Raw genomic sequence first — 57671 nt, forward strand, 5'->3', positions numbered from 1 at the left:
GACCTGTCTATTAAAACTACGTAGATTAAAAAGCTTGGATGTTTTAAAATGTATTTTTAGAAAAAAAGGTCTGTTTTAAGTTCAAATAAACTTTACACAATAATTAGTCAATTCAGGCAAAAAAAAGACAAAAAACATCATACCAGATTTAGTATTGGTAAACAAGGATTAGCTAAGTACCATTCTTTAAATTATTGATAATCAGATTAATACTACTCAATCCGTATTTTTGGTAAATCTTATATTTATTTATTTTCTTCAAATAATTCAAGAATGTTTAATAAATAGGCAGGATTTTAGTAAGACTATACGTTTTCGTTAATGAAGCGATGTGAAAGACTGGATGCCCTCTTAAACCAGACAGGTTAATTTCGTTGGATACACCATAAAAAACCCTCTCATTCTACGAACAAGAGGGTTTTATGCTTTAAAAGTAAGGCATCTCTACATTTTCTTGGCGGGGTTTCCGAAGACGGTTGCTCCGGCCGGAATACTCTCGATGACGACTGAACCCGCACCGATCCGGGCATTTTTGCCAATCTCCACTCCTCCAACGATCGTTACACCTGCTCCTATAAACGTACTTTCACCCACTTTCGCTCCGGCTCCTACTACGCTACCCGCTCCCACCTGCACAAAGTCAGCCAGCTCGGCTTCCGTGTCGATGATGGCTCCGGCGTGAAGCAGACAGTGATTATTTACTTTGGAAAAAGGTTGCAGGATTACTCCGGCGGCAATCAGGTTGCCGTGTCCGACGTGAGCTTCTTCCGAGATAGTTGCAGAAGGGTGTACCGCATTTACGGGTTGAACGTTCCGTACTTCATGTAGAAAATCCACGAGGCTCTTTCGCTCGGTACGATCTTCCACAGCCACAAAGACTTCGCACTTGTGGCCAATCAGCTTGGTGAATCCTTCATTGTCCGTGGCACCAACTACGGAAATATCGCCAATTTCGGTGCCGTGGATGTTTTCATCGTCATCCAGAAAACCGTAAACGAGCACTTCATTTCGGTTAAAAATATCCAGGGCCGTTTTGCCGAGAGCCTTTGCTCCAAAAATAATAACGGGGTTTTCCATCTTCGTATGCAACAATGATCCGTATCGTGTAAGCTTGTTTCGGACAAAAATAGTTCATCCGCGTTCGATCTGCATACACCCGACCCGGAAAGGGTACTCTTCCCACTTCTTCAAAAGACTCCTGGTAAAAAAATGCCCAGGCTACCAGTGACATTCCACATTCCTTAGTAAGTTTGCGAATGAAAAGTCAGCCGTACTACGCGTTGGCTTATCGAGAAGCGGGGAGAGACGGGCTCTATGAACCGCTGGCAACCTATTCCAACTGGGAACAAGGTGCTAATTCCTGCCCTGAAGAAGGTCTTCCGGGAGAGATAAGGATAAACACGATTCATGCTACGGACTACCCCTTCTTTTGGGGCGGCAGCTCTGCCCCCACTTTTATCCCTACGTTTCGCGTCTTTTTATACCACCTCCGCAGGTGGCCTCTGTTCTTGTTGTTGGTTGCATTCTGGAAAGCAGCTCTCTGCTTTCCCACACTTACCTTGAAGCCTATTTTCTTTTAACGCATTAATTCTGCAACAACATGTCTGAATTACGTTTTGAAACGCTCCAGCTACATGCGGGGCAACAGATTGATCCGGCTACTAATGCACGAGCCGTCCCTATTTATCAGACCACCGCGTACCAGTTCAATGATTCGGCCCACGGAGCCCGGCTTTTTGGCCTTCAGGAATTCGGAAACATTTATACGCGGATCATGAATCCAACGCACGATGTGTTCGAAAAACGCATTGCCGCTCTGGAAGGAGGCGTAGCCGCTTTGTCAGTAGCATCGGGCCACGCCGCTCAGTTTATTGCCATCAATAATATCACAACCGTAGGAGACAACTTTGTTACTACTTCCTATTTATATGGAGGAAGTTATAATCAGTTCAAGAACTCCTTCAAGAATATCGGTGTCGAGGCCCGTTTTGCCGAGGGCGATAAGGTAGAATCGTTTGAACGCCTCATTGACGAGAAAACCAAGTTCTTGTACCTGGAAACCATTGGTAATCCCGGCTTCAACGTTCCTGATTTTGATGCCTTCGCGGCCCTGGCTCAAAAATACGACCTACCTCTGATCGTAGATAATACCTTCGGAGCCGGTGGAGCGATAGCTCAGCCACTCAAACATGGGGCTCACATTGTGGTTAGTTCGGCAACCAAATGGATTGGTGGACACGGTACGACTATGGGTGGTGTTATTGTAGATGGCGGAACCTACAACTGGAGTAATGGAAAGTATCCGCAGTTTACACAACCCTCGCCAAGCTATCATGGACTGGTGTTGAATGACGTCTTTGGCTTTAGCGGTCCTTTCGGCAACATTCAGTTTATCATTCGGGCCCGGGTAGAAGGGCTTCGGGACTGGGGTCCGTCGCAAGCTCCCTTCAACAGCTTCCTTTTATTACAGGGACTGGAGACGCTGTCGTTACGCGTTGAACGTACGAACGAAAATGCTCTGGCCCTGGCTCAGTGGTTACAGGGACATTCAGCCGTCGAATACGTCAATTATCCCGGATTACCGAGCAGTCCTTACCATGAGCTGGCCAAGAAATACCTGAATCGGGGTTTTGGCGGCGTACTGACATTCAAACTACGGGCGGGCAAAGAAGCCGCCGACCGGGTAGTCAACGGTTTGAAACTGGTGAGTCACCTGGCCAACGTAGGCGATGCGAAAACGCTCATTATTCATCCGGCCACGACTACGCATTCGCAGCTTTCGGAAGCGGAACAAACCAGTGCGGGCGTAGCCCCCGGCTTACTACGCGTTTCGCTGGGATATGAGCACATCGAAGATATCAAAGCTGACTTTGAACAGGCTTTCGGGGCTGCCCTGAATCTGTAATAGTACTTCGGGAGTGCAGCCGTATGACTGTACTCCCAAATCTAAAGCATACATACGAGTCTTTTAAACGAGTTTACTGAGTTGTCTGCGTTACAAAAATTTCATTACCCGCAGGAGTTTGCACTGGAATGTGGGCGGGTGCTGCCAGAGATTGAGCTGGCCTATCATACGTTTGGAACCCTGAATGCTACTGCTAGTAATGTGGTGTGGATTTGCCATGCCTTAACGGGCAATTCAGATGTAACGGATTGGTGGAGCGGTCTGGTGGGAGAAGGAAAACTTTTGGATACGCGTCAGTACTTTATCGTTTGTGCCAATGTGCCGGGTTCAGCGTACGGTTCTACGTCGGCCCTCTCGATCGATCCGCTCACGCAGGAACCCTATTATCAGGATTTTCCATTGATTACCATTCGTGATGTGGTCAAGAGTCTGGACCTGTTACGGGAACACCTGAACCTCCAGCAGATCCGTATGCTCGTTGGCGGTTCGCTGGGAGGTCAGCAGGCTCTGGAATGGGCCATTCAAAAGCCTGATCTTTTTGAGCAGCTAATTTTAATTGCTACCAATGCTCGGATGTCGCCCTGGGGTATTGCCTTTAACGAATCCCAGCGGATGGCCATTGAAGCCGACCAGACGTGGCAGGAACGCCGTCCTGACGCGGGTACCGCCGGAATGAAAGCGGCCCGGGCAACCGCATTACTCAGTTACCGCAGTGCGGTTATGTATGAATTCACTCAGGCTCGGGAAGAATCCGCCCTTGAACATTACCGGGCAAGTTCGTATCAACGGTATCAGGGGGAGAAGATTGGCAGTCGTTTCAATGCCTTTTCCTATTATACACTCTCGCGTATGATGGATTCACATGACGTTGGCAGGAATCGGGATGGAGCCATGACCGCTCTCAACCAGATTAAAGCTCAGACCTTAATTATTGGTATTCAGTCGGATGTACTTTTCCCGGTAGAAGAACAGCGATTCCTGGCCCGTTATATTCCCAATGCTGAACTCACCGAGATTGACTCGCTGTATGGACATGATGGATTTCTGGTAGAAAATGAACTCATGACGAAGACGATTCGTACGTGGGAACTATCCAATCAGCTGGGCTCCGCCGAAGAAGAAGACGAACTCATTGTACGCGATCGGGTACGAGTGGATGTTCGCAAGGGCGTTCGCGAGTACATTGCCGTGGACAATATTTCGTTCCTAGCCAAACCCTATACAATCCATTTAATTAGCGGTCATCGCATCGAGTCCGATACGATATTAGATAAGGTAAGTCAGGCTTTACAGGATAGCTATGACTTCAGTGATTTAAGTCCGGAGCTACCGCACATTCTGGCCAACATGCGAAACATCAAGAATTTTGATGAAAAAACGCATCGCATCTATCTTAGCGATGGCCGGAGTCAAACGCTGCCACCCGCGTTTCCGTTAAAGACCCTGTAATAACAGATCAAGGTTTCTTGTTTCCTTCTAAAACACAAAACCCGGCATCCAGAGGATAACCGGGAGTGTATAAACCTGTCCTTGGCGGTAGGATGGTCTATCAACCACTCATGGGCCGCTTAGTATTCAAAAAAAGAATACGTAATAAATCATTTGGCGGTATGAGTTATAACGTTAAAAACAAAAGTAATCGACGGTTAAGCTAAAGTGATACGCTAAAGACTTCTATCAAATCAGTTTCTGGTCTTACTTTGTCAAATCAATACATGCTAAACCTTAAAAGCTCAACGGATGTTTAAATAAAAGTAAGTTTTTTCTTTTTTCCCATTGCGTGCCGCATTTCTTACCAAAAATCACCTTTGGTACAAGTTTTTAAACGCCATCAGAGGTGCAGTCATTGGCTTGGCTAGTTAATCAGTCTTATCAGGCGTATAGCTGCAAACGTCAATCCTTATTCTCATTCAAAACTATTCAAACCAAACGTAAGGCTATCGTTAATGGACGCATAGCCCCGTAATTCCTTAATCCCATTTGATCCAGGTTATGCCTTGTAACCTACGTACTGGTTTTCCGCCAATTCACAGTATGAACTTTTATGAAAACACTTCTACGCAGTTTACTCTGCCCAGCTTTCGTCTGGGCCGGCTCCGCTATGGGGCAAAATCAGCCTCTTACCAATACACACAAGTATGTGGGCCTGACCATTGAACGAAGCCTCAAAAGCGGCTACAAGCTTGATCAGGATTACGATTACCACGCTACACTGTTTGAACTGAACTACGAAAAGCCGATCAGCAGTATCGTGAAAAACAATATAGCCGTTAATCTTCTCATCCAACCTCAGTTCAACTGGGCTACGTATCGTGACTGGAAAGTTGAACAGTACCAAGATACCTGGGAAGCTGGCATTAACGCAGGCGTGGTCTTCCACGCCTATTTAGACGAATCTTCGACCCGAACATACATTACCATTTCGGGTAGTTCCGGACCTCATTTTATCGATGATACACCCGTAAGACAAGCCTCAGGTTTTATCTTTTGCAATAATATTCGGTTCGGTTTTCATTACCCCATTACCAGAAACTTTAACGCTGAAGTGAGAATGGGCATTCGACACCTTTCCAACGCTGGTTTAGTTATGCCTAACTACGGCATTGATAATATTTTCGTTGGTTTAAAATTGGATATTTTAATGAATCCTGAATCTGAATAATAAATTTGGATTTTCATTTTTAAAACCAACAATAAAAAAGCCTAATCAGAGACTGATTAGGCTTTATCCGTTTAAGTGTTTTTTAACCCGCCAAGATTAAAATAACAAGAATGAGCGAAGAATTTTACTGACCGCCAAGTTATATACGTTAGAGCCTTATTGCCAAATATCAATGAGAAAATTTTCAGTATTTGTAGACGAACAGAGCATTTACGTATATATGTTATTACACTTATTTATATTATAAAATATTTTAATAATACAATTAAATACTCTTTTGAATCTTGCGGTATTTACACGCCTGGTTGAAATCAAGTCGAGTCTCCAGCCGTAGCGTTATTAGTATCTTTTCACCTCAAAGCTGTTTACCAAAAAATATTATAATATCCTACCATTAACTTAAAATGAAGATTATTACTCAATTTATGTAATTTATCATTTCGTTTTATTTCCCTCTACCTTAGTCGTTTAATAAGCCATTGGCTTCTATCTACTTTTTCCAAAGCTCACACTTGGTTTAACAAAACCGTCAAGCCAAGTACCTATTCAAACCTTGTTTAGCATCAGTTGATTGATTTACTCATGGAATGCTACGTAGGCTTCCTCCCCCTGTAATGGTATCATCTAAAACTATATCAATGGTTATTCATGCAAAAATGCACCCTAATTATAGCCAATTAATACCCCCTATATTTAGGGGTCGTCTTGTTCTTTCTGGATTCTTTACAACGATTCTCTTTTATACTCTACATGCATTTTTTATCACTTATCTGCTCTTTTACTAGAAAATTCCTTGCGGAACCTTCACTTATCTCCTAAACTTTCTGTTTTAAATAGCTCTGCTTTTCAAGACCCAAGGTTTTATCAGCGAATCCATGCTTGCCAAGGCCACCTGTTGACTTATGGCCATCATTGACATTCACAATTTATGTACGTACCTTCAATTGCTCTTAACGTATACGGAGAGTAAGTGCCCAAGGTGCCTTGAACACTCGCTGTTGGCGGACAGCGAGTGTTTTTTTATGGTCTTCCCTGTACAGTCCGCTTTTGCTCTCTTTACTTAGGTACTTCTCATATGCTTAGCATTAACGTAGAAATACCTGAGTGTTTTTTCATCAACTTTCCACCGAATGCTTCACCCACCGGAAGCAAAATATTTACAAGAATGAACGCTTCAGCTGCTGGCTGGCTCATTTTCAGGCCACAAGCCGTCTTCACTCAACCCTAAGCTCTGGAGAGCTTCCTCGTTTAAGAAAATTTAACCCCGACAATAGGACATTTCAGCGATTGAATTTTGTCTATCAATGTTAATTTTGTAATTTTCCATGCTTATTCAGCCTCTTGCTATTGGGTTCTGAATGACCTAACGTTTTACGTACTTAACACTCTTACTTTCCGCATGAAACGCAGAGAAGCACTACAAATGGTAGGGGTTATGATGGGAGGTCTGCTGGTAACGCCAGCATTGGCCGACATCGTAGAGGGTCGCCGGGCCCTTCCCACGACATCCGCTAAACTGGTGTTTGACCAGCCTACCGAAGATCTCATCGCTGAAATTGCTGACGTGATTATTCCAACGACAGCAGACTCACCCGGAGCCAAGGCTGCCGGAGTAGGCCCTTTCCTGAACGTACTGGTTTCCGATTGTTACCCCAAGGAATACCAGGAACGCCTGCAAAATGGCCTGGCTCGCGTAGACCGCGAAACCAAAGCTGTATACGGAAAATCGTTTAAGGATGCCTCTCTGGAGCAGAAAACCAATATTCTGAAGCTCGAAGAAGCCAATGCCTACGCTGACCGCAAAGCAGGTGTCAAAGAGGCTCCCTTCTGGTTTACGATTAAGGAGTTGAGCATGTTTGGCTACTTCACTTCGGAAATCGGAGCTACGCAGGCCCTCAGTTATGAATATGTACCGGGTCGTTACGAAGGTTGTACGCCTTTGAAACCCGGACAAAAAACCTGGGCTACGTAGTTGATTACCCTGGAGGTTTGTACACCCCTTTTGTTATCGGGCCTTCCATAGGTCTGCTAACCATCAAACATTGAACCCTTAAGGAAATGAATATTCTTCGAGCAAACGAACAAAATACGTATGATGCCATCGTGGTAGGTTCGGGAATCTCCGGCGGCTGGGCTGCCAAGGAGTTGACCGAAAAAGGCCTGAAAACGCTGGTGCTTGAGCGTGGTCGTAAATTCGAACACGTAACCGATTACGAAAATGCATTAAAGAAACCCTGGGAATTGACCCACCGGGGTCGAATTACGAACGAAGAGCGGGCAAGTCACCCCTTCCTCAGCCGCGATTATCCCTACGGTGAAGCAAACAAAACTTACTGGTTTAACGATTCGGATGCTCCGTACAGCGAGCTCAAGCGTTTCGACTGGTACCGTCCTAACATTGTTGGTGGTAAATCCATCATGTGGGGTCGTCAGAGCTACCGCCTGTCGGATCTGGACTTTGAAGCAAACCTGAAAGAAGGAATCGGTACGGATTGGCCCGTTCGCTACGCTGAAATTGCACCTTGGTACAGCTACGTGGAGAAATTCGTGGGCGTATCGGGTAGTAAAGATGGTCTACCTCAATTGCCCGACGGCGAGTTTCTGCCGCCCATGCAAATGAACTGTGCGGAGCAGGCTGTTAAAAAAGGTATTGAAGGTAAATTCCCCAACCGGGTGATGACGATTGGTCGGGTAGCCAACCTCACCCAGGCCGGTCCCGCCCAGCAGAAAGTAGGTCGCGGTCCCTGTCAGTACCGGAACCTGTGTTCCCTGGGCTGTCCGTACGGCGGCTATTTCAGCAGCCCTTCGGCGACCATCCCTGCGGCTATGGCTACCAAGCGACTGACGATCCGCCCCAACAGTATTGCTTCTGAAATCATTTATGACCCAGCGGCTAAAAAAGCCAAAGGCGTTCGGATCGTTGATTCAGAAACCAACGAAGTGATGGAGTTTTTCGCCAAAGTGATCTTCGTCTGCGGTGGAGCCATCGGTACGACTGCTTTGTTACTGAATTCTACGTCTGACCGTTTCCCCAATGGTTTTGGTAACGATTCGGGTCAGTTAGGTCACAACCTCATGGACCACCACTTCCGTACGGGAGCCAGTGGTATCGTGGAAGGTCTGGACGATAAATATTACTTCGGTCGCCGGGCAAATGGTATCTACATTCCCCGCTACCGGAATGTGGGCAACGACAAACGTGATTACGTTCGCGGTTTCGGTTATCAGGGCGGTGGTAGCCGTCAGGGCTGGAATGGCCTCGTTGCCGAAATGGGCTTTGGAGCAGAGCTGAAAGAAAAGGCTACGAAACCCGGTCCCTGGAGTATGAACCTCGGTGGCTTCGGTGAGACACTGCCTGCCTACGAAAACCGGATGTTCCTGGATAAAGACAAAAAGGACAAATGGGGTCTGCCCACGGTTGTTTTCGACGCAGACTTACGCGAAAACGAAAAGAAAATGCGGAAGGACATGATGAACGATGCTGCCGAAATGCTTGAAGCAGCGGGCGTGAAGAATGTCCGTACGTTTGATAACGGCTCTTATCTCGGTATGGCTATTCACGAAATGGGTACCGCCCGCATGGGACGCGATCCCAAAACGAGCGTACTGAACGGTAATAACCAGGTCTGGGATGCCAAAAACGTATTCGTTACCGACGGTGCTTTCATGGCTTCAGCGGGGTGCCAAAATCCCTCGCTGACGTACATGGCCTTTACCGCCCGTGCCGTTGACTTCGCTGTGAAAGAACTCAAAAAGAAGAATTTGTAAACTTACATAGCATAGATACAATTGAAAAAGCGTGGAAGTGATCCTTCCACGCTTTTTTGTTGTCCACCTCTTGAAAGGTTTAACCAGCGAATTATTTTTAATCTCGTTTTAATTAATCTAATTTAAAATAGTTTGGGAATTACTGAGAGCATGCTTTGTTTTGCGGGCTATTTAGAAAAATTCCAAATTATGAGAGCATTTCGACTCCTCTTTCTTTTTTCCCTCCTTACTATTCCTCAGCTTTATGCACAGCACACGGGTTCAATCCGTGGACGCATCACGACCAAAGATGGTAAACCTGCCGAAGGGGTTTCGGTAGGCATTCAGGGCACCACGCACGGCTCCCTGACCGACGAATTTGGCGAATACCGAATCAACAAAGTAAGCTCCGGCACACACGTCCTTGTCGTATCGGCAGTTGGCTTGAAAACGCAGGACAAAACCATCGATGTAGAGCCTAAATCTAGTATCATCGTTGATTTCTCCCTCATCGAAGACTTGGCTCAATTACGGGAAGTCGTCGTAGCCGCCAGTCGTAATCGTTTCAAGGCGGACAAGGTTTCGCCTTCGCTACGTTTACAAACGCCGTTACTGGAAGTTCCGCAAAATATCAAAGTCATCACGAAAGAATTGCTGGCCGATCAGCAGGTATTTGATATGGTTGATGGCGTGACGCGTAACGTCAGCGGAGCGATCCGTTCCGGCCACTGGGATAATCAGTATGCCAATATTTCGATGCGGGGTACGTCCATTCCGGCGTTTCGTAATGGCATGAACGTAAAAATGCCCTGGGGTCCACTGGCCGACGATATGTCGACGGTGGAACGCATTGAGTTTGTGAAAGGCCCCGCCGGTTTTATGATGGCCAACGGCGAACCGGGCGGGATGTACAACGTAGTAACGAAAAAACCAACGGGCACGAACCAAAGCTCCGTCTCCTTCACCACGGGTAGTTACAACACCGTACGAGCCGCCATTGACCTCGATGGCAAACTTTCCAAAAACGGAAAACTGCTGTATCGATTCAATACGGCTTACCAGACGCGGGATACTTACAACAAATTCAACTACAATGACCGCTATGTCATTGCACCGGTCGTCAGCTACCAGATTGATTCCAACACCGTTATTACGGCCGAGTATACCCACCAGCACGTAGAGGCCCTGGCTTTGGGTAATTATACTTTCTCGAAAAAAGGTTTTGGTGAAGTAGGTCCGGAATTCTTTCTGGGTGATCCGGCTCTCAATCCCCGAATCATCAGAGATCACAACGTATTCCTGTACTTCTCCCACCGAATCAACGACCGCTGGAAGCTGAATGCTCAGATTGCGTACTTCAATTATTCCCTCGGTGGTGGCGGTACGGTATGGGTAACGTCCATCGACAGTCTGGGCAATATGCGTCGGAACTATAACATCGGTGACGAGCTGGCGATTAACAAAACGGGTCAACTTACCTTACAGGGCGAAGAGCGAACCGGCTCCGTATTGCACCGCATTCTGGGTGGCATTGACATGGGTAACCTGAAAACCTGGGGTGATTTCAGCAGTACGACGCTGGGTGACCTGCAACTGGCTGGTAATGCTCCGTTTAACATCTATAATCCTACGTACGGTATTCCGTTGGCGAACATTCCGCAGTTCGACCGTTCGCATAGCATCCGGGAACGTTCGGGTTCTAACGTATACGCAACGAACCTGACCTATTCGGGTATTTACTTACAGGACGAAGTTCATTTGTTCAACGACAAACTACGCCTGACCGTAGCTGCCCGGTATACGCAGTCCCGGACGGTAGGTAAAACGAAAGCCACTGACATCAAGGATAACGTGGTAACGCCGCGTTTTGGCTTTAGCTATTCCGTAAATCGCGAGATGAGCATCTATGGTCTGTACGACCAAAGCTATCTGCCCCAGGCCGGGGCCGATTTCGATGGAAACGTCTTCAAACCCGTATATGGCACCAACACGGAATTTGGTATCAAGAAAGACTGGTTTGGTGGAAAGTGGAATTCTACCTTCACCATTTATCAGATTACCAAAAACAACGTCCTGACCCCTGACCCCCGTTTCGGTATCAACAACCCGCAGAACTGGCAGGTACAACTGGGCCAGATTCTGTCGAAAGGCGTAGAGTTTGACCTGACGGGCGAAATTGTTCCGGGCCTGAATGCTACCCTGAACTACGCCTATACCGATCCGAAAGTAACGAAAGATGAAACGGCTAATCCCGTCAACAATCGCAAAGGTACCTACCTGGCCGGAACAGCCAGACATATTACCAACGGCTGGTTAACCTACCGCATCAAAAGTGAGCGTTCGGCCCTGCGGGGACTAGGCTTCTCCGGAGGGTATCAATACCAGGGTGAGCGTTTTGCCGGAGCCGGTTTGAAGGACTCCAACTTCCCGGACTTCTTCCGTCTCGATGCTGGCGTTTCGTACCAGGCCCGAAAGATTAACGTTTCGTTACTGGTGAACAACCTGGCTGACAGACGCATGTATACGTCGGGAAGTGCCCCGGCTAACCCCCGAACCGGTTACTACACGTACATCTACGAATTCCCCCGGAATTTCCGACTGAACCTTGGTTACAAGTTCTAGGAATTCCATACATATTCACTCCCCGGAAGCAATTTCGGGGAGTTTTTTTATACATGCTAAAAGCAGCAACGAGCTCAGCTTTAGTAGTTTCCTTTTTCCAGCATTTCGTTCGAAAGTGGATTGTTTATATCCAATGGCAGAAAGAAAGTATGCTGACAAAAGCGGCAACGTATATATTTAAGCGGTAGAAATCCGGCTAATTTCTTCATCCACTCCGGACGACCCAGACGTTCCAGATGGGCCGTGCGGTTACACTTGGGACAAACCCACTCATGAGCGGTACGGAGTCGAATGCTAAGTAGTAGGCCTGCGTATAGGGCTACTACGAGAAACACAAGGGCGGCAGCAATCATAGCAGTATAGAGGTGAAAGATTACAAAGTTACTCTTTTACACCAAGCGGGCAAGTCGTAGTGGATTAAGTATTACTGAGCAATTTGTTAATAAAAGACAATCTATCGTCGGAAGGTTTCCTGCCATTCTTAAAAATAAATGCGGCTTCGTTCAGTAAAGTCCGTTCAAGGTTTTATCTTCGAAAACCCTACCCTTGTTGTCTTTTCACTTAATTTATTTCATCTCACCTCACAGGCCGCCCTGGTGAACAGAAGTATTTTATACATGCGTAAAGAAGTCTCCCGGCAACTTGCCCTTTTCGACGTATTACGGGGTATCGCGATTATTTTTGTATTTGGCTATCATTGGCATCAGGCTTATTTCCCGCAGGCATTAACCGCCACTAATGGTCCGGTGCTTTCGTTCCAGCAAGCTACACTCTCTAATCTATACGCTACTTTTTCACCCCTGGCCTACGGTAATCTGGGCGTGCAACTGTTTTTAATCATCAGTGGGTTTCTCATTCACTATTCGTTTCTGGGAAAACAGGAACCCCTTAACTACAGGCAGTTTATGCTTAGGCGGTTCTGGCGGATTTACCCGACGTATTTGTTGGTACTCCTCTTCTTCGCCTTTCAAAATCAGCAGCTCACGCAGTACGTTTTACGTGAAGAACGCGGACAGCTTTCCTTTATCACTCACCTGTTCCTCATTCATAACCTGTTTGATGATGCCGATATTCTTTTTGGCTTCAACGGTTCTTTCTGGAGTTTGGCCCTGGAGATGCAGCTATACGCCTTGTATCCGCTTCTGCTGGTCCTTCGCAAGCGGTACTCGTTATCTAAAGTCTGTCTGGGCTTGCTACTGGTTCACCTCGTCGTGATTTCCTACTGCTTTTATCACCTGCGATTCAAGTTTAGTGAGATCACTTTCGTGGGTCATTTCTGGATTATGTGGGCGTTGGGAGCACTGGTAGCCGAAAACTATTACTACGGCAGACGTACGTTTCGCGTATCTGCTCCGATCCTGGCCGCTTTGTTTCTGGTTTTCCTGAGTACCAAGTTTTTCCCCACGTTTTACGTCTTTTTCCAATACATCGGTTCGGCCATTCTGTTTGCCATGCTGCTGGATTACCTGCTGGTGAGTCGTCTGAATTTTACGGCACCTTCCTATAAAATCCTCAGCCTGATTGGCGTGTGCAGCTACAGCATTTACCTGATTCACCAGCCAATTCTGGGTACGATTTACAGCTCCATTGATTTGCTGGGTATGGCCCGCCACTGGCCCTGGTTCAAATTTGTGAATGCCAGTGTTGCCTTTGCTTTCATTACGTTCCTTTCGTACAGCCTTTATCTGGTGGTGGAGAAAAACTCCGTTACCCTGGGCCAACGCCTCAGCTTTCTACGAAAACCCGTCCGCGTTCCAAAACCGCAGAAAACGTACGAGTCCGTAGAAGAATAAACCTTAGTTTGACTTTGGCACGGAGGGCTGATACAGAAAGTAGTCGTACACACTCCGACTGATCTGGGCAATGGTTTGCTCCCGCAGCTCGGATGGAGCCTGCGAAGCTCCGACAAATACCGCAATAGCAATGTGGCCAGCATCACCCGGCAACGTAATGATTCCAACATCATCGGTAGCCGATGCACCCATGGTACCTGTCTTATGAGCCACCACCGTTTCGGGGGGCAAATAGCCTTTTAAACGACCCTGCCCGCCCCGGCAACGTTCCATGATCGCCAGCAGCGTATCCCGACTGGCAACGGATACCGCCCTGGCCTGATAAATCTGCGTGAGTAACTGAACCATCGCTTCCGGCGTAGACGTATCCCGGGGATCTTTGTCGAAGGTAGCCTGGGCCGTTTTACGTATTTCCGGTGTTAATTGATCTTCCAGACGGGTGTAGAAACCAGGATTTTTCCACTGACTCGTATCGGGTAAGGTTACGCCTTCCCAATCGGCAATGAGCTGAATGATGTTCCGATCTACGGACATGCCTTCGATCCCTAAAGCCTTGAGCCGATTTTGTACCGTCCGGGTTCCACCCGCCAGGCGAATGAGTATATCCGTGGCCGAGTTATCACTGATGACCATCATCAGTTCCATCAAGTTCTGAAGCGAAAGCTGAACGCCCGGCTTGGCAAACAGCGTTTCGAGCGTACCACTGCCCGGATGCAGATCCGAAGGCTGTAGCTCGGTCATGGTCAGGTACGAAAGTTCTCCTGTTTCGATCTTGCGGAGTAACTCTACGGCTACCGCCACTTTCATTGTACTCGCCATCGGAAAACGATCTTTCGCGTTCATTCGAATTTCCCGTCCACTTTCCAGGTGCAGGGCACAGACCCCTACTTTGCCTTTGGCCAGCTTCGCCATACGTTCGAGTTCCTGTTGTAAACGCTGCGTGGCGAGGTCGGTCGTTTTTAACGAAGATTGTGCCGAAACCAGTAGCGGCAAAAGAATGAAACTACAGATAAGCCTTAGGGATGGAAAGCCGGAAAAGATCATTTTCATAGGAACGAACGCCTGAACGAGTGTCAGTTTATGATTAAACGTCGAACCTAGCATTTTTCCTACATAAAATAAAATCACTTGAATAGTTTACGTACATCTTTCCCAAATGTCAAAATAATATTTTTACTTTGATGCTTTTCTCAGAATAATGTTCATTTCAAACATTTCACTGCTTTATCTTCATTCCATGAAGCCGATCAAGGATGGAAGCGGATCGTACCGGCCCAACGCTCATTTGTGAACGCTGCTACCTCTCAACCCGCCACCGCTGGATCTTTAGCTCTGCTTTTTAACCAATTAAACCATTTATGCAGAAACGCTTACTACTTTCCATTTTTACGCTTTTCCTGTTTTCGGGTTCGCTGGCTCTGGCTCAGCAAATTCGTGGAAAAGTTACTGTAGAGGGAGATAATACGCCGCTCCCCGGTGTTAACGTTTCCCTGAAAGGTACCTCCAGTGGTACGGTTACGAACGCGAACGGAGAATACAGCATTAACCTTACCTCTGGGCGTACGGTGCTGGTTTTCAGTTACATCGGTTATGTAAATCAGGAAGTTGACGCCACCGGCCGTAGTACCGTAGATGTGACGTTGAAGGCCGACAACAAGCAATTTAATGAAGTTGTTGTCACCGCTTTGGGAATCAGCCGGGATAAGAAGGCGTTGGGCTACGCTGCTCAGGGTGTCGGTTCGGAGGAACTCGTACAGAACCACCAGCCTAACCTGGTAAATGCCCTGCAGGGAAAAGTGGCCGGGGTTACCATTTCGAGTACGGGCGGTGCACCCGGTCAGGGGGCTCGTATTTTGATTCGCGGGATTAACTCCATTGACGTCAGTCGTGATAATCAACCCTTGTTCGTGATTGATGGGGTTCTGCTGGACAACTCCACTTCTACCCTGGGCAATGATGCCGCGGGTCGTGGCATGAGCAACCGGGCCGCCGACATCAACCCCGAGGACATTGAAACGATCAACATCCTGAAAGGGGGAGCGGCTACGGCTCTCTACGGTTTACGCGGAGCGAACGGTGTGGTCGTCATTACGACGAAATCAGGCAAAGCCGGAGCCCTACGGGCCAACTACAGCGGTACGTACGGTTTTGAAAATGTAAACAAATACCCAGACGTACAGGATAAGTACACCATTGGCTGGCAGGGTCAGTACGATCCGAACAGCTTCTGGCCTTCCTGGGGACCGACGGTTGAGGAAGCCCGGAAAATTGATCCGACGCACCCGGCCAAGCTGTACAATCACTTTAAGGATGCATACCGTACGGGTCAACAGTTTCAGAATAACCTTTCATTTTCGGGAGGTACGGATAAAATCAACTTCCTCTCCTCGATCTCGCACCTGAATCAGCAGGGCGTTATTCCCTTCACCAATTACGAAAAGCTTTCGCTGCGATTGAATAGTAATATCAAATTCAGCGATAAGTTTACGACGGGTGTGAACCTGAATTTCATCAACTCCGGTGGTGACCGCTACAATGCCGGTCGGTACAACGAAACCTTGAGTTACTGGTCACCCCGCTACGACGTACGCGACTATCTGACGCCCGACGGAACCATGAAGGCCTACTCCGGTGATAACGCCAACCCGATGTACAACGCGATGACGAATAAATTCCGGGACAACGTCAATCGTCTCATTGGCGGGGTAAATTTCACGTATGCTCCCCTTTCCTGGTTGACGTTTACCTACCGGGCTGGTCTGGATACCTATTCGGAAGACCGGCTGCAAACGGCTCCGGGACCCAAAGGCATTGCGGGTGAATACATTTCCGGAGATAACGGGCTGGGCTTTGTCTATCAGTACCATACCAATTTCCGGGCCATTACGTCTACGTTTGCGGCCAGTGCTACCCACAAATTTGGGGATCTGAATACGACGCTCCGTTTAGGACACGATCTGTACGACCGTCGCATTCGCAGCTTTGGAGCCGAAGGCCGCGAACTGACCGTTTACGATTACTTTGATTTGCGGAATGCCAAAACCATCGTTCCGGTACAATCGGCCGAAGACTACCGCTTAATGGGTCTTTTCGGTGAATTGACATTCGACTATAAGGATTATCTGTTCTTAACCCTTACGGGCCGGAATGACATGACGTCTTCCCTGCAATCGCCTAACAACTCGTTTTTCTATCCTTCGGCCAGCCTGGGTTACGTATTTTCCCAACACTTTAACCTGCCGGAGGTACTGAGCATGGGTAAACTCCGGGCCTCGTACGCTCAGATTGGGAAAGACGCCGCTCCGTATTCGACCGCTACGGGTTATTCGTCGTACCAAAACCTGCCTTCGGGCTTGACGGGCTTTACCCGCGGGGCTCTGCTGGGCAACCCAAACCTGCGTCCGGAATTTACGGATACCTATGAAGCGGGTCTGGAACTGGGCTTCCTCAATAACCGCCTGGGACTGGATTTCACGTATTATAACTCGCTGAGTAAAGATCAGATTATTCAGGTGAATGTCTCCTCCGGTACGGGTTATGTACGGGCGGCTATTAACTCCGGAGAAATGCGGAATCGGGGCGTTGAATTGATTTTACGGGCTACGCCGATCAAGACCAGCAAGTTCAACTGGGACATCAACCTGAATTTCTCGGCCAACCGGAACAAGATTGAAAGCATTCGGCAGGATTTGACTGAGATCAGTTACGCTTCCGAATTCGGGTACGCGAACTCAACCGTAACGATGAAACTTGTTCCCGGTCTGGCCTACGGTAACCTCTACGGAAGAGCCTACCAACGGTACTACCCCAACACCGGAGAAGAACAACCAGCGGTACTGGATCGGGATCGACCCATTGTGATCGGAGCCAATGGTTTCCCGGTGATTGGTACGGCTCAGAAGCTTCTGGGCAATACGCAGCCCAAATGGCTGGGCGGTTTGAACAACACGTTGCGTTACGGCAATTTCACGTTTACGGCTTTGTTCGATGCTCGCGTCGGTCAGGATCGGTACAACCAAATGGGTAACTTCTTCTCGGCATTTGGAATCGCCAAATACACCGAAAACCGCAACGATACCAAGGTGTTTGAAGGCGTACTGGCCAACGGAACACCCAACACCAAGGCCGTCTGGCTCGGTCAGGGCGTTGGTCCGGATGGCGTTAACTACGGAAATGGCTTCTACCGGAACGTCCACCGAGGTGTTTCAGAGTTGTTCATCGAGGATGCTTCCTGGGTACGTCTGCGTTCGGCGAGTTTATCGTATTCCATTCCTTCTTCCTGGATTAAATCGTCCATCGTGAAGAACGCCCGCCTCAGCGTAACGGGCAATAACCTGTGGCTGTGGACCAAGTACACGGGTTTTGACCCCGAGGCTTCAACCACCAACAGCGGTAGCAACGTAGACGGCTTTTCAGGCTTTAGCTATCCAGCCGTGCGTAGTTTCCTGTTTTCTCTGAATGTAGGTTTTTAATGATTTGATGGACATGAAAAACACGTTGAAACGATATACCCTTTTAGCTCTCACCACCCTGGGCCTGACAACGCTCGCGGGTTGTAAGGATTACTTTGATTTAAATAATAACCCCAACCTCATTTCCAATCCGCCGCTGGCCTCCCTGCTTTCGACCACGACGCAGAAAACGGGCCTGAACTCCCAGCGGGTGGGTGGGCTTACGTCGTATTTCGTGCAGTACCTGGCCAGTCCCAGTACGGCCAGTCCCACGGACACGTATCAGGTAACCGATTACACCAGCACCTGGGATGCGGTCTATTTTGGTATGGCCGATTTGAGTGATCTCAAGCGACTGGCTCAGGAACAGGGGGCATCGGAATACGTAGGGGCCGCCGATGTGATGCTTTCCTATCACCTTACTCTGATTCATGATCTTTTTGGGGATGCTCCCTTCTCGAACGCGTTCGCCGGTACTACGCTTACGCCGAAGTACGACAAAGCGGAAGATCTTTATGCTTCCGCCCTAAGTCTGGTCAATGAAGGGATTGCGGAACTGAGTAAAACCGATTCCCGCGTAAAACTGGCCGCGGCCAACGATCTTATTCACAAAGGCAATACGGCCGCCTGGATTAAAACGGCCTACGCCCTCAAAGCTCGCCTGCTGACTAAAGTCTCTAAAACGAGTGCCTATAAGCCCGCTGATGTATTGGCTGCGGTGGAAAAGTCGTATACGTCGAACGCCGATGATGCTCAGATGGCCAGCTTTCAGCTCCGTAACCCCTGGGCTCAGGTAGCCCGTGATAACGCAAACTTGCTGCTCGACGGCTGGTTGTCGGAGCAACTCGTCGATCAGTTGAATGGTACGACGTACGGTTTGTTCGATCCCCGCGTAGAGAAGATTACGGATAAAACGGTAAACGGCGTCTATAAGGGTACTATCAACGGACAGGGAAACATTGGAGCTGCCAACACAATCAAGGATGAAAGCTACATTACGCTGAATTCGCCCCTGACGGGTGATGCTTCGCCCCTGCTGATCGCGACCTTCGCCGAACTCAAATTCATTGAAGCCGAAGCGGCCTTCCGGAGTGGGGATAAAACCCGGGCCTACGCGGCGTACCTGGCGGGTATTCAGGCCAACATGGACAAACTAGGCGTGGCTTCAGCCGCCAGCCAGACGTATCTGTCGAACGCTACCGTAGCCGTGGGAGCTCAAAATCTAACGCTCGATCTGATTTTCAAAGAAAAGTACGTGGTCACGTACCTCAATCCCGAAGCCTGGAATGACGCCCGCCGATCCGATTACAAATACAAAAACTTTACCCTGCCCCTGAATGCAGCTCTGCCTACGTTCATTCGCCGGGTAGCGTACCCCAACGGTGAACAGGCCAAAAATACTTCCAACGTTCCAACGGAAGTACCTTTGTCTACGCCGCTTTGGTGGGATAAATAAGCCAACGAACTACGTTTTCCAGAAAAGGCGACTTTACGAGGTCGCCTTTTTCATGGCTGAATTGTATGCTTTTTGCAGTCACGGGCTTTCGCGAGTCCTTCTTTGCCGCTCCTGAGAAACGCTACTTTTTTTCTGATGTTTTGAAGAGAACGGGGGCTTTACGACCAGGCCTTACTCCAACAGGGAAGCCGTTGCCTTAGGCGATCGAATGGTATACGAAAACGGTGCACTTTGGGCTTCGCCGGGTTTCAGATTCCATCGCCAGTGGAAAATACCCGTCTCGTGATTCACTTCGGCTCCGCTGGCCTGACGATCGAGGATTTCAATCTCTTTCATTTTCGAAATGGGAAACTGATCGTATACCACCAGCGAGATAGGTTGGCGACGGGTATTGCGTACGCTGATTTCGTAGCGGCGTTCTTCGGACTGTGTACTGCCCAGGAAGGATTTCTTTGTGAATTCCTTCTTCTTGATTCGCTGTACCTGCACAGCTTTGTCGCGTCCGAGTGACAAGCGAAGCGTATCGCCCGTATGTTCCAGATTCAGCGTCGATTTCCCTACGTAATTGCCCTCCAGGAACAACTGAATATCGCCGTTTAACAAACCGTATTGCTCCCAGTTGGGAATCTGAGCGGTCAGGAATACATCCGAATTGAGTTTGGGTACGGCACTGTATTCGTACAGAGCCGGTAATTCGACCTGTTTCACTTCTACGGCGTATACTTTTCCATCCGATGGAATGGTATAGGGCATTTTAATGTCGTAGGTGAAACTGGTGGGTGCCTCTTTTTCATTCAGCTCCAGGGGTACACCCGCTACTTTTCCCTTCACAGTAGCTACGGCTCCGACTATATCCTGTTTACGTGGCGTGCCGTATCCTATGGCTACTACTTCATTTAAAGCCTGTTGGTCTGCTTCCAGTTGCACATCCAGTATTTCCGAGAAGAAGGGTTTTCGTTGGGATCGAAAGCCAATCCCAGCAAAGACAAGTTGGGTCGCATTTTGAGGTAGTTTCGGTGGAATGCTCAGGCGATATAAGCCATTCTCATCCGTCAGCGTGCCCAGACTCGTGCCCGATAACGTCACGGAAGCATTGGCAAGGGCTATTCCCGACACGTCTGTTACCTTACCAGAAACCTGGGTAACCGTAGGATTGTACGTTTGACTGATGGGTGTATCCTGTTCGGGGTAATAGTTCGTTTGCCCCGTCACCCAGGGTCGTAGCATGGATTGCGTTGCCCGTTGTCGGGGGTCTGCGTTGGAAAGGCTTAGCTGTACCTGATTCCAGTTTTCGCCCGTGTACTGAAACACCTGAGCTTTGTATCCCATTTGCAGTGGTTTGGTCAGGTCATTAACCCGAGCATCATAACTGGGAATCCAGCCGGCATCAGCCACAAAGTAGGTCAGCGTAAACTGAGCCTTTGGGATAGGCTGAGTGCTGGAAACAGTAATCCATACCTCCCCCACCTGCTGATCCGTATTCGTGTTTATTCGGGTGCGTTCACTGTTCAGAGCTTTGATCTCCTCCTCATACTGGCTGATTTTTCGCTCCAGATCCAGTTGTTTGGTCAGCACTTCCGTCAGGCGGGTTCGCTGGAAATCCGCCGCTTCTTTAATCTCACTGGCTTTGAGGGTTTGTACTTTCCCACCCAGTTCCTGATTTTTCAGTAAAAGACTTTCTTCCTGCTTATAGACCTGAAGCAGCTTTTGTTCCAGTTGGATTTTGGCTTCGATCTCAGCCCGACGTTTCTCGAACTGCCGCGTTTTCTCAAGCCGCGACGAGCCCTCTTCGGCATAACTCTGCTGAGCCTGTACGGACAGAACCGTAAAGTTCCCTTCTCCACTGAGCTGAATACTTTGTTTGTCAATTTTGGACGAGAGCTCTTTGAAATACAGTTCCGTTCGCCCGGCGGGCAAGGAGGTTTGAGCCGTTCGCTGAATCTGGGCTCCGTTCAGGAAAACCGTTACTTTTTCGAGTTTGGACGTTAGAGGTACGGGTGTGGATTCCGCCCAGGCTACGGCTGAGCTAAAGAGTAAGAAAAGCAGATACCGCTTCATAAGGAAAGGGTTAAGATTCATCCTCTGGATGCAGGCTTAACTTCAATTCCATACGACTACTGATTTTTTTTTCTTTTTAATTTTCAGGCGATCACAGGAAAAGCCCACTGACAGCTAGTCAGTGGGCTTTTCCTGTGAAAACTAAAAACGTTTCACCTATTGCTTCGCATAACCACGAAGCTGTCTTTTCACCCAATCCATATCCGATTGCAGGGAAGCGGTTTCTTTCCGAAGATTCTCGTTGGTCGCCCGAAGTTTCGCATTTTCAGCTTTCAGCTGATTCACCTCTTCGATGAGTGCTTTGATTGCAATCCTGCACTATCTACACCAAACAGAACAGTTTTACCGGGGCAACATGAAAAAGCCTGGGAGAAGAAGTACCAATACCCACCTGAGCCTACGAAGAAAGAGCGGCAGCCAGCAGGCCCGCCGTAAGTAAAGCGTGTTTACAAAAGGTGTGTAAATAAGGTTCAACCCATGGGCAATGCTTGTAAAGATAGAGTATACGTATACACCTTACTTCCGGGAAATTAAGCATTCGTCAGAGGATTAACCTTTGTTACCTACTATCTTGCCAGCGGCTACCAACGCCCTATTGACTGTGTTTCTGAAACTATTCCGCAAATCCGATGCCGTCCCCAGTGAAACCGAACTGCTTGAGCAGTATCGGCAAACGGGTGATTTGCGGATTTTGGGGCAGTTGTACGAACCGCACATGGAAATGCTGTACGCCGTTTGTTACAAGTACCTTTCCAGCGAAGACGCCGCCAAAGATGCCGTTATGCAGGTGTTTGAAGAACTGGTAAACAAAGCCCGTACGCACGAGATTAGTAACTGGAAAAGCTGGCTGCACAGCGTAGCCAAGAACTACTGTCTGATGCAATTGCGAAGCCGCAAAGAATTTGTTGACGCCGAACGTATGGAATCGGAAGACCGTTTGCATCTAGTAGAAGAAGCCCCCGAAGAACCGTTGCCCTTGCAGGAGCTGGACGATTGTCTGAAAAAACTCAATCGCGAACAGCAACAAACGGTATCGCTGTTTTTTTTACAGGAAAAAAGTTACCGACAGATTGTCGAGGAAACGGGTTACGAACTCAATCAGGTGAAGAGTTATTTACAGAACGGGCGGCGGAATCTCAAGCTTTGCATGGAAGCCCAGGTAGAGCGATTTTCCTAGTACCTAAATCAAGCATGGCAGCACCCCAAATCACCGCAGAATTGCTCCGCCGTTACGTGGCGGGTCAGGCATCGGATGCCGAGCAGCACGCCGTCGAGCGGGCCGCTCTGGAAGATCCGTTTGTGGCGGATGCTTTGGAGGGATTTCAGACCCTGCCTTCACCCGTACCCACTGATTTATCGCAAAAACTCTCGTCCCGTATTACTTCGCCCCGGCCTCTCTCTATCGTTTACGGACGAAGAATCGCCGTTGCGGCGAGTCTGGTTGGCGTACTTGCTACGGCCTACGTACTGCTAACGAGCATTCCCCAAACGCCACCAGCGATAAGCGTAGCGACTCAACCTTCGCCCACTCTGCCAGCAGCCCCTGCGGATACGGCGGTCGAGCAGCCAGCCCCTGCCTTACAGGCTATGGAGGCTCCCACTCCGTCGGCCCGCAAGAAAATCGACGTACCCGCTCAGGTGCAGGAAATGTCGGTGGATACGGCTATCCATTTATCCCCGCTCGCGGTTGAAGCTCCGATGATGGCCACGCGTATGCTGCGAGAGCCGCTGCCTGCCCAGGTTGATTCCTTGGCCGCTAGCTCAAAAGAGCATAGCGTTGCCCTGGGTTCTACCAAACTGGACGGTACGTCCCGGCAACCCTCGCTGATGATGCGTCGTAAAAAACCGGCGGCTTCCGTAGAAACAGGTTCCGTATCCCGCCTCAAGCGTTCCGATAGTACAGGCGAACTGGAACTGGAAACCGAAGCTGATTACGCCGCCCGGACGCGTGATTCGGTTGTAGTAACCGAAGTTCCTACCGTACCGCCGCAGCCCCAGGGCGGTATGGAAGCGGTGCAAGCGTATCTGCTCGAAAAGAGCCAGCAACGCCTGCAGGGAGCTCTACTGGAAATTAATTTCCGGAAAAATGGTTCGATTAGCCGCGTACGATTCCTGCAGAATCCGGGTCGGGTTTCCCGCCGGGAAGTGCTGCTCTGGTTACAGCAAGGGCCTCGCTGGCAAGCGGCCTTCACGGCTCAGGGCTCAGTAGCTTTCACGCTGAACCTTTCCCTTTGAGCATAAAAAATCCCTGTTCTGGTGAAATGAGAACAGGGATGTATGGTTCGTAATTTCTCTTACTTCGATAGTTCTGTGGAGCGTTTCTGAGCGGCGTGTAAACCCGCAATCAGCGATTCGGCCAGGTGATTCTCTTCGAAGGTTTTCAGGGCCGCTTCGGTCGTACCGCCCTTGGAGGCTACAGCTTTGATCAGCTCATCAAGACTTTTATCGGCCGTCTGAATTAAATGATATGACCCTAACATGGTTTGTTTGACGAGTTGTGCCGAAAGACTTTCGGGGAAACCCATTTGCTTTCCGGCTTCAATCATCGCCTTTACCAGATAGAAAAAGTACGCGGGTCCGGAGCCACTGACGGCGGTCACGGCATCCAGCAGACTTTCGTCCTCCAGAAATACTGAACGTCCCGTGGCGTTGATGAGGTTTTCGACCCGGCGTAAATTTTGAATATCGACTTCTTTCGCCGCCGCAAAAGCTGTCATTCCCATTCCCAACATGGCCGGGGTATTGGGCATGGCCCGTACCACCAGCGGGTGATCCAGCACGGTCTGAATTTTCTGAATGGATACGCCTGCCATGATACTCAGAACCACCTGATTATACCGAATAACGGGTTTCAGTTCCGCGTGTACGCCCGCAAAATCCTGGGGTTTTACCGCCAGAATAATCAAATCGGCTTCACTGATTCGCGGTCCGATGGTATCCACAACGACCCCCGTCCGCTCGGCCCGGAGTGCCTCGCCGCGTTCGGCCGATTTCTCGATCAGAAACAGGTTTTCTTTTTGAACCAGATCGTACTGAATAAAGGATTTGGCAAAAGCCATTCCCATATTCCCACACCCAATAATGGCAAGCTTCATAACAGAGGAAAGATGATAGATGAAAGACGTTATCGTTTCATTTTGGAGGTTTTGATACTGGCAATGAGAAGCTTTTGAATCTCTTCGCAATCCATTAAAAAGGAATTTGCCAAGCGATCTTCCAGTAATTTACTATCCCTGAGCAAGGAAAGCCAGTAATGCGTCTCACTAGCCTCCTTATTAGCAATTGCCAGCTTATGAATAAAATCGGGTCTACTTTCAGCCTGTTCAGCTTCGCGAATAAGAGCACCAATGGCCGTACCACTTCTCAGTACCTGTTTTGAAAGGACGTATTCTTTCTGCTCGTCCCTGAGAAAAGAATACAGTTTGATGATACGCAGAGCAAAAGCATAAGATTTTTGGTTAGCGACTTTCTCTTTCATACAAGAAGCAGGCTAAATTTGAGTAAATATACTCAGACCTAACCGTAGTCACTATCCTCTCACCTCTTTACTCTACTTATCTACTTAGGGCATTAACTCCTTCAACTTGGCCTCTAAAGCCTCGCCGCGAAGTTCTTTGGCGATGACCTTTCCCTGCGGATCGATGAGTACCGTGAAGGGAATGTGCTGGATCCCGTAATCAATGGCCGCGGCGGAATCGAAGTATTTCAGGTCGGATACCTGCGTCCAGGTCAGGCCATCCTTCTGAATAGCGTCCGTCCACAGTTTCCGGTCTGAATCCAGCGATACACCATAGACCGTAAAGCCTTTGTCTTTGTACTGATTGTACAGGCGAACCACGTTGGGGTTCTCCCGACGGCAGGGACCGCACCAGCCCGCCCAGAAATCGATGAGTACGTATTTACCGCGTAACGAAGAAAGCGAGACAATCTTCTGCTGCGGATCGGGCAGGTTGATTTCCGGAGCCGGACTACCAATGCTCAGGCCTTTCCGACTGGTTTGTACCCGACGCACCGTAGCGATAAACGCTTTGTAAATCTTAACATTAGGCTTTTCTTTTTCAAACCGATCGGCCAGTTGTTCGAATACTTCGAAATCCTGTTCCTGGTTCAGGAAATTGGTAGCGTACAGAGCCGCCAGCGAAGAGCCCATTTCCGGCAGTAAAGCCTTGACCTTGGTTACCATGTCGGTCTGACCCTGTTCAAACTGCTGCTGAATTTTCTGCTGAGCCGCTTTATCTTTTTTCTGGGTAGCCTGTTCGTACGACAAATTCAGTCGATCCACCTGATTCTTGAAAGCGGCGGCCATGGCATTGAGCTGATCGTAGTAAGCCATGTTTTTCGAGCCCGTCACCTTGGTTGCCTGCGGAGCCTTTACGTCGGCCTCTACCTGAAGATTTTCGCCGCCTTCCAGCAGCAGAATAACCGGTTTGCTTCCGCCAAGCAACAAGCGGTAAAAACCACCTCCATCGAGTACTTTCCCTTTCATTTCGAATCCCTGACTCGTAATCACGGACGAATCAATGGATACGGGCAAGCCGCGATCATTGACGATTTGCAGGTATGCTTTTTCATTAACATTCGGGTTTCGTACCTGGCCCTGAATATGGTAGGTATCCTGCTGAGCGAAACCCGTCAGCGTACCCAGGAAAAGAATCGTGGAAAAAATCAGTTTCATAGCGTACTAGCGTCTAACGATTGGGCGACGAGCTGATTGGTTACTTTCGGGTCGGCCTGGCCTTTCGACTTTTTCATGACTTCGCCCACGAATAATCCAATCAGTCCTTTTTTGCCTTTTTTGTATTCCTTGACCTTATCGGGCCAGGCTTGTAATACTTCATCAATCAACGCCTGAAGTACGTCACTATTGCCCTGTTGCAGCAGTTGCAAACGTTCGGCCAGTGCCAGCGGCGAAACATCAGGCGTTTGAATCAGAGCCGGAAACAGCTTCTGAGCGGCCGCCGAGTGACTGACTTTGTTTTCTTCCACCAGTTGAATCAGAGCCGCCAGCGTCTGCGGGGCTAACGGAAAGTCCGTCAGATCCTGCTTGCTTTCGTTCATCCAGGTACGAACGGAACCCATCAACCAGTTTGCAGCCGTTTTTGGAGTCGTCCCTGCGGCAATTAGAGCCTCCAGATACGCAACCGTTGCTTTCGATTCAGTCAGCGACAAAGCATCGGCTTCGTTGAGTCCGTACTGCGTCGTGTAGGTTTGAACCAGCTGGCGGGGCAGCGTTGGCATCTGGCTACGGATGCTTTCCAGCTGTTCGTCCGTAATCAGAATGGGCACCAGATCCGGCTCGGGGAAATACCGATAATCGTTCATCGTTTCCTTCACCCGCATGCCGTAGGTCCGACCCGTTTCGGGATCGAACATCCGCGTTTCCTGAATGATGGTTTCGCCGGCTTCAACCATGGCTACCTGCCGCTCGTATTCGTACTCGATGGCTTTTTGCAGAAAACGAACCGAGTTCATGTTCTTTACTTCCACCTTCGTACCCAGCACCGGATCGCCGAACTTGCGAACAGAGATGTTGGCGTCGCAACGCAAACTGCCTTCCTCCATGTTGCCATCGCAGATGTCCAGGTAGCGAACCAGCTTCCGTACCTCCGTCAAATACGCTCCGGCTTCTTCAGCCGAACGCATCGAGGGGTCCGATACAATTTCAATGAGTGGAGTTCCGGCCCGGTTGTAATCGAGCAGGGTATCGCTGGAATGTTCGTCGTGAATGGATTTGCCCGCGTCTTCTTCCAAATGCGTATGGTGCATCGGAATGGCCTTTTCCTGCCCATCTTTTCCCTTAATCCAGATTTCACCACCGATACAGATCGGATGTTTGTCCTGTGAAATCTGATAGCCTTTTGGCAGATCGGGATAGAAGTAGTTTTTCCGGTCGAATACCGTACGGCGGGCAATCTGACTATTGGTCGCCAGTCCGAAACGTACGGCCAGTTCTACCGCTTTGGCATTCAGCTTGGGCAAGGTGCCGGGATGCCCCAGCGTGATAACGGAGATATTCCGGTTGGGCAGTGAGCCGAACTGGTTGGCATCAGCCGCGAAAATTTTACTTTCGGTCAGTAACTGGGCATGGACTTCCAGACCAATGACCAGCTCGTACTGGGATTTAATCGACGACACGGTAGGCTATAATGGATCAGAACGCAAAGGTACGCTTTTATGGGGAAAGGCTTTAGCCCGGCTCCGAATTCAACGGTACCGGGCTATGGGCTCAAGGGTTACTCGCCGCGGGCCATGTCGCGTTTGACGTCTTTTTCTTTGATGTCCTGACGTTTATCGTGCAGTTTTTTCCCTTTTGCCAAAGCAATATTGAGCTTGGCAAAGCCGCGATCCGAGATGAACAGACGCGTTGGGACAATCGTTAGGCCCTGGTCTTTCAGCTTACCCACCAGGCGACGGATTTCCTTTTTCTGGAGGAGTAACTTGCGATCACGAATGGGTTCGTGGTTGTAGTGCGTGCCCTCTTCGTACTTGGAAATGTTCATGTTCCGCACGTACAGCTCGTCGTTGAGCAGCAGACAGTACGCATCGGTAAGGTTGGCTTTCCCCTGACGAATGGATTTAATTTCGGTTCCGGATAAGATGATGCCCGCCGTGAAGGTTTCTAAAAACTGGTATTCAAACGAAGCCCGGCGATTTTTGATCTCGACGTGCTTTTGTATTTTTTCTTTTTCTGCCATATCGGTTCCTGTAATACCTGGCCGGTACTTGTTTAGCCGGTTCTTTTTCACGAAAAAAAGTGGACCTATCGACCCGCTGCGTGAATTGGTTTCAAAGATAGCTTTCGAATGGACATCTTGACGCGTTTCTACTGGGCCCGACCGGTTTCTACGCTGGACCGTAGCCGGAAATAAACAATCGTTTATTCGCTCCAGAAACGCTGAATATGCTGGTGACAAAGTTCATGCACCGGATAGCGGGCACATTCCTTCGCCAGTCGTTTGACATTCCGGCGATAGCTTCCCTCCTGTATTACCTGATCTACGGCCTTTTTGATCTCACGGGCTGTCGCCATTTCCGTTTTCAGGCGAATACCCAGCCGAAAATACGCCACCCGGGCCGCAATCTCATTTTTCCCTTCGTACAATCCTGTCGCGACGATGGGTACGCCATGTTGCACGGCGGCCAGGGTACTCGCGTAACCCGCGTTCGTCACGAATACGTGTACCTGCGGCATGAGAGCCTGGAAATCCACGTAATCTTCCAGTACAAAATGGGTCTGCGGAAACTGTTGCCGCAGCTGCTGGGTCTGGTGTCCGCCAGTGGTGGCAATCACCAGCGTAGACGCGTCGGATTTAAAGGCTTCCAGGGTTGGAATCAGGAGTTTTTTCGGATCGGGCTGATGCATGCCCTGGGAAACCAGCACGACTCGCTGGTATCGCTTCGGACAAACCCGGAGGGGCAATGAACCCGGCATTGCCGCCCGGTACGGAAAGAGCGGCCCGACAAACTGAACGTTCGGACTTAGATCCCGGCGTTTGTATTCGAAGCCCGGTACGCCGCTTTGCAGATACACATCTGCTTCCCGCAGGACTGCATCCTGACAAAATTCCCGACTGACGGGTAATCCATGCTGCTTTCGCAAGGTATTGTACAGATGCGTAGAAGGCTTGAAGAAGTAATTTCGAACCCAGTACTGCAACAACCGCTGGCGACTTTTGCCGAGGAGCGACTGAGCGGGTAGCCAGCCTAATCCATGCAAAGGGGCATCGCTTGAAGAAACGCCCAGCGGCCCCAGACCCACTACCCCCACGGGAACATTAAAAACGGCTTTCAGAAAAGGAGCTGCCATAAAAGCCATGTCGCACAACACCGCATCGAAGGGAAACTGTGCATAAACGGCTTTCAGATCGGTCAGAAAATCAGGAATGGGAGCCAGGAAGCGGTAGGTCAGATCAAAACGGAAGCGGGTGAGCGTACGCGTGAGCTTTTTACGTTGCGGCCAGACTTGGTTGACTTCCGTAGCATGCACTTCCGTAGCCCGCTGAAAAGGGTAAAAGCCTAAACCGAGTTTGGTAATGAGGGACTGATAACTCGGACCCGTATACCAACCCACCTCATACCCCTGGGATTGGAGATATACTGCCAGAGCCGTCAGCGGCCTTACGGAGTCGGGGGTTGTCGCTACTAATAGTTTCTTCGCATTCATTCCTGAAAGTCAACAATTCAGCAAACCTACACCGCCTTCCGGCAGGCTAGTCAGGCAGCCTGACTGAACTGTTTAAAAGAGAACATGAACTGTAGGGGCCCATCCATCGTCCAACAAAAAGCCCTGACATCGACGATGTCAGGGCTTTTTGAGCAATCCGATTCAAGAGCTTATTTCTTTTCCTCTTTCTTCTCTTCGGTTTTGGGCTGCGTCGCCTTGTATTCTTTGTTCAGACCTTCGATCATTTTTTGCGTAATGTCGAGTTTTGAGTCTGCAAACAGAATGCCACCGCCTTTCTGATAACCCAGTACGTATTGGTACTTATTATCGTTGTTGTATTTTTTGATGTACTCGAAAATGTTGTCGTACAGCTTTTCGGTTTGATCCGCCCGCTCTACGGACAGATCATTCGCGGCTTTCTGACGGTAGTTTTCGAAGTCAGACGCCTTTTTCTGTAACTCCAGTTGTTTAGCCTGAGCTTCAGCGGCTAACATGCCACCGGCCCGTTGTTGGAAAATCTGAATTTCACGCTGGATGGCTCCGCCTTTCTGGTTGAGTTCCACGTCGAGTTGCGTACCCTTCTGTTCGAAGGCTTTCTGAGTATCTTTAAAGAAATCGTAGTTATTCAATAAGGAATCGGCATTTACATACACGATGGCCCGACCGTCAGCGGTCACGGCGGCACTACTGCCACTCGAAGAGCTACTATCGCCTTTAAAATGCAGGTAATACAAAACGGCCACCGCCACGACCAACACGGCATTAAGGGCTAACGAAAGGTTTTTCACTGAGTCTAGCTGGTTTGATTAAACAATTAGGTCGGCAAAAATAGCCAATTGCCCCGAAGTGGCAAGCTCGGTTGCACGCAGTATTTCAGGAATTTACGCAAGACTACCAATAGGCTTGTGCTTTTTCGGCGGGGGAAGGGTTCTTGGGGAAAACGGCCTGCCGTACCAAATACCCACTCAGGGAGGCCATTCCACCCAGTAGGGCTCCGCTCCAGGTCGTAGCCGTCAGCAAACCAATGGTGCCAATCCCCCGAAAAAGCTCACTGATCCGGTCCGTCAGAATACCCCCTGACCGAAGGTGTTCGTAGTAAGCCATGCCAAACCAGAGCAGGGCGGTGGCGAGAAAACCATTTAAAAAAGCCTTACTCCCACTCTTGCCTTTCCAGGCTGAAATCAGGAACGGTATGATGACAACGGACCACCAGGGGAGAAAGTACTGGACCATTGCGGAAAGTAAAATCATCAAAACGAATTGCATAACGAACGTTTTAATACAGGTAAAGGGTATCTGGCCTTAGCGTTTACTGATTTTCAGCGTACTTAAAACCTTGGGATGGTTTTCATCAATGGCTTTCAGATACAAAAGTTCATTCAGTTTTCCCTCGGCCCAGGTATTAACCATGTTATCATAGTACGGACTACCCGGATTGCCCGACTGTCCGCCGGGATATACACCATAGGCCGTTGGTCCCTCTTTTCCCAGAGCCACCACCATTCGCCAGGACGGTCCCCATTTACCCCGGAAGGCATTCGGCACATCGGCACCGCCGCCCGCTACTACGTTCGTACGACCAAAGGATTTCAAGGGAGGTACCAAGTGAGCAATCGTCGATCCTTTCACCGCTCCCCAAGCCCAGTTTTTCGAGGAATAGGTCCCGTACTGGCGGGTGAGCGAATCGACGGTCGCCTTGAAGCTAAGCCGAATAATATCCGTCTGATTCTCTTTTACGTCCGCCGTTTCGACGCGATCAAACCATTTCGAATCCGGTTCTTTTAGAATGAGTTTCCAGAGTCGGTCTTTCTGCGGACGCTGTAACGGTTTCTTCGCGTCCGTCGTGAATTCATCCCAGACAAAAGAAGGAAGATTTTCCACCCATTTTTCAAAAATGGTCGGAGCTACGGCCTGCGTCGTGTACTCATAATCCCACTGCTGCAGAGCCGTGTACGTTGAGTATTGGGAGGCATTAAGTTCCCCTACTTTGATCTGCTCCAGTAAAGTAGGGAGCAAGTCCCGGGCCAGCACGTTGTAGTTGTCGTTTTGTAATAATCGCAGGCTGTCAATGGTAGCCCGCTGCATGGCTTCAAGTCGTTCATTAATCCGAATAGCCCGGTTAGCCTCCGCAAAACGCCAGTGCAGGTAATACGGATACGACTCATCGACGGGGGCCTGGTTGGCCGAACTTACGTATCCTTGTTTGGGATTTTTTACATGGGGATTGTGTTCGTGAGGAATCCAGCCCTGCCAGTCGTGAGCAGATTTAGAGCCGTCCAGCAGGAACTTACCCTGTTCTTTCCATTTTAACGGAAACTTTCCATTCACCCAGATGGCAATGTCGTTTTCATTACTGGCGAAGACAAAGTTTTGTGCCGGAGCGACGTAATGACTCAAGGCTCGTACGTAATCGTCGTAATTTTTCGAGCGGTTGAGCATATAGAACGTTTTGACGGGATTACCCGGCTCGTGGGCAATCCAGCGTAAGGCCAGACTCGGCGTAGGGTCATTCCCCCAGCGGGGCAGTGCCACCGGCCCGTGATGCGTATACACCACCGTATCGATCACGGACGGTTTGCCTTTGACCTTGATTTCCTCCACCCGGAAGCTGGTTTTGTGCCATTGCCGCCGGTACAGGTATTCACGTCGCGTAGAATCTTTAAATACGATGGTGTACAAATCAGCTACGTCGGAGCCTACGTTGGTTTCGCTCCAGGCAATGTCGTGGTTGAATCCAATAATGATGCAGGGAGCCCCCGGCAGCGATACCCCGTAGGCATTGCTTTCGGGCGTGGTGAGCTGAATTTGGTACCAGATGGAAGGAAGCGTTAAGCCCAGGTGCGGATCACCCGCCAGAATGGGTAAACCCGTAGCGGATTTCTCACCCGCAATCGCCCAGTTGTTTGACCCGATTCCTTCGACCCGCTCGGGCCAGGAAAGTGGCTCGCGGACGGAAGCCGTCCCTTCGGTATAGTCTTTCGGTACTTTGGGAAGGGGGCTGCGTTTGAAATTCCATTTCGTCCCTTTGGGGATGATCGGACTTTCACGATCGGCGTAATCGGGGTATAAATCCTGGAGTACTTCCAGACCAAACTTTTGCAGCACATTGGTCAACGCCGCATCACCGTCGCGGGGGGTCGCCAAGGTATGAGTCATTTCTACCATGAGTAACATGGACTTTTCCGGCGTCCAGGCTTCGGGCGTAAAGCCCAGCATTTTGTACTCAATGGGATAATCGGCAGGCCGCAGATTGGACAGGTACGCATTGATCCCATCACTGTATGCTTCGATGACACGGCGAATTTTCGCGTCCTGTTGCACAAACTTCCAGGCTTCCTCGGCGGCTTTTACCGAACCCGTCCGGCGTTTGTATAAATCCAGGGGCAGAGCCTGCTCCCCTACTACTTCACTCAGACGTCCGGCGGCAGAACGGATCGTCAGATCCATTTGAAACAGGCGATCCCGAGCCGTTACGTAGCCTTGAGCGTAGTATAAATCGTGATCATTGCTTGCGAAAATGTGCGGAACCCGGTTGTCGTCGAAGCGAATAATGACCTCCGATTCAACGCCCGGCAGATGTATTTCAGCGTCGAGCATCTGAATGCGACGCTCATTACTCCAAAAACCCGAAAATGGACTTAAGAAGGCCCCCAGGGCGGGCAAGGGACTAAATGAAGTGCCCAGAGCCCACAACAACCCACCCGTGAGGGTCAGACTAAGAACCGCTTTCTTCATGTCGATGTACTGTACGTGATGTAAGAATACAAACGTAAGGGTTCTAACGGCAAGAAAAAAGAGATTTTCCCGGTGATTCGGTACGCGACCAGCTCGATAGAGTGATTGGTAATTTCGATTTAGGTAGTACTTTTTACCGCATTACTTACCCATCCATTTTTTAAAATCGCTTACTTTTTCCCGACTCACCAACGCTTCTTTTTCAAAGACGGGCTTCAGCCCTAGTGCCAGGCGATTACCAAAATACGGCTGAATCTGTTCCACACTGGCGTGCGTAACGATGACGCCCCGACTGATTCGGAAGAACAAATCCGGATCAAGCATATCGGTTAGTTCATCGAGGGTATAGTCTACCAGAAACTTCTGACCGGCATGGGTTTTAAAAAAGCTGAATCGCTCGTCGGTAAAGAAAAAGGCAATTTCGGCTACTTCTACTGATAACAGCCGCTGCCCCTGCCGTACCAGAAACCGCTTGCGGTATTCTTTGGTCTGCATCTGATTTCGCCAGGCCTGTAGCACCTGATCCAGATTGAAGGGTAAGGAAGGCTGTGCCCGAGCTGACAGATCATGGTACTTGCGAAGCCCGCGTTCGAGTTCTTCCCGCTGTACGGGTTTGAGCAGGTAGTCGATACTATTGACTTTGAAGGCCTGCAGAGCGTATTCGTCGTAGGACGTGGTAAAAATGATGGTACTGAAAATATCGACCTGTTCGAAAATGGCAAAGCTTTGTCCATCGGCCAGTTCAATATCCATGAAAATCAGATCCGGTTCGGCATGGCCCTGCTGTCGGTTGCTTTCAATCCAGTCAACGGTTTCTTCGATACTCGCCGTCGAGGCCAGTACTGTTAGACTGGGTTCGATTTCCTGTAACAACCGAATCAGCTTGCGGACGGCTAATTCTTCATCTTCAACGATTAAAACGTTCATATATCCGATACATTTTCAGTGAATAAAGGCAACAGAATTTTAAAGTGATCGGGACCGTTGGTAATCTGCGGTTCCGGCTGATCGAGTAAGCGGTAACGGGCGGTAATGTTAGACAGCCCCACCTTCGTCGATTCAACGACGCCCGGACGTTTGGCTTTGGTTTGCAGGTTATTACTTACCAGCAATTCACCCGTCGTTGTCGTACCAATGTGAATATGCAGGGGCTTGGTAGCCAGAATGACGTTGTGCTTCACCGCATTTTCCACCAGCATCTGAAGGGTCAGGGGTGGCAACTGGTACTTGAGATATGCCGGATCGACGACTACATCCAGGTGTAAACCAGCTCCGTACCGGGTTTTGAGCAAGTGGTAATAGGAATGAATAAAGGCCAGCTCTACCGAGAGCGGCGTTAGTTCGCGTTCGCTGGTCTGTAGCAGATAGCGATAGACTTTCGCCATTTCATTGACAAAGTCCTCAGCTTTCTGCGGCTCGTCGGCGATGAGTGACGAGAGTGAGTTTAAACTGTTGAACAGGAAATGGGGACTGATCTGACTCCGCAAGCTCTGCAATTGACCCTGCAAACGGGCTTTCTTGAGTGTTTCCTTATTTTTCTGGCTCGCCTGCCATTGTTCCAGAGAATAAAATACTTCATAGATAAAGACAAAGGCTAGCAGCGAAAACACATCGACAGCGTACAAAAACACGAGCGTGGGCGGCGTGACATCTGCTCCGGCAAGCCGCTTGAACAGATGATTCCACGTGGGAATGATGCCATGATTGGCCTGCATGGCTTCGAGCGATATTTCCGTGTGAAAGAACCCGCCCAGAGCAAACAGCGTCAGATAGAAATACAGAAAAAAGGCGGTCAGGAACGTGAAACTCAGCGTCATCCAGATAATCCGCTTGACCGTTTGCCGCAAGTGGGGGTACCGACGGGTAATTACGTCAGCCGCGTAGTTATGAGCGACAAAAGCAACGGTACTCAGGATACCTACCACCAGCGTTCCGCCCAGGAAATTTGACCAGTTTTGCAGGTACGGACGCCCAATCAGCAAATACGCCATCAGGGGAATAATCCAGGGAGCGATGAAGGCGTACATCCAGCGACTCCGGGCCGTGGGGAAGCAGCGATGAATCAGCTCTTTCATACCGCCTGTAGTAAAGGAAGTTCGACGATATACCGCTGATCCTCAACCAGCACCTGCACCGATTCACCCTGTAGTAAGCGGTAGCGGGCCATGAGCATCGACAGGCCAGCCCGGTTAAGCGGAATGGTTACGGAACGTTTCTGGAGGGAATTGCTTACTCGTAATAGCGTTGGTGAATTCGCCCGAATCTGAATGGATAAGGGCTGCTGGGCCAGTACGACATTGTGTTTGATGGCATTATCGACCAGCGTCTGGAGTGTCAGCACGGGTAGGTACTGCGTCCGGGCGGCCTCGCAGACGTTCACTTCCAGTGAAATGGCCGATCCATACCGGGTGTCGAGCAAATAGGAATAGGCCTGCAAAAAACGTAGTTCGGCTTCCAGCGTGACCAGTCCACCGCCCGGCATACTCATTTGCCCAGCCTGCAACAGATAACGGTATACGGTTGCCATCTCGTCCACAAAACGTTCCGCCTGACGCGGATTGTCGGCAATGAGTACGGACAGAGAATTTAAGCTATTAAACAGAAAATGCGGGTTCACCTGCTGTTTTACTTCTTCGAGCTGCATTTGTAACTGCTGATGTTCCAGAGCCTCCAGTTCTTCCTGATGAATCCGCCACTGCGTAAAGGCATACACGCCCTCGCTTATCCCGGCCAGTAAAATGTTCATACACGTCATCGCTGCCAGCACCCACGGAGCCTGTGCCGGTTTGTAGGAATAGCCGAACCACTGCGTAGCACCCAACGCATACATCAACTGCTGTCCCAGAAAAAAGTTGATTCCCACAAACAGACTGATCATACTGCTGAGCCGCAGAGCGGACTGGTGGGGATGCGGGAAATACACGCCAATTTGCTGAGCGAGCCACTGAAGGAAGAAGGCATCCATGGCATTGAAAACAAACATGATCAGGGAAATTCCCAGCATGTTTGTCCAGCTGGCCCAGTACAAACTTCCCCAAAAGAGGTAACAGAATACGGGCGTGTACACGACAATCAATAACCAGAGCAGGCCACCCCTGAACAAGTTGCGTTGTTCCAGAAAAGGAAATAATCTGGGCATGAGCGGATCCTGATTTTCAAACTTCGGTCGGATTTTCAGGGCCCTTGCCACTTTGCGTAGCAGCAATGAAAATGGCATTTCTTGGGGGCTTGGTCAGGGTAGGTAAAGCTACAATGGATTTAGTAAACCCCTGAGACTGCTCCTCCCCGAGCTGAAAAGATTTCTGACTGAATTGTTAAAAATCGTACATGAATTGCGGTACGGCAGGAAGTAACGTACAGACTGGGGCTGGAGAGGTGATGTATAGCGGAGCCGCTGGATTCCGGCGAACGTTCGGATGCATAGTCAGGTATCGTTTAGGTGGATAAAGATTATGGCAAACGTACCTCCTTCGTGCAAGGGCTTAAACGCTTCGCTGGTTCAACTGGAAAAAGCGAGGAATGAACTGTTTTTTTTGTGCTATAATCCGGAAAAGCTCAATCATTCAAGCAATCTACTCTTTTGATAATCTGCACGTTACTAATTAAGAGTCGTTACATATGTCCCAGTCAGTCCGATACAATTGATCGGGCTTTTTCGGCGATTCATCCTTTGGAAGCCTCACTTGAGTAGAAACGCTCCTTGGAAGCAGCCGGGCGGCGTAAATCTTTGTATCACCAAACCGATTTCTACTTGGTTAAGGGATTTAAGGAGTTAGTACCGTTCAACCTTCCAATCAACGTCTGGAGAGATTCCTGCGATTTGAGTAACACCCAAGCGTAGGATCTCTCTTGTTTTTCACCTTCACCTTTCTTATTCCTCTTTTCAATTATGTTGGTAAAAATCCTAAAAGGAACCGGCATGGTACTGGGCTCCCTCGTCCTACTGCTGGGCATCGCCTATGCCGTCATTGCCCGGAACATTACGGAACGCGTCGAAAAAACGTACGACTTTGCCCGCGAAAGCTTTCCCATCCCAAACGACTCCCTCAGTATTGAACGCGGGAAACACGTCGCTCTCATCAAAGGCTGTATCGAATGTCACGGTGAAAACCTGGCCGGAAAAGTAATGATCGACGAGCCCCCCATGGGCCGACTCGTTGCCACCAACCTGACGCGTGGAAAAGGCGGCTTACCCGACGACTACGCCGCCGAAGACTGGATACGAGCCCTGCGACACGGTGTGGGGCGTAACGGACGACCACTCATTTTTATGCCCTCGCACGAAACAACCCTGTTATCCCAGGAAGATATGGCCGCCCTGATTGCGTACTGCCGGCAACTACCCCCCGTGGACCAGGCGTGGGCTCCGATCAAGCTGGGACCCGTCGTTCAGGTGTTTTCATATTTGGATAAAATGCCCCTGCTGTCGGTTGAAAAAATTGATCACCACCGAGCCCTTCTGACGCAGGCTGATACCAGCGGTGGTATTGCTCAGGGAAAATACCTGGCCGTATCCTGCTCGGGTTGCCATCAGCCTGATTTCAAAGGCGGCGAAGGAGCCGCTCCCGGTTCGCCCCCCGTACCGAATCTGACCCGCAGCGGACACGTGGGCCAATGGACGCAGCAGCAATTCATCCATACGCTTCGAACGGGCCATACACCCGAAGGACGTGTCCTCAAGAATGAAGATATGCCCTGGAAAATGACCGCTCAGTATCAGGAAAAAGAACTCGTGGCTCTGTATAAATACTTCCGGAGTTTACCCTAACGGGGTCTTAGTCGGCTCTCCAAATCAACACACGAAGTCCGGCATCCGATTGCGTTCTTCATCTTCTTTTCAATCGAAGTCGGTTTTCTGTGGATTCAGTGCCTCCATTTACCAGTTGATTCGGATTAGCCCTCCGCCTTCCATGTACCTGTTCAATCTTTGTATCAGTATTCTATCAAATCAACCTTCAATCATGTCACGTTTATCTGTATCTCTTTCGCTTAAAATGTTTTTGTTCGGACTAATTCTGCTGGTTAGTTCCTGTAAAAAAGATCCCGAACCCCTTGATCCCGATAACCCAGGGCAAGAACAGCCCGGTGGTGGCGGTGGCGGCAACAATGGTACGTCGTCCTTACCCTGTGCGGGGAAAGATTTAAAGATTCAATCCTTCATTTTTACCCTAACCGAGGATGAAAGCGGTGAAGAAACGGGCGGCGATTTAGTCGATGAATTTCCTGAATGTGCCAAGGACGATCGCATCCGCTTCGAGAAAAGCGGTAAAATCTCTGGCAGCGAAGGAAGTAACGTATGCCCCCCCGACGAAGAGCCGGATACCGAAGTTCCCGTACCGGTAAACAGCCTCTGGAGCTACAATGCCCAGAATAAAACCTTCAAGATGTACGAGGAAGGAAATCCCAATGAGGCCGTTGTCTGGAAAGTGGATGAAGTCTCCAGCAGCTCGCTCAAAATCAGCATCACTGAAAAGTCCGAGGGCTACACGACCAAAATCGTTTTGTCTTTAAAAGAGTAGAAGTCGCACGAGAACGGACGTTTATGCCAACCCACGCGTCCGTTCTTTATTCATTGTAAAAAATCGAGAGCGGTGTTTCTCTTCCGCAACCCGACCACGACTAAGCGTGTAGCATTGCTTTTCTCACTCCTTTCTGATGGATCGCACCATGAAACTATTTTCCATCCTAGTCGGCCTCCTGTTTTCGACTGCAGCTCTGGCCCAACTTCCGAATGCCAACACCCTGAAAGCAACCATTAACGGGGAAGAATTCAAGAGTCAGCCCCGCCGGATTCGCATTGGAGCGTACTGGTGGATTACCGCCAACACGAACAAGCCTGATCAGTCCTTGCGTATCTGGCTGGGCAGTTACGATCATACGGACGGCATTGAGCCCGGTACATATCTGGTGGTAGACGCCGATAAAGCCGATAGCAAGGCCAATAAAGCCAAGGTTCAGGCAGGCAGCGGCTACAAGGGGCTGGCGGTGATTAAGTACGTAAAAGAGACTCGGGAGCCTCGCATGGAATACCACGTGGGCAAATCCCAGAATAATGATGAAACGGTAGTCGTGAAGAAGAATGCCGACGGTTCGCTTGAAGCTACGTTTAGCGGCGTACTGGCAGGCTCGTACTGGAAAGAAAAATCGAGTGCTACAGTTTTCGGCGGCATGGGCCGACTCATGAACAAAATGGAAGATAAAGTGATCACCAAAACGACGGGCTTTGATTCTTCCATCGATCCCGAAGGGAATGGGTACAAACAGCAGAGTAAAAAAGATTCGCTGGTTCTAACCAATGGTACCTTTCATCTGCCCCTACCCAGCAAGCAATAATTGTCTATTCTGACCCTTGTAATGGCTCGCCACTCTAGCAGTGGCGAGCTTATTTTTTTAGAGTAACGACTGGTATACGTCCAGGTACTGGCTGGCACTGCGTTCCATACTGAAATTTTCGGCTCTTTTCTTCAACTGTTCAGCGAGTGGCGTGGTATTATAAGTATGCATGCCCTCCCGGAACACGCGTTGCATGTGCTCGGCTTCGAAATCGGAGAAATAGAAGGCGGCATCACCGCCGATTTCGGGCAATGAGGTCAGATTCGAAATAAAGACGGGTTTACCAAACGACATGGCTTCTACGACCGTAAAGCCAAAACCTTCGGCCAGTGAAGGATGTAGAAAGGCCATACAATGGTTGAGGTACCAGGCCTTTTCGCTTTCCGAAACCGGACCCGCCAGGAAAAGCCGGTCGCTCACGCCCATGTCTTCGGCCATGGTCCGCATTCGGGAGGCGTATTCGGGTTCATCGTGATGACCGGCTACGACTAACTCCAAATCGGGATTCGCCAGTAATAAAGGCAGTAGTACGTGGTAATTCTTTTTGGTATTCACGTAGCCCAAACCAAACAGAAAGGGACGACGGGGCCGATAGGAAGTAGATTCCAGGTGGGGTGCACTCAGCTTATTAAGACCATTGTGAATGACGTGAATGGGCTTACCATTTACGTCACAATTATTGAGTACGTCATTTTTAGTGAATTCCGAGATGCAAACAATGGCATCACTTCGGTCAATGAGGTTTTGCGTGTGGGCCAGACTGCGGAGTTGTTCCTCGCGGGCTTTGCCTTCGTGCAGAGCATTTAAGTCATGGACCGTGAGTACCACACGGGTATCGCTATCCCGCTCGGGAATGATGCGGCCCGATTGAAACGGAGCATGCCAGACTTTACAGCCTGCCAGAAAAGGTTTCCAGATTTTATGCCATTTCCGTTCGATGATATGATGCTTCTCCGGCCGAAGCTGAAGCCGTTCTGCCGGTGGGACGTACATCATCATCGGCGGCATTTGCTGTTTTCGCAACAGCTTGTTCACCTGTTCGCTCATGTTTAAGCAATAGTGATACAAGCCTGAGTTGGGAAACTTCATTAACCCGCAGTCAAGGATTATTGAGGACATAAATTTCTATATATTAAAGGACACGACTGTATTCGCTGCCTAGATAGAGCAGGTTCTGACGATAGGGAGCATACCCCAAAATGGGCTTGCTCCTGCGAATACAGACGAACGAAATAATTGACGAACCTGATTAGCTCAGACCCTCCGGGCCCGCCTGTGGAAGACCTAAAAAAGGCTTTCCAGCAAAGCTACCCTGTTTGTACAGACACCAGTTGTAGAGCAGGAGTTGGATTGCCTCCAACAAATAATGTGCAAACGGGCGTATTCGTTGCGTGTATAATTAACCGATTCAGTGGAAGCCTTATTGTTCATTGCTCGAAAACACCCGAATTTACTGTCTCTTTTTTAAAGGAATGGCTCGGGATTTTTATACCTATTAAAGCCCTGTTTTTCTGATTCATACCTATAGCACTGGTAAAAGCTTTAAAAAGACATTTTGTTTTTCTTACCGCCGCACTACCGTTTATTTTTTCATTATTTTTTCTGTTGTTTCCAACGTTTTACCCCTCAAATCGGGTCTTTGAGAGGCCATTTGGGAGTATTGTTAAGGCAAAGACCTTTCATGGATTGCCGGAAAAATAGCCAGTCAAAGGTGTCATTCGCCCCATTCCGACTTTATTTTTGCCCTGGTAAAGCCTCTATCCATACATAAACCAATCTCCAGTTCGTTGATTCGAGGGTGGTAAGTTGTTTGATCTTCCTGTAATTCCGAGTAACGTGTCAGCGTTCTTACTCCCTAAAAAATTTAGAAGTTAGCAAGTAAATGAAAATCTATAGTCGTCTTCTGAAGTACGTAACGCCACTCAGAAAATTCATCGTTCCGTTTTTTCTGTTTACGTTAGCGTCGGTCTTTTTTAGCGTTTTTCAATTCGCTCTGATTATCCCCCTTCTGAACTTTCTATTTGACTCTTCACACATCGCTGAAGAGGCTGCCCAATACGCCCGGGAACCTGAATTTACATTTTCAGGTAGCTATTTTAAGGACTATTTCTATCACTTGATTTACCAGTTCAAAGTCAGCGATCCCATTTATGCCCTGTACTTTTTAGCGGCCATGATCGTGACTTCGGTATTATTGTCGAACACCTTCCGGTATTTCGCCCAGCGTTGTCTGCTCAATGCCCGTACCATGCTGGTCAAACGACTGCGAGAAGCTCTTTTCGAAAAAATCAATCATCTGCACCTGGGCTATTTCACCAAAGAACACAAAGGCGATTTGCTCTCCCGACTCAACGGGGATGTATACGCGATCGAAAGCGTAGCTTCCAGTTCGCTCGAAGTTATTTTCAAAGAGCCCTATACGTTCATTGGATACTTCATTGCTCTGTTTGCCATCTCTACGAAGCTGACCCTGTTTACACTGGTTATCATTCCGGTATCGGCCATAGGAATTGCCGCCGTTACGAAGAGTCTACGCAAAGAAGCTCAGGATGTACAGGCTTCCATGGGCCGTTTGCTGACGCTGATGGACGAATCGCTGATGGGTATGCGTATCATTCGGTCCTTTAATGCTACGCCGTTTATCCTGAAACGCTTTAGTCAGGAAAACGACTTTTACCGCAAAGCCAGCTCCCAGGGTTTCAAACGTCGCGAACTGGCTCCGGCCTTTTCGGAGGCGTCGGGTGTTTTTGTAGTAGCCTGTATTCTGGTGTACGGGGGTAGTCTGGTACTGAGCCAGGAAGGAGGCTTGCAGGCGAGTGCTTTCATCGCGTTCATTGCCATTTTCTCGCAGGTGATCCGCCCGGCGAAGGCTATTGTGGTAGCCCTTACGAACATTCAGCAGGGACGGGCCGCGGGCGAGCGTATCCTGGAAATTCTGGACAAGCCCATTCTGGTACAGGATAAACCCGATGCCGTAGAGCTAACGAACTTCCACGATAAAATTGAATTCCGGAATGTTTCCTTCCAGTACGGCGATGCGGCAGTTTTACAAAACATGAGTTTTACGCTTGAAAAAGGCAAGAAAATGGCTCTTGTTGGACCTTCGGGTGTAGGTAAATCAACCATTGCGGATCTTATCCCGCGTTTCTACGACGTAACCGACGGTGAGATTTTGATTGATGGCCGGGATGTACGGGATTATAAGATGGAATCGCTACGGAATCAGATGAGTTTTGTATCCCAGGAAATCATTCTCTTCAACGATACGATTTTCAATAACATCGCCCTGGGTCAGCCCAACGCGACGATGGAGGAAGTCATTCACGCGGCCAAAGTAGCCAATGCCCACGATTTTATTACGCAAACCGAAGACGGTTACCAGACTATTATTGGCGATCGGGGCATCCGGCTATCGGGTGGTCAGCGTCAACGCTTGAGCATTGCCCGGGCGGTATTCAAAAAATCATCCATTCTGATTTTGGATGAAGCAACCTCTGCGTTGGATACGGAATCGGAAAAATCCGTTCAGGAAGCCCTGGATCATCTGATGGTTGATAAAACCACGCTGGTAATTGCCCACCGGCTTAGTACGATCAAGGATGTCGATGAAATCCTTATCTTACATCAGGGACAAATTGTTGAACGGGGTAGCCACGAAGAACTCGTCGAAGTAGAAGAAGGCGTATACCGCCGCCTGACGATGTTGCAAAACGTATAAACTTCCCTGACTAAAAAAAACCGCTTCCTGCCGAAGCGGTTTTTTTGTTTTCATTTAGCTATATGTACTGAATGACGGACCTTCGTTCTGAGCTGACGTTTAGGCGAACGCATGGCCCGTTAGTCATGAATATGTATGCAGGATTATCTTTTTAGAAGTTTTCGTATTACTTTTTCAGCCTCGAATGTTCGTCCATGCGGTTACTCTATTTCCAAGGTCTGCTGATGATGCTTTCTTACGTAACTACTGCTCAATCGTTTGAAGTACAGGGACACCGCGGTTGTCGGGGGTTAGAACCCGAAAATACGATCCCGGCTTTTCTGAAAGCTCTGGAGCTGGGGATAGTTACGCTGGAGCTTGACGTGGTGCTTTCGCAGGATCATCAGGTAGTCGTTTCTCACGACTGGTACTTCAATGCCCGCTTTAGCACGAAACCCGATGGAACGCCCGTACGCCGGGCCGAAGAGAAAACCTTACGTTTGGATCAGATGCCGTATGATCGAATCAAACGTTATGATGTCGGGCAACGCGGCCACGCCGATTTCCCGGAGCAGAAAGCCCAGGCAGCCTACAAGCCGCTCCTGAGTGAAGTAATTGCGACGGCAGATGCCTATGCTCAGCAGCACCAGCTGCCCCTGCCCCAGTACAACATTGAAATCAAAACGGAAGCACATACCACTCCGGAGATCATTTGTCCGCTGGTAGCTCAGGTGTTAACCATTCCCGCAGAACGCTTTTGTATTCAAAGTTTTGATTTGGCCGTGTTACGCTACTGGAAAGCCCAGCAAGAGAAGGGTACCTTTTCCAACAATAAGCTTTCCGTGCTGGTTACTATGAAAGGTCTGACTCGTAGTTTGAAAGAATTAGGATTCCGGCCCGATATTTTTAGTCCTCAATACCGATTCATTTCCAGGCGAACCGTACGTAAAGCTCACGATCTGGGCATTCGAGTCATTCCCTGGACCGTTAACGAGCTGCAAACCATGCAGCACCTGCAACAGATCGGGGTGGATGGATTGATTACGGATTATCCAAATCGATTTAAAAAGTGATAGATTTGAGTCTCTGGTTTTCGTGAATGTGGTGATTCGCACTGAAATGTTCTAAAACCCTTCGTCCGTTAAGCTTCAGCATGCCTATGCTACCCCTTTTTAATGATACGCTGGTCTGGATTCTGCAACGTCGGCTAGCCCGTATCGAAGCCTTTCGCCGTGATCCCTGGCCTATTCAGGAACGACAGCTCCAGCGGCTTATTCGCTCGGGACGGTCAACCGTGTGGGGTAAACAGTACGGCTACCGTCACATCCGTAGCCTCGCCGATTTCCAACGCGAGGTGCCTGTCTCAACGTACGAAGATCTGTTTCCGTACATTGAGCGAGTGATGAAAGGAGAAGATCGGGTACTATGGCCTTCACCGATTCGTTTTTTCTCGAAATCTTCGGGCACGACCAATGCCCGTAGCAAGTATATACCCGTCACCCGCGAAGCCCTCGATGAAGGGCATTTCCGGGCGGGTAAAGACATGATGGCCCTCTGGGTAGATCATAAGCCTGATACCCGGGTGTTTGAAGGAAAAGGTCTGTCTATTGGGGGAAGTTTAGCCCAGAATCAACTTAACGAACGCACCGTAACGGGTGATATTTCGGCGGTAGTGATGAAAAACCTGCCTTCCTGGGCTCAGTTCATTCGTACGCCTTCCCTGCAAACGGCCCTGATGGACGGTTGGGAATCGAAAATTCAACGGATGGCCGAAGAAGTTTCGCAGGTCAACGTTACGAGTGCTCTGGGCGTACCCACCTGGACGCTCGTTCTGATTCAGAAGGTACTGGAACTGACCGGCAAAAAGAATATTCTGGAGGTTTGGCCAAATTTTGAAGTCTTCATTCACGGAGCCGTGGCCTTTCAGCCTTACCGTGAGCTTTTCCGAAAAGAAGTCTTTCAGGGGGATACGGTCCGGTACCTGGAAACGTATAATGCCTCCGAAGGTTTCTTTGGTCTACAGGATGACCTGAGTCGGGTAGATGAATTGCTACTGATGCTGGACTATGGCATTTTTTACGAATTTGTCCCGCTGGAAGAACTCGGTAAAACGCATCCGAAAGCCTATACGCTACCCGAAGTAGAATTGAACCGCAATTACGCCGTAGTTATTTCGACGAATGCCGGTTTGTGGCGATACCTGATCGGTGATACCGTACGCTTTACTTCCAAGTATCCGTACCGTATTAAAATCTCTGGTCGTACCAAACACTTCATCAACGCATTCGGTGAAGAAGTTATCATTGAAAATGCTGAAACAGCCCTGACGCGGGCCTGCCAGGCGACGGGAGCCACCATTGCCGACTACACCGCCGCTCCGGTCTACATGGGCAATGGCAGCAGTCGGCACGGCAATCGCGGTGGTCACGAGTGGGTGATTGAATTTTCAACGCCGCCCAGCAATCCAGACTTGTTTGTAGATGTGCTCGACGAAACGCTTCGGCAGGTTAATTCTGATTACGATGCCAAACGCAGCTTTGATCTGGCTCTGATTCGTCCCGTCGTTCACATGGTGCCGCACGGCACCTTCTACGAATGGATGAAAGTGAAAGGCAAACTAGGCGGTCAGCATAAAGTACCCCGCTTATCGAATTCAAGAGAATACGTGGAAGAAATCCTGCACATCAGTCCTGAACATCTGGAAATCTGATGGCTTCGTGATCCGTAAAAAAAGAGCGACTTCTGGAGAAGCCGCTCTTTTTATGGGTGAAAAGGAAAGCTAATTAAAGCGTTACGCCAACGGAAAGTTGAGCAGATGTATTTTTTGCATTACCCAACACTTGTTGAGCCACAAACGAATCCGCCACTTTCTGCAGACCCAGGTTGTACCGCGTACTGATCAGGAATTTACCAAAATACAGGGTTAGTCCTGCTCCTACACCGTAATCAAACCGTTTGAAGTTATCGGTATCCAATACCGTTGATGCTCCACCTAAACTATTATTGTTTTCAGCGGCAGCTTTCAACAGATAGCCAACATACGGTCCGGCGTGAATATCGACAAAATCTCCAATCTTAAACGTAGCCAGCACGGGTACTTCTACATAATTCAATTTGAACTTGTTTTCATTTTCAAAATTAGCGACATTAAAGGTAGCCCGGGTTCCTTTGTTCGTATAACCTACCTCCGGCTGGATATACAGGAAATCGGTAATCACCGGAATCTGGGTAAAGGCACTGACGTGGAAACCGTACAAGGGATTTCGGTCCGTGTATTCCTTGATGCGAAGGTTACTGGCCGAGAATCCTCCCCGAATCCCGGTACGAGCCGTAATAGACTGGGCAAAAACGCTGGTCGTAGCCAGACAGAAGGCAAAAATGATTGCTAATTTTTTCATGGATTAAAAGGGTTGAGCGATGAATGTGTTCCTAGGGCTTACTTATTGCCCCTTCTGAGCGTCCTGTTTCATTTGTTCGTTCGCAGAATCGCGATTTCTACCCGGCGGTTCAGGCGACGACCGTCTTCGGTATCATTGCTGGCTACCGGTTGATTGAAGCCGTACCCTTTGATGGTCATCCGACTGGCTCCTACGCCTTCCTGACGTAAAAAGCTGGATACGGCAGCGGCCCGGCGTTCGGACAGATCCTGGTTGTATTCGGCCGTACCCCGGTTATCGGCGTGACCTTCAATCAGCAAATTGGTATCGGGATTTTTCTTCAGCGTTTCAGCCAGTTTAGCCAGATTTTCGCGGGTTTGCGGACTGATTTCCGTCGAGTTATAGGCAAACAGTAACTGGCCATCCATCGTTACGCGAATCCCTTCACCGACGCGTTCTACCTTGGCGGCTTCGCCCATGTCTTTCTCAATCTGTTTGGCCTGTTTATCCATCTTACGACCAATGATTGCTCCGGCGGCACCCCCTACAGTAGCTCCCAGAATCGCTCCAATGGCGGTGTTCTTCGAAGCACTACCAATCACGCCTCCGACTACGGCTCCGGCACCTACGCCAATGGCCGTACCTTTCTGCGTTTTATTAAACTTGGATTTTTTCGGTTCCTGAGCGTTTCGGTTACACGAGAAAAAACTGGCACTAAGCGTGGAAGCCAAAACCATCATCCACATGCCTTTTACAATTACGCGTTTCATGGCTTTACTAAAGATTGTTTACGAATGTACCTACGAAAAAAAGGTCGCCCGGAGTTTAAAAATGATCTTGAGATTTGTTAAAGAGCGTTAAAATCATTTATACGTCACTGATATTCAGCCTAATGCTTAAAGATCACACCATTAATCCGCAACGATGAAAAATGGGAAATTATTTACTCAAACCACAAATACTCTAAAAAAAAACGACTCTTCCCAAGGCTGGAAAGAGTCGTCAGTACTAAAATAAAAACCAAATAAATCCTATACGTTAAGCTTCAGGCGTTCGACGACCTGATTTCCAACGAGGTGGCTCTGAACGATTTCTTCTACGTCGGATAATTGTACATTTCCGTAAAATACGCCTTCCGGATACACGACCATGGCAGGTCCGAATGCACATACGTCCAGACAACCCGTCTTCTGAGCACGAATATCGACTTGTAAACCCAGTTCCTTGATTCTTCCCTTAAAGGCTTCTACCAGAGCCAGTCCGTGTTCTTCGCCGCAGGAACGCTTCGGGGCAGGTTTTTGATTGGTACAGATGAAAAGATGCTTTTTATATTTCATAAGGCTCGTTACTTGAGCTACAAAAATAAGGCTCAAACACTGGTATACACTACTTTCCTTGGTTTTAGATCAGAGCCGGGGCTAAGAGAGGCATCGTTACCACAAAATGACCGTCGGTATCACTGATAACAGGCTCGGGTTGAGCCAGTAGGCGATACTTCGAAGCAATGTTCGCCAGTCCTACCTGATGCGATACGACCCGCGTTGTTTTGCGTTGCAGGTTATTGCCCACCCGTAACCATCCCTCTTCGGTAACACCGATGGTGATACGTAAGGGCTGATGGGGCTGGATTCGATTGTGTTTCACCGCGTTTTCAACCAGTAACTGTAGGGTTAGCGGAGGTAATAACCACTCCCGATACGAAGCGGCTACCTCAATCGACAACTCAACTCCCTGCTGGTACCGCGTCCGGAGCAAATGATAGTAGGCTTCGATGAAATCCAGTTCCTGGGAAAGACAGGCCAAATCCTGATCATTGGTTTGCAGCAAATACCGATAGACGCGGGCCAGTTGTTCGACGAATTGCTCCGCCTGACGAGGTTCCTCCGTAATCAGCATTGAGAGCACATTCAAACTATTAAAGAGAAAATGCGGATTGACCTGATTTTTGAGAATTTCCAGCTGATTGACCAGAGCTTCGCGTTTGTACGCCTCGGCCATGAGCGTCTTTTCTTTCCATTTCTGGAAGGTATAGTAACTCTCGTACAAGCCTACCGTTAAGAAACTGGCCGTAATACTGATGCAACCAATCGTTACATACGTAGAAAAGGTTGGAGCAAAAGTCGCCATTCGTTCATACACCCCTACCTGTTTGTACACGCCCCAGAAGATAAGAACGGTAACTACGGTATTCATCAGAACAAACACTCCCAACTCCAGAGCAATCCGTTTCGGCGTTTGTTCAATGCCCGGATATCGGCTGATGATTCGACGGATGAGTACCGCCTGAATCAACAATCCACCAAAAACAATCAGGTACGAGGCACTGGTGGTCACCAGAAAAATCTTTCCGTTCTGAACATAAGGTTTGCCCAGCCATACGAAGTTGCCCAGGGGTACGGTCCAGGAAACAATGCCCAGTAACATCCAGACATTCGCTCCGGATAGTTGAATAAACGGTAAGCTAAATAAACGGTGGATAAACGTTTTCATTCCAGAGCCGGATCGGATACAGAGGTAGGCATGCAGCCCGATAGGTCCTGAAAAGCGATCAGGCCCCTACCTTTGAAAAGAATCACACACCGGGCGGAAAAGCGTACTTACCTTTTCATAATGGCTACGTAAATATAAGTAAAGCAGTCCCGTATTTGATGGATCCGATCCGGTAAATTCTTGCGTTTGGCTACTCTTTTTCAGACGCTTGTACTTCGTCCAGCACTTCCAGCGAATCACCGACCTGAATGTTTCCCTCCTGTAAGACTTTCGCCGTAATGCCGCCGTGTCCCCGCATGGCGTTGTATCCACCCACACCGAGCACTTCTTCCATCCGACTGCAGGGATGGCATTCACCCGTGTATTCGAGTACGACTTCACCGATTTTAAACTGTTTACCTTTTAAGGCCTGTAGGTTCACGCCCCGAATGACCAGATTTCTGCGTACGTCAGCCGGGTCTACCTGTTCGCGGCCGACGAAAGAAGCAACGGCATCCAGGTGCTCGCGGGAAATCAGCGTTACCTGTCGTTTGCTTTCGGGTTGACCTTTATAACGGTCGCCATCCAGTCCCGTACCGATGCGTACGTAGGTTTCGGGTACGGATTCTACGGGTTTACGCGGACCGGTTCGTAAGCCAATCCATTCCAGGGTGCCGGGCTGGCTAAAGTGATTCATCAGTCCGTGCATGGGTCTTTCCTCTGCCATTGTCATTTCTAGTTTGTATAACGAAAGATACCCATAAAAAATCGTACGTCCGGTAACTCACCCCACGGGTAAGCCACCGGACGTAGCGAAAATCGATGCAAAAAGAGATTACTTTTTCAACGAATTAATCCAGGCTGCAATTTTCAGAGCATCTGCTTTCGGAACCTGCGGCATGGGCGGCATTTCCGTGGCGTAATCCGGCCAGTTCTCGGGCTTGGGATTGTGAATCAGCTCAACAATTTTTTCGTTGGTATATCCCCGCTTGGCTACTTCCGTATACGCCGGACCCACCTGACGCTTACTGGTCTGATGGCAGGCCAAGCAGGTATGCTTGGTGAGTAAGGGCTTCACTTCATCGTAGCTCGGTACATTTACCTTTACGGTTTTGGGTCCGGTTTTGGCAGGAGTGGTTTTTCCGTTACCCGTAGCAGGCGTTTCTTTTTCCGGAGCGGACGTTTCAGCGGCTACGGCCGTGCTCCGCGTACTGACTTCACTCATGGCCAGTTTTTTACCCGTTGGAATATTGTTCAGGGTATAGAACGCCTGCGGGTGTACGAGTGAGTAAAAGCCTTCCGTACTCCGCACGCCATCCAGACGCAGTTCGTGGATGTAATAGCGACGCAGATTATCGACAATCAGGCGAGCTTTCAGTCCATCTTCCGATACTTTAACCCCTTTAATGGCATTGCTCTCCCGTAGAATTGGAGGGCTACCATACACCGGGTGGTACTTATAAACAAAGCTATCCACCGTATACGAAGCCAAGTCTTCGGCCGACTTCCGATCCACGGGTTGCGTAAATTCGATTTCAAACCCATCGGGCATGGCCCGTACGGCCTTCATTTCGAACGGCGTTTTTTCATTCCAGACCAGGCGTTGGAGACCTTCGCTGGCTTCACCGGCGGAGCCCCAGCCCCGATTGGTTTCACCCACGAACAGTGAGCCATCTTTACCCCAGGCCATCCGCAGTACGCCTGACTGGAAACCAGCCCGGAAATCGAAGGACGCTCCCTGGTATTCATCGTTAATTTTTTCCATGAACACCCGCATGATCTTCGATTGTCCCTGATCGCCTACCAGTACCTGTCCGGCGAACGGACCGAAATTACCCTGAGGAATTTCAAGAATCTCGGAGTTGGAAATACCCTGGATACCGTGGGGTAACCAAACGGCGGGCAATTGCAACGCCGGGAATTTCTCTTTCAGCGTGTATAAAGGAATCGGCGTTTCGTCGACCACGTTCTCGGGTTTGATGGCCCGACCATTGGCATCGCGACGACGACGGGAATCCACAATCGCATACACGTCCTCCTGCTTGATCTTCACGGGGGAGTTTGGCAGGTCCGACCAGCGTAAACCCGCTGGGTGACCCACCCAGGCTCCTTTTTTCAGGTGCCATACGCCACCCGAACCAATCCAGTCGCCCTGGTTATCGCTGTAGAATAATTCACCGTCGATGATCCCTAAACCGCAGGGCGAGCGTACGCCCGTGGCCCAGGGTTTCATTTGCCCGTCTTCGGTAATGTTCATCACCCAACCCCGCCAGGGACGCGACTTTCGCCCGCCCACCATTCTTCGTTACCAAAAGCCACGTTGCCCGAAACAAAGAAGCTACCGTCCGGAGCGATTTTAGGGCCGAAGCTGTACTCGTGATAGTGACCGGACAAAGGCCAGGCGTATACCGTCTCCAGTACATCGGCTTTGCCGTCCTTATCCGTATCGGTCAGTTTGGTCAACTCGCCGCGTTGGGCACAGTAGAAGGATCCGTTTTTGTAAACCAGACCCAGTATTTCGTGCAGGCCGCTCGCGAACTTGCGGAAAAACGGGCGACGGCTCGTCGGGTTTTCAACTATATAGATGTCGCCCCGACGGGTGGATACGCCCAGATCTCCGTTGGGCAATACGGTCATTCCGCCCACTTCCAGTAGCGTACCTTCGGGAGCGGGTACGCGAAAGATGCGGAAAAAATCTTCTTCTTTAGGTGATTCCTGAGCCACGGCAAGCGTAGTCGTCAGTGCCAGCGAAGCCAGCATCGACGCCCGACGGAACCAGGAAGTATGGAATAAAGCCATAACGATTGCTTAGAATAAAAGGGAGTAACTGAGTTTTCCACTACGCATGGGCACGAGCAGTTCCTGCTGGCCATTCACCTGACGAATCAGGGGTTTCACACCACTTTCCAACTGGATGTAGTAGGCTTTGTCACCGATCAGGTACAACTGATCATTCAGCGTTTGAATACGCTCGGCCTGAGCCAGACGGGCGTACAGATCAGCGGCGGGTTTTTCTACCGTAATCTCACGCTTCACGCCTTCCCGACCGGGCAATACCTGAATGGCATCCTGTACCAGCGAACCGTAGCTCTGGTAGCGAAACGTCGGCTGATTTTCCTTTAGCGTATAGCCTTTCGGACGGAACTGACTGCCCACCGTATCCGCAACCCAGGCGGCCTGCGGCGAAGACAGACGACTCAGGCTCAAAGCCGGTACACCGAACCGTTGCACCATACCCGTAGGCCGTGAAGAGCCATCGCCCCGACTGTTCCACATGGGCGTAGCGTCGAGAAATTCTCCTTTCCAGACTTGCACCAGGGCTCCCTTGTCAAGATCGTAGGTATAATGAACCTCTTCCGGACTACCGACAGAAATGGCATGCGTGACGCGTACCCGCTCGCGGCCGTTCGGCACGTCCATGAAACTGCGGTGTACAATTGGGTTGTTCGCTTCAATCAGGATGGGGCCATTTTCGTTACCCGTCATGCCTTCCGCATTCCCATCGCCCAGGTAAAAGGGACGCAGACCCGTACCCGAGATCATCAGTCCGAGCGAAGGTGCACCGCGACCGTTGAGTTTGGAATACATCAGTTCAACCGGCACATTTCCGGCGGGGAGTTCTACCGTTACGGGAGCACTCCGCATGGTCCAATCACCGACCGATTTGCCATTTACTTTCAACGCGGTAAAACCGTTGACGCCTACGACCTGCATCGTGTACGAACCCGCTTCTTTCACTTGCAGCGTGCCCTTGTACTGAATCAGGAAGTTACTTGGCGTGGAAACGACACCAGCCGACAGGGATTTGGCATTTCCTTTCGAAGCTGGCGTAGCCGTCTTCAGATCGGGTTCCTTGTCGTAAGCACCGGTGTATACTTGATAGGTCAGAGAGGTTAAAGCGGGACGAGGTGTATCGTACGCAGTGTATTGAATATTACGGAAAGCCACGGCTCCGTGATCGCCCTGAATCAGGATCGGGCCATGGGCTACTTCATTATTCGCCAGCGGACCCCGCGTAGGACCGGAAAGCTCTACGTTTTCGTGGATGGCTACGCCATTGAGTTCCAGCCGAACGATACGGGCATTTTCAATCTTTACGCCTTTGGCATCGAAACGGGGAGCCTGAAAGGAGATCCGCAGGTGTTGCCACAGACCGGGAGCCTTGCTGGCATTTTGCCGGGCCGCCTGGCCTTCGTAGCCTTCTTTACCCGCTCCGCGTTTGTCATCCCAGCGTTGGTAGATGGAACCGTTATCACCGATTTTAGCTCCTTTGACGCCCCAGCTGTCCATAAGCTGGATTTCGTAACGACCTTGCAGGTAAATGCCCGAGTTGGAACCTTTGGCCATCAGGTAGTCAAGCTCCAGATCGATGTCTCCGTGTTCGAGGCTCGAAAGCAGGTTGGCTTTATTTTTCTCGTTGGGAAGATTGACCAGTACGCCTGAGCCTTTGCTTGTACTGAGCGTGGCCGACAGGGGAGCTGACGCGTCCCCTACAATCTGCCAGTTCGAACCATTCGGTTTCTTGAAGGCACTCAGATCGGTCAGCTTCAGGGCCTGCCCCGTGGGCGTCTGCTGAGCCCAAACACCGGAGTGAAGCACGCAGCCGACCATCAACCCCCAGAGCAGAGGTTTATACGGTTGTTTCAATTGCATGATGGTAAAATGTTGAATAAAAGGCGGCAAGTAGAAAAAAAGAGGATTAACGTTCGGAACATACGTTGCTCCGTCCGTTAATCCTCCAATCAATCCCTTATTGAGCCGGATAACCCGGGTTTTGCTTCAGGTTCGGGTTGGCTGCCAACTGACGCTGGGGCAGCGGATACAGGTTTTTGTTTTGATCACCGCTCGGCGTGTGATCCCACCAGCTGGCAGTCACGAATTTGCCAAAGCGAATCAGATCCGTCCGGCGTTTGCCTTCGAAGATGAATTCGCGACCACGTTCGGCCAGCATTTCATCCAACGTCAGCGTAGCCGTCGTGTAGGCTTCTTTCTCGAAATCAGCGGCGGAGAATGCCCGCTTGCGAACGTCGTTCACCAACTTCACGGCCTCTGCCGTAGCCGTTCCACCGCTTTTACGCATGAGGGCTTCCGCCTTGTTGTAATAAATTTCTGAGAGACGGTACAGTGACCAGTCGTTGCTCCAGTACTTCGGCTCCGACTGGCGGCCCGGACGGTACTTGTTGAAACGAGCACCGCTGTTTTCTTCACCCGTAATCATGGAAGAAGCGGTTCCGTTTTCACTCGCCCGACGGATTTCTTTCACAAATACCAGCTGGCGATCTTTGTATTCTTCCGTACCCAGTACCGGACGGGTGGGATCAGCCGCGTAGAATTGGGGTCCAATCAAAAACCACTGTTTCTTGCGAAGATCCGTATCCTTAAACGCATCGTAAGCCGAAGGAATGACAACGACCCCGTTATTACCATTATTATCACCATCGTAGATGTACCGCTGGTTAAAGTGGTAGAAGTCACTATTCCAACCACAACGCGTGGAGGTTAACTGAGCATCGTACACCAATTGGAACAGGATTTCCTTCGAGTTATTATTGGTGTTACTGTAAGTAGATACTAAATCCGCATCCAATACAGGAGCTCCGTTCAAACCTCCCGTCTGACCGCTGATGATCTTGTCGCAGGCGGCAATACATTCATCCCAGCGGGCCTTTCCAGACCATACTTCGGCATTGAGGTATAACTCAGCCAGCATGGAGTAACCCGCCGCTTTCGTGATCCGGCCGATATACTTTTGTTCGAGGTTGGGCAGTAAGTCAACGCTTTCGGTCAATTCCTTTTCCACGAAAGCGAATACTTCCGCCCGGGGACGTGTCTCGGGACTCGTTGGCGTTCCTACCGTCGTAACGATGGGAATATTGCCGTACATGTCCATCAGTTTCATGTAGTGGTACGCCCGGAATACTCGCAATTCAGCAATGAACGCGTTTTTGTCCGTTTCACTGACACCTACTTTCGCAAAATCCACCCGGCTAAAATCGCCCAGGGCGTTATTACAGAAACCTACCCCCGTAAACATCAGGTTATAGGGGTTCCATACGGTGTTTTCGGTGTACGACCAGCTGTGACCATGCAGACGAATCCACTGGGCATCATCGTACCCGTGACGACCCTTCTGCGGCCAGGCTAACTGATCCGCCGAAAGTTCGGTAATCCGCCAGTGACCGTTTTGTCCGGTCGGAGCAGTCCAGGCGTTCGCGTGCGTATACGGACGCAGTACGGCTGAAAGAATTTCCTGACGGTTGTTATAGAATTTGGAAGCGTCAATTTCATTATACAGCGTCTCATCAAGATCGGTACAAGCATTCGTACCCGTGAGAATCGCCAGTAAGCCAGCGTACACCAGCCCTTTATAGTAACGTTTCATGAATGCGTTCGAATATTAGAATTGAACATTAAGACCAAGCGTGTACGACTGCGTACGGGGGTAGAAACCACGACCATCGATACCAGGATCCAGTCCGACATCATTGATTTCCGGATCCATACCACGGTATTTGGTAATGGTCAACAGGTTACGACCCGTAGCGTACACCCGCAGATTCTTGATTACGGGTGAGTTGAATCGCCAGTTATAACCTAGCGTTACGTTGTCCAGCTTTACAAATCCACCCGGTTCTAGGTAATAATCCGAATACTGGAGAGCATCGTTGATCTGGTTGTTACGACCCAGGGCATCTTTCAGTACGTTCGTGGGCAAGTATACTTTGTTTCCGAAGAATACCTGTTGCAGATTCAGGATGTCATAACCCAGCTTGCTGCGGAAGAATACCGTCAGATCAAAGTTTTTGTACTGCAGACGGTTGTTCCAGGATAGGTATACTTTCGGAATACCATTACCGATGTAGGTGTAATCTTCGTTAGCCACAATTTTATCCGCCGTTACGGCTTCACCGGAGGCTTTGTAGAACAACCATTTGCCTTCGGGTGTGAAACCGGCAAACCGTTTTCCGTAGAAGCTACCCAGTGAACCACCTTCGATGGTACGGATCGCATCTCCTAAAGCACCGGTACCACCGATACCACCGAAGTTCAGGAATGTAGCCTTGAAGACATCACTCGACAGCGAAACCAGTCGGTTTTTCTGCGTGCTACCCACAACGTCCATACTCCAGGAGAAATCCTTCTTCTTGATGACCGAGCCGCTCAAGCTTAATTCTACCCCGTTGTTATCAATCGTACCTACGTTCGTAAACAGCGTAGCCTGGATGTAAGGAGGCAATTGAGTATTAAAATCACCTAATAAGTCTTTTGTCCGGCGACGGTATACGTCAAACGTACCACTCAAACGACCTTTGAAGAGGGCAAAGTCCAAACCAAAGTTTAATTCCGCCTTCCGCTCCCAACGAAGATTCGGGTTGGGGTTATTAGTCGGTCCGTAGGTTTGACGCCATACGTTATCGTCGTTCAAGTAGAAGTTACCCGTACTTAAACGTACCAGTGAACGGTAGTTTGGGATTCCCTGGTTACCCGTGATCCCATACCCTACGCGGAACTTCAAATCATCAAAGACATTGAGTGACTTGATGAAATTTTCCTGAGCTAAATTCCAACCTACGGAAGCGGCGGGGAAGTTACCGAACTTGTTATTCTTACCGAAGCGAGAAGAGCCTTCCCGACGCAGAATGAACTGAGCGATGTACTTGCCTTTGTAATCGTAGTTCAACCGGCCGAAAAACGCAACGAGCGTATTGTCTTCTTTAAAGCTGCCCAAGGAAGATTTACCCAAAGCGATGAAGTTACCTGCACCGAGGTTATTTTCCTGGAACTGATCGTTTAAGAATCCACTGTTTGCTCCTTGAAACCAGGAACGCACGTTATACTGATAACTATACCCAGCCAGTGCTTTGAATCCATGATCCTGATGAAACTTGGTTTCGTATTCCAATGTAGACTCGAACGTAGACAAGTTTCTGATCTCATTGTACTTACGTGCATACCCTGTTCCAGCGATGGGCGTACCGTTTAACTGATCCAGCACCGAGCGACGCGAATCCCGGTTCCGGTATTCATCATCATTCCAAACATCCCGCTGAACAGCTCCAAAGGCACTCGCTTTAAAGCCTTTAAAGGGTTCTAACGTAAAGCGGATATCGGCAGAAGTCGTTTGCTGATCCCGAGTCAACCTCTCTTGGTTCAAGCGACCAATGGGGTTTACGGTCGACCCTTCCTCGTAGTAGCGGCCCG

43 protein-coding genes, 1 pseudogene and 1 riboswitch (1 of these 45 running past the window's edge) are annotated in these 57671 nt (G+C 49.4%); of the genes and pseudogenes, 17 read left to right on the top strand and 27 right to left on the bottom strand.

Annotation, left to right across the window (positions count from 1 at the left end; all coding sequences use genetic code 11):
* Positions 1 to 444: 444 nt before the first annotated feature.
* Positions 445 to 1077 (bottom strand): NeuD/PglB/VioB family sugar acetyltransferase, encoded by a 633-nt coding sequence (locus BWI97_RS18545; RefSeq protein ID WP_102202322.1) that lies wholly within the window; start codon positions 1075 to 1077, stop codon positions 445 to 447.
* A gap of 205 nt (positions 1078 to 1282) precedes the next feature.
* A riboswitch (SAM riboswitch) is annotated at positions 1283 to 1395 on the top strand.
* Between the two features lie 205 nt (positions 1396 to 1600).
* Between BWI97_RS18545 and BWI97_RS18550 the strand changes: the two genes are divergently transcribed.
* From BWI97_RS18550 to BWI97_RS18575, 6 genes are all read left to right on the top strand, one after another.
* A complete protein-coding gene (locus tag BWI97_RS18550) occupies positions 1601 to 2905 on the top strand; it encodes an O-acetylhomoserine aminocarboxypropyltransferase/cysteine synthase family protein (protein WP_102202297.1) in 1305 nt (434 codons plus the stop codon).
* 81 nt (positions 2906 to 2986) lie between these two features.
* Positions 2987 to 4354 (top strand): homoserine O-acetyltransferase, encoded by a 1368-nt coding sequence (metX, locus tag BWI97_RS18555; RefSeq protein ID WP_102202298.1) that lies wholly within the window; start codon positions 2987 to 2989, stop codon positions 4352 to 4354.
* A gap of 595 nt (positions 4355 to 4949) precedes the next feature.
* Positions 4950 to 5567, top strand: a complete 618-nt coding sequence (locus tag BWI97_RS18560; protein ID WP_094814740.1) for an acyloxyacyl hydrolase — start codon at positions 4950 to 4952, stop codon at positions 5565 to 5567.
* 1399 nt (positions 5568 to 6966) lie between these two features.
* A complete protein-coding gene (locus BWI97_RS18565) occupies positions 6967 to 7539 on the top strand; it encodes a gluconate 2-dehydrogenase subunit 3 family protein (RefSeq protein ID WP_094814742.1) in 573 nt (190 codons plus the stop codon).
* 86 nt (positions 7540 to 7625) lie between these two features.
* Positions 7626 to 9335, top strand: coding sequence for a GMC oxidoreductase (locus BWI97_RS18570; RefSeq protein WP_102202299.1), 1710 nt, complete (start codon positions 7626 to 7628; stop codon positions 9333 to 9335).
* A gap of 189 nt (positions 9336 to 9524) precedes the next feature.
* Positions 9525 to 11936 (top strand): TonB-dependent receptor, encoded by a 2412-nt coding sequence (locus BWI97_RS18575; protein ID WP_158242789.1) that lies wholly within the window; start codon positions 9525 to 9527, stop codon positions 11934 to 11936.
* Between the two features lie 80 nt (positions 11937 to 12016).
* Here the strand turns inward: BWI97_RS18575 and BWI97_RS18580 are convergent, their stop codons facing one another.
* A complete protein-coding gene (locus tag BWI97_RS18580; RefSeq protein WP_094814748.1) occupies positions 12017 to 12289 on the bottom strand; it encodes a hypothetical protein in 273 nt (90 codons plus the stop codon).
* Between the two features lie 264 nt (positions 12290 to 12553).
* Between BWI97_RS18580 and BWI97_RS18585 the strand changes: the two genes are divergently transcribed.
* Positions 12554 to 13729: an acyltransferase gene (locus tag BWI97_RS18585; protein WP_158242790.1), complete on the top strand. Its 1176-nt coding sequence runs from the start codon at positions 12554 to 12556 to the stop codon at positions 13727 to 13729.
* 3 nt (positions 13730 to 13732) lie between these two features.
* On the opposite strand, the gene bla is transcribed toward BWI97_RS18585, so the two are convergent.
* Positions 13733 to 14779, bottom strand: a complete 1047-nt coding sequence (gene bla, locus BWI97_RS18590) for a class A beta-lactamase (RefSeq protein ID WP_102202323.1) — start codon at positions 14777 to 14779, stop codon at positions 13733 to 13735.
* Between the two features lie 308 nt (positions 14780 to 15087).
* Here bla and BWI97_RS18595 point away from each other — a divergent pair, with 308 nt between their 5' ends.
* Together BWI97_RS18595 and BWI97_RS18600 are read left to right on the top strand one after the other, a co-directional pair.
* Entirely contained in the window at positions 15088 to 18201 is a 3114-nt protein-coding gene (locus BWI97_RS18595; protein WP_102202302.1) for a SusC/RagA family TonB-linked outer membrane protein, read from the top strand.
* A gap of 13 nt (positions 18202 to 18214) precedes the next feature.
* The gene (locus tag BWI97_RS18600) at positions 18215 to 19636 is read left to right on the top strand and encodes a SusD/RagB family nutrient-binding outer membrane lipoprotein (protein WP_102202324.1); all 1422 of its coding nucleotides are present in this window, start codon (positions 18215 to 18217) and stop codon (positions 19634 to 19636) included.
* A gap of 171 nt (positions 19637 to 19807) precedes the next feature.
* Here the strand turns inward: BWI97_RS18600 and BWI97_RS18605 are convergent, their stop codons facing one another.
* Positions 19808 to 21694: a mucoidy inhibitor MuiA family protein gene (locus BWI97_RS18605; protein ID WP_158242791.1), complete on the bottom strand. Its 1887-nt coding sequence runs from the start codon at positions 21692 to 21694 to the stop codon at positions 19808 to 19810.
* 156 nt (positions 21695 to 21850) lie between these two features.
* On the bottom strand, positions 21851 to 21979 hold the full coding sequence (locus BWI97_RS28945) for a hypothetical protein (protein ID WP_255403118.1): 129 nt from the start codon (positions 21977 to 21979) through the stop codon (positions 21851 to 21853).
* Between the two features lie 271 nt (positions 21980 to 22250).
* Here BWI97_RS28945 and BWI97_RS18610 point away from each other — a divergent pair, with 271 nt between their 5' ends.
* Positions 22251 to 22871, top strand: coding sequence for an RNA polymerase sigma factor (locus tag BWI97_RS18610; RefSeq protein WP_233207906.1), 621 nt, complete (start codon positions 22251 to 22253; stop codon positions 22869 to 22871).
* Between the two features lie 14 nt (positions 22872 to 22885).
* The gene (locus tag BWI97_RS18615; RefSeq protein ID WP_102202305.1) at positions 22886 to 23929 is read left to right on the top strand and encodes a hypothetical protein; all 1044 of its coding nucleotides are present in this window, start codon (positions 22886 to 22888) and stop codon (positions 23927 to 23929) included.
* Positions 23930 to 23988: 59 nt separating this feature from the next.
* Here the strand turns inward: BWI97_RS18615 and proC are convergent, their stop codons facing one another.
* The 12 genes from proC to BWI97_RS18675 all read right to left on the bottom strand — a co-directional run bounded on the left by proC (position 23989) and on the right by BWI97_RS18675 (position 36732).
* Positions 23989 to 24789 (bottom strand): pyrroline-5-carboxylate reductase, encoded by an 801-nt coding sequence (proC, locus tag BWI97_RS18620; protein WP_094814760.1) that lies wholly within the window; start codon positions 24787 to 24789, stop codon positions 23989 to 23991.
* Positions 24790 to 24818: 29 nt separating this feature from the next.
* The gene (locus BWI97_RS18625) at positions 24819 to 25172 is read right to left on the bottom strand and encodes a four helix bundle protein (RefSeq protein ID WP_102202306.1); all 354 of its coding nucleotides are present in this window, start codon (positions 25170 to 25172) and stop codon (positions 24819 to 24821) included.
* Positions 25173 to 25256: 84 nt separating this feature from the next.
* Positions 25257 to 26369 (bottom strand): TlpA disulfide reductase family protein, encoded by a 1113-nt coding sequence (locus BWI97_RS18630; RefSeq protein ID WP_102202307.1) that lies wholly within the window; start codon positions 26367 to 26369, stop codon positions 25257 to 25259.
* Complete coding sequence (gene gatB / locus BWI97_RS18635) at positions 26366 to 27829, bottom strand: Asp-tRNA(Asn)/Glu-tRNA(Gln) amidotransferase subunit GatB (protein ID WP_102202308.1); 1464 nt, start codon at positions 27827 to 27829, stop codon at positions 26366 to 26368. The genes BWI97_RS18630 and gatB overlap by 4 nt, the downstream gene beginning before the upstream one ends.
* A 98-nt stretch (positions 27830 to 27927) precedes the next feature.
* Entirely contained in the window at positions 27928 to 28389 is a 462-nt protein-coding gene (gene smpB, locus BWI97_RS18640) for an SsrA-binding protein SmpB (protein WP_094814766.1), read from the bottom strand.
* A 182-nt stretch (positions 28390 to 28571) separates the two neighbouring features.
* Entirely contained in the window at positions 28572 to 29858 is a 1287-nt protein-coding gene (locus BWI97_RS18645) for a glycosyltransferase (protein ID WP_102202309.1), read from the bottom strand.
* Between the two features lie 170 nt (positions 29859 to 30028).
* Entirely contained in the window at positions 30029 to 30646 is a 618-nt protein-coding gene (locus BWI97_RS18650; protein ID WP_102202310.1) for an OmpH family outer membrane protein, read from the bottom strand.
* Positions 30647 to 30749: 103 nt separating this feature from the next.
* On the bottom strand, positions 30750 to 31124 hold the full coding sequence (locus BWI97_RS18655) for a hypothetical protein (protein WP_094814773.1): 375 nt from the start codon (positions 31122 to 31124) through the stop codon (positions 30750 to 30752).
* Positions 31125 to 31160: 36 nt separating this feature from the next.
* The gene (locus BWI97_RS18660; protein WP_102202311.1) at positions 31161 to 33593 is read right to left on the bottom strand and encodes a penicillin acylase family protein; all 2433 of its coding nucleotides are present in this window, start codon (positions 33591 to 33593) and stop codon (positions 31161 to 31163) included.
* Positions 33594 to 33734: 141 nt separating this feature from the next.
* On the bottom strand, positions 33735 to 34520 hold the full coding sequence (locus tag BWI97_RS18665; RefSeq protein WP_094814777.1) for a LytTR family DNA-binding domain-containing protein: 786 nt from the start codon (positions 34518 to 34520) through the stop codon (positions 33735 to 33737).
* Entirely contained in the window at positions 34517 to 35668 is a 1152-nt protein-coding gene (locus BWI97_RS18670; protein WP_102202312.1) for a sensor histidine kinase, read from the bottom strand. The genes BWI97_RS18665 and BWI97_RS18670 overlap by 4 nt, the downstream gene beginning before the upstream one ends.
* Positions 35665 to 36732 carry a sensor histidine kinase gene (locus BWI97_RS18675; RefSeq protein ID WP_158242792.1) on the bottom strand — a complete coding sequence of 356 codons (1068 nt, stop codon included), beginning with the start codon at positions 36730 to 36732 and terminating at the stop codon, positions 35665 to 35667. The genes BWI97_RS18670 and BWI97_RS18675 overlap by 4 nt, the downstream gene beginning before the upstream one ends.
* A gap of 750 nt (positions 36733 to 37482) precedes the next feature.
* Between BWI97_RS18675 and BWI97_RS18680 the strand changes: the two genes are divergently transcribed.
* The 3 genes from BWI97_RS18680 (at position 37483) to BWI97_RS18690 (ending at position 39926) form a co-directional block, all read left to right on the top strand.
* Complete coding sequence (locus BWI97_RS18680; RefSeq protein ID WP_102202314.1) at positions 37483 to 38361, top strand: c-type cytochrome; 879 nt, start codon at positions 37483 to 37485, stop codon at positions 38359 to 38361.
* Positions 38362 to 38554: 193 nt separating this feature from the next.
* A complete protein-coding gene (locus BWI97_RS18685; protein ID WP_146010973.1) occupies positions 38555 to 39112 on the top strand; it encodes a hypothetical protein in 558 nt (185 codons plus the stop codon).
* Positions 39113 to 39260: 148 nt separating this feature from the next.
* On the top strand, positions 39261 to 39926 hold the full coding sequence (locus BWI97_RS18690; protein WP_102202325.1) for a hypothetical protein: 666 nt from the start codon (positions 39261 to 39263) through the stop codon (positions 39924 to 39926).
* 57 nt (positions 39927 to 39983) lie between these two features.
* Here BWI97_RS18690 and BWI97_RS18695 read toward each other — a convergent pair whose 3' ends face one another.
* Complete coding sequence (locus BWI97_RS18695; RefSeq protein WP_158242793.1) at positions 39984 to 40973, bottom strand: glycosyltransferase family 1 protein; 990 nt, start codon at positions 40971 to 40973, stop codon at positions 39984 to 39986.
* A gap of 835 nt (positions 40974 to 41808) precedes the next feature.
* On the opposite strand from BWI97_RS18695, the gene BWI97_RS18700 reads away from it, so the two are divergent.
* The 3 genes from BWI97_RS18700 to BWI97_RS18710 all read left to right on the top strand — a co-directional run bounded on the left by BWI97_RS18700 (position 41809) and on the right by BWI97_RS18710 (position 46333).
* Entirely contained in the window at positions 41809 to 43644 is a 1836-nt protein-coding gene (locus BWI97_RS18700) for an ABC transporter ATP-binding protein (protein ID WP_102202316.1), read from the top strand.
* Positions 43645 to 43838: 194 nt separating this feature from the next.
* On the top strand, positions 43839 to 44696 hold the full coding sequence (locus BWI97_RS18705; RefSeq protein WP_094814791.1) for a glycerophosphodiester phosphodiesterase family protein: 858 nt from the start codon (positions 43839 to 43841) through the stop codon (positions 44694 to 44696).
* An 86-nt stretch (positions 44697 to 44782) separates the two neighbouring features.
* Positions 44783 to 46333, top strand: a complete 1551-nt coding sequence (locus BWI97_RS18710; RefSeq protein WP_102202317.1) for a GH3 auxin-responsive promoter family protein — start codon at positions 44783 to 44785, stop codon at positions 46331 to 46333.
* Between the two features lie 73 nt (positions 46334 to 46406).
* On the opposite strand, the gene BWI97_RS18715 is transcribed toward BWI97_RS18710, so the two are convergent.
* The 9 genes and pseudogenes from BWI97_RS18715 to BWI97_RS18755 all read right to left on the bottom strand — a co-directional run.
* Entirely contained in the window at positions 46407 to 47021 is a 615-nt protein-coding gene (locus BWI97_RS18715) for a porin family protein (RefSeq protein WP_094814795.1), read from the bottom strand.
* Between the two features lie 68 nt (positions 47022 to 47089).
* Positions 47090 to 47770, bottom strand: a complete 681-nt coding sequence (locus tag BWI97_RS18720; protein WP_094814797.1) for an OmpA family protein — start codon at positions 47768 to 47770, stop codon at positions 47090 to 47092.
* A gap of 261 nt (positions 47771 to 48031) precedes the next feature.
* The gene (locus tag BWI97_RS18725) at positions 48032 to 48337 is read right to left on the bottom strand and encodes a ferredoxin (RefSeq protein ID WP_094815052.1); all 306 of its coding nucleotides are present in this window, start codon (positions 48335 to 48337) and stop codon (positions 48032 to 48034) included.
* A 64-nt stretch (positions 48338 to 48401) separates the two neighbouring features.
* Complete coding sequence (locus tag BWI97_RS18730) at positions 48402 to 49490, bottom strand: sensor histidine kinase (protein WP_102202318.1); 1089 nt, start codon at positions 49488 to 49490, stop codon at positions 48402 to 48404.
* 190 nt (positions 49491 to 49680) lie between these two features.
* Positions 49681 to 50196, bottom strand: coding sequence for an MOSC domain-containing protein (locus BWI97_RS18735; RefSeq protein ID WP_094814801.1), 516 nt, complete (start codon positions 50194 to 50196; stop codon positions 49681 to 49683).
* Positions 50197 to 50304: 108 nt separating this feature from the next.
* Positions 50305 to 52229: pseudogene (locus BWI97_RS18740) on the bottom strand (c-type cytochrome).
* Between the two features lie 48 nt (positions 52230 to 52277).
* Positions 52278 to 54122, bottom strand: coding sequence for a family 16 glycoside hydrolase (locus tag BWI97_RS18745; protein WP_102202326.1), 1845 nt, complete (start codon positions 54120 to 54122; stop codon positions 52278 to 52280).
* Positions 54123 to 54219: 97 nt separating this feature from the next.
* On the bottom strand, positions 54220 to 55851 hold the full coding sequence (locus BWI97_RS18750; RefSeq protein WP_102202319.1) for a RagB/SusD family nutrient uptake outer membrane protein: 1632 nt from the start codon (positions 55849 to 55851) through the stop codon (positions 54220 to 54222).
* Between the two features lie 15 nt (positions 55852 to 55866).
* Positions 55867 to 57671: the 3' portion of a SusC/RagA family TonB-linked outer membrane protein gene (locus tag BWI97_RS18755; protein ID WP_094814807.1), read on the bottom strand. It continues 1534 nt past the right edge of the window; only the last 1805 of its 3339 coding nucleotides appear in the window; its start codon lies beyond the right edge, outside the window; its stop codon occupies positions 55867 to 55869.

The sequence above is a fragment of the Siphonobacter sp. BAB-5405 genome (assembly GCF_002872335.1).
Taxonomy (GTDB): Bacteria; Bacteroidota; Bacteroidia; order Cytophagales; family Spirosomataceae; genus Siphonobacter.

Coding starts and splice junctions, on each gene's coding strand:
- BWI97_RS18545 (WP_102202322.1), bottom strand. CDS start 1,077: ATGGAAAACCCCGTTATTATTTTTGGAGCAAAGGCTCTCGGCAAAACG.
- BWI97_RS18550 (WP_102202297.1), top strand. CDS start 1,601: ATGTCTGAATTACGTTTTGAAACGCTCCAGCTACATGCGGGGCAACAG.
- BWI97_RS18560 (WP_094814740.1), top strand. CDS start 4,950: ATGAAAACACTTCTACGCAGTTTACTCTGCCCAGCTTTCGTCTGGGCC.
- BWI97_RS18565 (WP_094814742.1), top strand. CDS start 6,967: ATGAAACGCAGAGAAGCACTACAAATGGTAGGGGTTATGATGGGAGGT.
- BWI97_RS18570 (WP_102202299.1), top strand. CDS start 7,626: ATGAATATTCTTCGAGCAAACGAACAAAATACGTATGATGCCATCGTG.
- BWI97_RS18575 (WP_158242789.1), top strand. CDS start 9,525: ATGAGAGCATTTCGACTCCTCTTTCTTTTTTCCCTCCTTACTATTCCT.
- BWI97_RS18580 (WP_094814748.1), bottom strand. CDS start 12,289: ATGATTGCTGCCGCCCTTGTGTTTCTCGTAGTAGCCCTATACGCAGGC.
- BWI97_RS18585 (WP_158242790.1), top strand. CDS start 12,554: ATGCGTAAAGAAGTCTCCCGGCAACTTGCCCTTTTCGACGTATTACGG.
- bla (WP_102202323.1), bottom strand. CDS start 14,779: ATGAAAATGATCTTTTCCGGCTTTCCATCCCTAAGGCTTATCTGTAGT.
- BWI97_RS18595 (WP_102202302.1), top strand. CDS start 15,088: ATGCAGAAACGCTTACTACTTTCCATTTTTACGCTTTTCCTGTTTTCG.
- BWI97_RS18600 (WP_102202324.1), top strand. CDS start 18,215: ATGAAAAACACGTTGAAACGATATACCCTTTTAGCTCTCACCACCCTG.
- BWI97_RS18605 (WP_158242791.1), bottom strand. CDS start 21,694: ATGAAGCGGTATCTGCTTTTCTTACTCTTTAGCTCAGCCGTAGCCTGG.
- BWI97_RS18615 (WP_102202305.1), top strand. CDS start 22,886: ATGGCAGCACCCCAAATCACCGCAGAATTGCTCCGCCGTTACGTGGCG.
- proC (WP_094814760.1), bottom strand. CDS start 24,789: ATGAAGCTTGCCATTATTGGGTGTGGGAATATGGGAATGGCTTTTGCC.
- BWI97_RS18625 (WP_102202306.1), bottom strand. CDS start 25,172: ATGAAAGAGAAAGTCGCTAACCAAAAATCTTATGCTTTTGCTCTGCGT.
- BWI97_RS18630 (WP_102202307.1), bottom strand. CDS start 26,369: ATGAAACTGATTTTTTCCACGATTCTTTTCCTGGGTACGCTGACGGGT.
- smpB (WP_094814766.1), bottom strand. CDS start 28,389: ATGGCAGAAAAAGAAAAAATACAAAAGCACGTCGAGATCAAAAATCGC.
- BWI97_RS18645 (WP_102202309.1), bottom strand. CDS start 29,858: ATGAATGCGAAGAAACTATTAGTAGCGACAACCCCCGACTCCGTAAGG.
- BWI97_RS18655 (WP_094814773.1), bottom strand. CDS start 31,124: ATGCAATTCGTTTTGATGATTTTACTTTCCGCAATGGTCCAGTACTTT.
- BWI97_RS18660 (WP_102202311.1), bottom strand. CDS start 33,593: ATGAAGAAAGCGGTTCTTAGTCTGACCCTCACGGGTGGGTTGTTGTGG.
- BWI97_RS18665 (WP_094814777.1), bottom strand. CDS start 34,520: ATGAACGTTTTAATCGTTGAAGATGAAGAATTAGCCGTCCGCAAGCTG.
- BWI97_RS18670 (WP_102202312.1), bottom strand. CDS start 35,668: ATGAAAGAGCTGATTCATCGCTGCTTCCCCACGGCCCGGAGTCGCTGG.
- BWI97_RS18675 (WP_158242792.1), bottom strand. CDS start 36,732: ATGCCCAGATTATTTCCTTTTCTGGAACAACGCAACTTGTTCAGGGGT.
- BWI97_RS18680 (WP_102202314.1), top strand. CDS start 37,483: ATGTTGGTAAAAATCCTAAAAGGAACCGGCATGGTACTGGGCTCCCTC.
- BWI97_RS18685 (WP_146010973.1), top strand. CDS start 38,555: ATGTCACGTTTATCTGTATCTCTTTCGCTTAAAATGTTTTTGTTCGGA.
- BWI97_RS18690 (WP_102202325.1), top strand. CDS start 39,261: ATGAAACTATTTTCCATCCTAGTCGGCCTCCTGTTTTCGACTGCAGCT.
- BWI97_RS18695 (WP_158242793.1), bottom strand. CDS start 40,973: ATGAGCGAACAGGTGAACAAGCTGTTGCGAAAACAGCAAATGCCGCCG.
- BWI97_RS18700 (WP_102202316.1), top strand. CDS start 41,809: ATGAAAATCTATAGTCGTCTTCTGAAGTACGTAACGCCACTCAGAAAA.
- BWI97_RS18705 (WP_094814791.1), top strand. CDS start 43,839: ATGCGGTTACTCTATTTCCAAGGTCTGCTGATGATGCTTTCTTACGTA.
- BWI97_RS18710 (WP_102202317.1), top strand. CDS start 44,783: ATGCTACCCCTTTTTAATGATACGCTGGTCTGGATTCTGCAACGTCGG.
- BWI97_RS18715 (WP_094814795.1), bottom strand. CDS start 47,021: ATGAAAAAATTAGCAATCATTTTTGCCTTCTGTCTGGCTACGACCAGC.
- BWI97_RS18720 (WP_094814797.1), bottom strand. CDS start 47,770: ATGAAACGCGTAATTGTAAAAGGCATGTGGATGATGGTTTTGGCTTCC.
- BWI97_RS18725 (WP_094815052.1), bottom strand. CDS start 48,337: ATGAAATATAAAAAGCATCTTTTCATCTGTACCAATCAAAAACCTGCC.
- BWI97_RS18730 (WP_102202318.1), bottom strand. CDS start 49,490: ATGAAAACGTTTATCCACCGTTTATTTAGCTTACCGTTTATTCAACTA.
- BWI97_RS18735 (WP_094814801.1), bottom strand. CDS start 50,196: ATGGCAGAGGAAAGACCCATGCACGGACTGATGAATCACTTTAGCCAG.
- BWI97_RS18745 (WP_102202326.1), bottom strand. CDS start 54,122: ATGCAATTGAAACAACCGTATAAACCTCTGCTCTGGGGGTTGATGGTC.
- BWI97_RS18750 (WP_102202319.1), bottom strand. CDS start 55,851: ATGAAACGTTACTATAAAGGGCTGGTGTACGCTGGCTTACTGGCGATT.